Origin of the sequence: Amycolatopsis sp. NPDC057786 (assembly GCF_042797905.1) — a bacterium.
Classification (GTDB): Bacteria; Actinomycetota; Actinomycetes; order Mycobacteriales; family Pseudonocardiaceae; genus Amycolatopsis.
Window position 1 is genome coordinate 1 of sequence record NZ_JBHVKW010000027.1, and the last position, 56502, is coordinate 56502.

Genomic DNA, 56502 nt, shown 5'->3' on the forward strand with positions numbered 1-56502 from the left:
GGGGAGGCGGTCGTCCTTCTCGGCATACCTCGCGCTCACCTCTACCGTGTTGCGAAAGCCACTTTCGCAACCTTCAACGTCGCGAAAGTGGCTTTCGCGACACGCGCCACGACAGGGGTCCCTTGTGGACAGTGTCAGCGCGACAGCATCGGCATCACGTAGTACGTCAGCTCCACATCTCCCGGCTCCACCGCACGGATGACGCAGGCCCGCATCCCGGGCTGGATTTCGAGCCGCACCCGTTCCCCGGCGAAACCCTGCAGCGCGTCCAGCAGGTAGCGCGCCTGGAACGAAGGCGATGTCCGGCCGCCCGAAACCTCGGCCTTCAAGGTCTCCTCGGCCTCCCCGGTGTCCTGTTTCGAACTGGCCAGCCGGAGGTGCGCGTCGCCGACCTCCAGCGTCAGCACCCGCCGATCGTCCGCGTAGACGCCCACCCGGCGCACGGCGGCGGCCAGCGCGTCGGCGGCGACCTCGACCGTGGTGTCCACAGTGGACGACTCGATCAGCTTCTCCGACAGGAATCCCGCGTCGAGTACGGCGGTGGTGACGGTGACTCCGGCCCAGCTCAGCCCGAAGCGGGTCTTGTCGCCGTGCAGGCCGACGACGCCGCGTGCCTGCTTCGCCGTCTCCGCGAGCAGGCCTGCGGGGACGAGCGCGTCGATCGGTTCGCCTTCGGACCGCAGCGGCAGGGTGGCCACGGCCATCCGGTACCGGTCGGAGGCCGTCAGCCGCAGCTCGCGGCTGAAGCTCTGCACTCGGACACCGGTGAACATGGGCAGCGCGTCGTCCTTCGCCGCCGTGCCCGCGACCGTGCGCAACGCGGTCACCAGCGCGTGACCGTCCACTTCGGACACCTTCGGCGGCATGTCCGGCAGTTCCAATTCGCGGCTCAGCAGCGGAAGCGCGTAACGACCACCCTCCACCCGCACTGCCAGCCGCGAACCCTCGACGACCAGGCGCACCAGGTCGTCTTCGAGCATCCGCAGCGTTTCCGCGAGCGGCCCCGCCGGGACGAGGACCTCGCCGTCGGTGTGGACCATGGCGTCACTGGTCAGGCGGACCGCCCGTTCACTGTCGCTGCCGCCGACGGTCAGGCCGTCCTTCCCGGCGCGCAGGAGCAGGCCGGAGCGGGCCGTGAGCAGCCGGGCGGCGGCGGAAACGGCGGACGAGAGGGAGCGGGTGGCGGCAGTCAGGTCCATGCCCGCAAGCTAGCGGGCGGCACCGACAAGTTCGGGGGCTTCGGCGACGGGTCCGGCCGGCCGCGGGCGGAAGGTGCCGCGCAGCAGCCACACGACCGCGGCGAGCGCGAACCCGACACCACCGGCGGCGAGGAACGCCGCTTCGTGCCCGGCGTGCTCGACGAGGTAGCCGCTGATCGACTGCCCGAACGCGAGGCCGAGGGTCACCGCGGTGAGCACCCAGCCGAACGCCTCGGCCGCCGTGCCCTTCGGCGCGGCGATCTCGATGGCCGCCGAGTGCGTCGTCGACTGCGGCGTGATGAGCGCGCCCGCGGCGAGCATGGCGAGCGCGAGACCCCAGAGCGAGCCGGGCAGCGCGAGCAGCGCCACCAGCGCGCCGAATCCGGCCAGCAGCACCGGCAGCCGCAGGCCCATCTGACGCGGCCACGGGCGCAGGCTGTACGCGACCCCGAACGCGACCGAGCTGACCGACCAGGCCGAGAGCAGCAGGCCGCCGATGGAGGTGTTCCCCGCCTCGGTGGCGGCCGCCGGGACGGCGACCTCGACGAACCCGATCACAGCGCCGAAGCCCAGCGCGGCGACCGCGAGTGTGCGCATCCCCGGGCTGGCCAGCGCGCCGAGCAGTTTGCCGCCCGTCGACGGCGACGGCCCCCACGCGCGCACGGTCGGGCTCAGCGCGAACAGCACCGCGCCCGCGATCATGGTCAGCGAGCCGGTCACGATGCCGGTGCCCGCCCACGGCGCGGCGATCAGCAGCCCCGCGAACCCGGGACCGAGGATGAAGAAGACCTCCATGCTGATCGCCTCGTAGGAGAACGCGGCGTTCCGCGTCGGCCCGGCCGGCAGCAGGCGTGTCCACAGCGCCCGCGAGGCCGAACCGACCATCGGTTCCGTGATCCCGGTGCCGAAGGCGAGCGGGACCAGCGCGAGGGTCGGCGCGTGCGCCTCGATCGCGAACACCAGCGCGGTCATCGCCAGCGCGAACAGCACCGTGGTGGTCAACAGCGGCCTCGTCGGCCCGAAGCGGTCGATGAGCCGTCCCTGCACGACCGCGCCCACGGAGACGCCGACCAGCGACCCGGCCGACACCAGCCCGGCCGCGGCGAAGGAGCCCGTCTCGCGCTGGACGTAGAGCAGCGCGGAGATGCCGATCATCGCGATCGGCAGGCGGGCGAGCAGGGACGCGATCACCGCCCCGCGGGATCCGGGCGCGGTCAGCGCGGCTCGGTAGTCGGCGAGGGAGGTGCGGTGGCTCTCGGCGGAAGCGGGCACAGACTGGGACACGCGTACCAGTATGAACACTTTGGTACGCGAGTACCAGATCAGCGGCGGTAAGTTTGGTCACCACCGCTTTCGGGTACTACGGGTGTCGAGACGCCCCAGTTCGTCACGATCGGGTAACAGTCGGCTCATTCTGGGTCATTCGGGGCAACAAATCGACGCGTTTGGCGTCCTTGAGAGTGAAAGAGCTTGAGTTCACGGCCGATGGCCGTGGATGGTTAGACGACAATCACACAGTCTCCAGCTCCCTCCGGCGTACGGGTCGGGGCCTTGTTCCGGAGGGCGGGGAGCGCGGATCGTCGGGGGATGGTCCGCGCACAGCGAAGAGCCGGTGCGCCACGTCGGGGGTGGCGCCCGGCTCTTCGTTGTGTCGAGCACTAGTACGTGAAGGCCCCCTTCATTGCGTCTAGCGCAGTGAAGGGGGCCTTCACGTACTTGAAATCAACGGGCGCGGCGGGCCAGGCGCTCCGGGTCCAGGATCAGCACGCTCTTGCCTTCGAGCCGCAGCCAGCCGCGATGCGCGAAGTCGGCGAGAGCCTTGTTGACGGTCTCGCGCGAAGCGCCGACGTACTGGGCGATCTCTTCCTGCGTCAGGTCGTGGGTGACCCGCAGCAGACCTGCCTCCTGGCTGCCGAAACGCTGCGCCAGCTGCAGCAGCGCGCGCGCCACGCGGCCGGGGACGTCGGTGAAGATCAGCTCGGCGACCATGTTGTTGGTCCGCCGCAGCCGGCGGGCGACCACCCGCAGTAACTGCTCGGCGATCTCCGGGCGGGTGGAGATCCACTGCCGCAGCGCCGGGCGGTCCATCGTCACCGCGCGGACCTCGGTCACGGTGGTCGCGCTGGACGTCCGCGGGCCGGGGTCGAAAATGGACAGCTCGCCGAACATGTCGGACGGGCCGAAGATGCCCAGCAGGTTCTCGCGGCCGTCGGGTGACTTGCGGCCGATCTTCACCTTGCCGGACTGGATGATGTAAAGCTTGTCGCCGGGTTCACCCTCGTTGAAGATGACATGCCCGCGAGGGAACTCCACGGATTCCAAGGTCTGTGCCAGCGCCTCGGCGGCTGCCGGCTCAACACCCTGGAAAATGCCCGCTCGGGCCAGGGTTTCGTCCACCTCGGGTGCCTCCTCATCGAGATACGACGTCGATCCTCATTCTGCCGAGGGCCGTGTCGTCGATCACTTTTCGCGTCAGTCTAGGTCGTGCGCGCGAGATCGCTCGTCGGCGCGCCGAACGTGCGCGCGGCCGGGAACGATCTCGCTCGAACGTGGAGCCTAACTCCGCACGCGTCGCGCGCGAAGCCTGGCCGCCTTCCCGCCGAGCCTGCGCAGCCGGAAAAGCTCGAGCGCGCGCCCGATGCCGTGCCCGTAGAGGGCCCTGACCTCGTTGGGCTGAGCCTGCTCGAGAAACTCCTCGACCTCGTTCTCCTGCACCGCGACGTGCTTGAGCCTGGTCTCCACGCGTTCCATGAACAGCGCGAAGAACATGATCACCAGTGGCACCAGGATGACGAACCAGACGGTCATGAGCCCTGCCCGGGAAATTCGGAAAAGTTGTGCATTACTCCAGATCCTCGCTCATGGCGTCCTCGATCGAAGCGCCGAGGTGGTGCTCTGGCGTGTCGGCCGTCGACCGGCGGGTGCTCCCACTGGCTCGTCCGATGGCGCCCGTAGGCTATCGGGGTGCCTCCTGCCCCCACCAATGCCCCCCGTGCGGAGGGCAAGGGTGAAAGCCGGCTCGCACTGGTGAGACGCGCCAGGCGGATGAAGCGTTGCCTCGACGACGAGTTCCCGGACGCGCACTGTGAGCTTGACTTCACCACACCGCTCGAATTGCTGGTCGCTGTCGTCCTTTCGGCGCAGACCACCGATGTCCGCGTGAACCAGGTCACGCCCGCGCTCTTCGCCCGCTACCGGACGGCCGCCGATTACGCCGGCGCCGACCGCGCCGAACTCGAGGAGTACCTCCGGCCGACGGGATTCTTCCGTGCCAAGGCGAACTCGCTGATGGGCCTCGGCGCGGCGCTGGTGGAGCGCTACGACGGCGAAGTGCCCGGCAAGCTGAAGGACCTCGTCACACTGCCGGGTGTCGGCCGCAAGACGGCCAACGTCGTGCTCGGCGACGCCTTCGGCGTTCCCGGGATCACCGTCGACACCCACTTCGGCCGTCTCGTCCGCCGCTGGGGCTGGACCGGGGAGGAGGACCCGGTCAAGGTCGAGCACGCCGTCGGCGAGCTGATCCCGCGCAAGGAGTGGACGCTCCTCTCGCACCGGACGATCTTCCACGGCCGTCGCGTGTGCCATGCCCGTAAACCCGCCTGTGGCGCCTGCCCGCTGGCGAAGATGTGCCCCTCGTACGGAATCGGCCCGACGGAGTTCGAAGAGGCCGCGAAGCTGGTCAAGGGCGAAGAGCGCGAGCACATCCTGGAACTGGTGGCCCGCCGGTGACCAGGGTCACCAAACTGGCCCTCGGTGCCGCCGTGCTGGTGGTGGCCCTGATCGTCGCGCTGCTCACGACGCGTGACGGCCATGCGCCCGCCAAGACGTCGGGGGATCTCACGGCCGCGCGGGCGAAGGCCGCGCTCGCTCCCTGCCCGCCGCCTGGTCCGGGCGAAGTCGCGAAGCTGCGCGGGGTCGACGTCGAATGCCTCGGCGACGGCTCCCGGGTCGACCTCGCCAAGGTGCTCTCGGGTGGACCGGTGCTGGTCAACCTGTGGGCGTCGTGGTGCGAGCCTTGCCGGGCCGAACTGCCGTTGCTCCAGGAGTACGCCGCGCAGCCCGGTGCCGCGCGAGTGCTCCTCGTCCAGGTCGCGAGCTCCGGCGCCGACGGGCTGGCGATGCTGGCGGAACTGGGCGTCCGGTTGCCGTCCGTGTTCGACGGTGACGGGCAGTCGGGGCCGGTGCGGGCGGCACTAAAGGTCCCTTCCTCCCTCCCCGCGACGTACCTGGTCACGGCGGGTGGCGACGTCCGGCTCATCGAGAACCCACGCGTCTTCCTGAACACTGACCAGGTGCGCGCCGCTGTGGAAGGGACACCATGACCGGCCCCCTCGTGGACCCTGAGGACGTGCCCGCCTGGTTGCAGCCGCTGGTCAAGATCAGCGGCGAGGTCGGCGCGGACGCGTTCAGCCGGTTCAGTGTGCCGCGGGACGCGACCTACCGGTCCGCGTCCGTCCTGATGCTCTTCGGCGAGGGTCCGCAGGGGCCCGACGTCCTGCTCCAGCGCCGCGCCGACACGCTCGGCTCGCACGCGGGCCAGGTCAGCTTCCCCGGCGGGGGCGCCGAGCCGGATGACGGTGGGCCGGTCGGCACCGCGTTGCGCGAGGCGGAGGAGGAGACCGGCGTCGAACCCGCTGGCGTGCTGCCGGTGGCGGTCTTCCCTGAACTGTTCGTGCCGGTGTCGAGTTTCGCCGTGACGCCCGTGCTCGCCTACTGGCGGACACCGTCGCCGGTGCACGCCGTCGATCCCGGCGAGACCGCGGCGGTGGCCAGGGTGCCGATCGCCGAGCTCACCGACCCGGCGAACCGGTTCCAGGTCAAACGCGCGGGCTACGACTGGAAGGGGCCCGCGTTCGAGGTCGGCGGGATGTTCGTCTGGGGGTTCACGGGCGGCCTGCTGGCGATGACGTTGTCGCTCGGCGGCTGGGAACGGGACTGGGACCACGGCGACGTCCGGGAGCTTGACGTAGCGTTGGCCGAACATCAGGCGCGGGTCGACGGGCGGCAAGTGCCGGAGAAGGAGTAGGCGCCGGTGAACTGGGTCGACGTACTGGTGATCCTCCTCGCGCTGCTGGCGGGCGTGTCCGGCGCGTTCCAGGGGGTGATCATCGCCCTTCCCTCGCTGGTCGGGGTCGTGCTCGGCGCGCTCGCCGGGATCAAGATCGCGCCGCTGATCGTCGAGCTCTTCCAGCATCCGGCGGCGAAGGTCGCCTTCGCGGTGGCCACCGTGGTGTTCCTGGTCGCGCTAGGCGAGACCCTCGGGGTCTGGGCCGGCCGGAAACTGCGGCAGAAGATCAACCCGGACAAGCTTTCCGGGGTCGACAAGACGCTCGGCGCGGTGGTGCAGGCCGCCGTGGTGTTCGTGGTCGCGTGGCTGATCGCGACGCCGCTCACGGCCGTCTCGGGAGTGCCGGGGCTGGCGAAGTCGATCAACAGCTCGGTCGTGCTCGGCGAAGTGAACAACGTCATGCCCGAGGCGGCGCAGGGCTTCCCGAGCGAACTGCGCAAACTGCTGGACGCGTCCGGCTTCCCGTCCATTGTGGACCCGTTCCAGAAGCCGAACGTCGAGGACACCGGCCCGCCGGACACCGCGCTGCAGGCGAGCGCGATCGTCAAACAGGTGCACCGCAGTGTCGTGAAGATCCGCGGCAACGCGACTTCGTGCTCGCGGGCGCTGGAGGGCAGCGGATTCGTCGTCGCGCCGCAGCGCGTGATGACGAACGCGCACGTCGTCGCGGGGACCGACGAGGTCGCCATCGAATCGACGTCGGGCAAGTTCCCGGCCAGGGTCGTCTACTTCGATCCCGAGGCCGACGTGGCCGTGCTCGCGGTGCCGAGGCTTCAGGCGCCGGTACTCCCGTTCACGCCGCGGGTCGCGCGCGCGGGCGACAACGCGATCGTGCTCGGCTACCCGCTCGACGGCCCGTACACCGCGACGCCCGCCAGAGTGCGCGGCCGGATCAACCTGCGCGGACCGGACATCTACGAGGCGAACACCGTGCAGCGGGACGTGTTCACCGTGCGCGGGCAGGTGCGCAGCGGTAACTCGGGCGGGCCGATGATCAACCCCGAAGGCGAGGTCATCGGGGTCGTCTTCGGTGCGGCCGTCGAGGATCCGGAGACCGGCTTCACGCTGACGTCGGAGCAGGTGCGGCCGGTGGTGGAGACGGCCCCGGCACTGAGCGCGAACACGTCGACGGGGCCCTGCGCGAACTAGCGCGCTTCGCGCCAGGAGGCCAAGACCTCGTCCAGCGGCCGTGCCCGCAGCACCGGACCGCCCGCCGGACGCCGGTGCTCCGCGCGGATCCGTTCGTTCAGGTCTTCGACGATCTCCCGCACCCGTGCTTCACGACGTACACGAGCCAGTGTGTCCGGCAGGTCATCGAGTTCCTTCGCGATCGCCAGTGACGGCGGCAGCAGCGCCGAAACGTCGTGCCCTTCGGCGCGCACCTTGTTCACCACCCACGCCAGCGCGGTGTCCTCGCCGTCGGTCTTCGGCAGCGGCTTCCCCGCGCCGGGCAGGTCGTCGAACTCGCCCTTCGCCTCCGCGGCGCTGATCTGCCGGTCCACCCAGGACTCGAACGACACGCCCGTCGGTTTGCGTTCGGTCATGCTTCCAAGATACGGAAGAAGTCCAGTAGCGCGGCCGACGTGCGCTCCGGGGCCTCCAGATGCGGGAAGTGCCCGATGCCGGGCCAGCGCTCGAGACGGGCGTCCGGTGCCCAGCGACGTGACGCCGCCGCGGTGTCGGGCAGGACGCACCGATCCTCCTCGCCGTGCAGTTGCAGCACGCGAGGAGCGAAGCGACCTTGCAGCGCTTCGCTGAATCGACGTCCTTCGCCGCGGAACTGTGCGCGGAACGCCCATCGGTAGTACTCGAGCGCGCTGTGCGGCACCCCCTGCACGAGCATCGCCTGCCGGAACGTCCGCACGGTCTCGGTGAAGTCGGCAGTGTCCGTCCATTGTGGACCGGACCAGGCGCGGAAGAGCTCTTCGACGGCGAGCGCGTCATCCTTGACCAGCCATTTTTCCGGCGCCATCGGCAACTGGAAGCGGAACAGATGTCCCGAAGCACGCAGCTGTCCAGGCCGACGGACGGCCCCGCGCAACGCCAGCGGATGCGCGCCGCCCAGCACGCTGACCGACGACACCAGCCGCGGGTGCAGCGCGCCGACCGTCCACGCGAGCATGCCGCCCCAGGCATGCCCGACGAGATGGGCCTTGCGCGCGCCGAGCGACTTGATCAGCCCGCCGACGTCGCCGGCGAGCGTCCAGGCGTCGTAGCCGCGCGGGGGTTTGTCCGAGTCGCCGTAGCCGCGCAGATCGACCGCGACCGCGCGGAAACCGGCGTCGGCGAGCGCCGTCAGCTGGTGATGCCAGGCCCACCAGAACTCGGCGAACCCGTGCAGCAGCAGGACCACCGGCCCGTCGCCGAGTTCGGCGACGTGCAGCCGGATGCCGTTCGCCGAGACGTCACGATGGGTCCACGGACCGTCGATCCGGACGATCGACGGGTCCGGTGTCGCCTGCACCGCTCGAAGACTCAGTCTTGGTCTTCGGCGCCGTGACGCGGCTTGAACGCGGCGGCGGTGTCCTTGAAGCTGTTGATCGTGCGCTCCGGCGCCTTGATCTTCTTCACCTTGCGGTAGCCGAGGAAGCCCGCGGCCGCCGTCGCGACGAGCATCAGCCCGAACACGATCGCGAACGCCGCCCAGCGCATCAGCCACTCGGACAGCAGTTCACCGAGGAAGAAAAAGAAGAAGAACGAGCTGTACAGCCCGATGACCAGCGCGACGAGGAAGAAGATGGCGCCTTTGAGGCCCTTCTTCGCCTCCGCGACGACCTCGGATTTGGCCAGCTCGACCTCGGCGCGGATCAGCGTCGAGACGTGCTGTGTGGCATCGCCGACGAGTTTCCCGAGGGACTGCTCGCTCGCTACCACGTCGTCATCGCTCGACAGGGGGAGGTAGGGCACGGCCCCCACGCCGTCGGGGCCGGTACGTTCGTGCTTGGGGCTGCTCACACCGGCCATCGTGCCACGTGCCCCGATCACGGGCGCGACGGACCGGCGAGTGTCGCGGTCTCAGTCTTCGCGCGCGTGCACCCGGCTGCGGTGCAGCAGCATCGCGGCGGCCGAAAGCGAGGCGATGGCCGAGGCGATCAGCACCGCCGCCTTCGCCAGTTCGACGGCCTCCCCGTCGAGCGCGAGGTCGGCGATCAGCAGGCTCACGGTGAACCCGACGCCGCCGAGCATCGACAACGCGCCGATGTCCCGCCAGCCCATGCCCCTGGGTTTCTCCGCGAGTTTGAACTTCACCGCGAGCAGGCTGGCGCCGAAGATCCCGAGCAGCTTCCCGCCGACCAGGCCGACCAGGATGGCCAGCGGCAACGCCGTGGTGAACACCTCGCCGAGCGACTCGCCGTCCACCTTGATCCCGGCCGCGAACAGGGCGAACAACGGAACCGCGACCGCGGCCGACCACGGCTGCAGCCGGTGTTCGAGCCGGATCGCGGGCGCGTGCTCCTCGCCGTCGTCGGCGCGGACGCGGGTGAGCAGGCCGAGCGCGACGCCGGCGATGGTGGCGTGGACGCCGGCCGAGTGCACCGCGACCCAGGTGATCAACGCCAGCGGCACGTAGATCCAGGCGCTGCGGACACGGCGGTGCTGCAGGTAGGCGTACAGCGCGAGGGCGGCGACCGCGACGCCCGCGGCGACGAGGTCGAACTTCGCGGTGAACAGGATCGCGATGAGGAGGATCGCGCCGAGGTCGTCGACCACCGCGAGCGAGAGCAGGAAGACGCGGGCGCTGTTCGGGAGGTTCGACGCGGTCAGCGCGAGGACACCCAGCGCGAACGCGATGTCCGTGGCGACCGGGACGGCCCACGCGCGTTCGATGCCCGGCGCCCCCCAGCCGACGGCCAGCGCGACCAGCGCCGGGACGATCATGCCGCCGATCGCGGCGACCACCGGCAGGATCGCCTGCTTGAACCGCGAAAGTTCACCGACCACGAGTTCGCGTTTGAGTTCGAGCCCCGCGACGAAAAAGAACAGCGCGAGCAGGCCGTCCTTCGCCCAGTCGCCGATCGTCAGATTCAGGTGGAGGAATTCGGGGCCGAGCCGGAAATCGCGAATCGCGCGGTAAACGTCGTCGATGGGCGAATTGGCCCAAATGAGGGCGATCGCGGTGGCCCCGAGCAGGATCATCCCGCCGGTCGTCTCCGTGCGCAGGTAGCGGGCGAATTCGGCGACGGCTTTCGCGGGACGGGTCGGGCCGGTGCTCACGGCATCCTCCGGGTTTCGGCAACGACGAATACTGTTGCCGACCAGACTTCCCGGCGCACCTTGACGACATTTTAACGTCTCAAGCTGCGGAGATCTCGCGTTCATGACAGCTGCCACAGAGATCATGCGGACGTCGGTGTCCCGTCCACATAGTGGGCTTCTAGCATGTCAACCGGAAACCGACAACGATGTCTTCACTAAGGACGGCATGGTGAGTACCTCTACCGAGGTCCAGCGGGACACGAGGTTTTTCGGGCACCCACGAGGGCTCGCGAACCTCTTCGGTGTCGAGATGTGGGAGCGTTTCTCGTTCTACGGGATGCTCGGCATCCTCCCGATCTACCTCTACTACGAAGTCAGCCAGGGTGGCCTGGCGCTGCCGAAGGCCTCCGCGCTCGGCATCGTCGGCGCGTACGGCGGCATGGTCTACCTGTCGGCGGTGATCGGCGCCTGGGTCGCGGACCGGGTGCTCGGCTCGGAACGCACGCTGTTCTACAGCGCGATCCTGATCATGATCGGCCACATCAGCCTCGCCGTGCTGCCCGGTCTGGCGGGCATCGGCGTCGGCCTCGTCTGCGTGGCCGTCGGCAGTGGCGGGCTGAAGTCCAACGCCACCGCCATCGTCGGGACGCTGTACGCGCCGGGCGACGAGCGGCGTGACGGCGGTTTCACGATCTTCTACATGGGCGTGAACGTCGGTGGCTTCGTCGGCCCGCTGCTGACCGGGCTCGCGCAGAGCGAGATCGGTTTCCACGTCGGCTTCGGGCTCGCCGCGTTCGGGATGGCGCTCGGCCTGATCCAGTACACGATCGGCCGCAAGAACCTCGGCGAGAAGGCGAGCGAGGTCCCCAACCCGCTGCCCGCGTCGCAGCGGCCGCTGGTCTTCGGCGGCACCGCGGTGGGTGTCGCCGCGATCGTGCTGCTCGTGGTCTTCGGCGTGATCACCCCGGCGAACCTGGTCGACGTCGTCGTCTGGGCCGTCGCGGTCATCTCGGTGGTCTACTTCGTGGTCATCATCAGCAGCAAGAAGATCACCTCCGACGAACGCAGCCGGGTGTACTCGTTCATCCCGATGTTCATCGCGAGCGCCGCGTTCTTCTCGCTGTACCAGCAGCAGTTCACCGTGGTCGCGGCCTACACCGACGAACGTCTCGACCGGACGATCTTCGGCTGGGAGATGCCGGTGGCGTGGGTCAACTCGATCAACCCGGTGTTCATCATCCTGTTCGCGCCGGTGGTCGCGGCGGTCTGGACGAAACTCGGCTCGCGGCAGCCGTCGTCGCCGATCAAGTTCGTGCTCGGCACGGTCACCATGGGCGTGGCGTTCCTGTTGTTCCTCCCGATGGTCGGCAGCGGCAAGAACGCGAGCCCGCTGCTCGCGCTGGCAGGCATCCTGTTCGTGTTCACCATGGCGGAACTGATGCTTTCGCCGGTCGGGCTCTCGCTGTCGACCAAACTCGCGCCGGAGGCGTTCCGGACGCAGATGGTGGCGCTGAACTTCCTGTCCATCTCGCTCGGCACGGCGATGTCCGGAAAGCTCGCCGAGTTCTACACGGTGGACGACGAAGCGCCGTACTTCAGCATCGTCGGCGGGGTGGCCATCGTGGTCGGTGTGGCGCTCCTGGTGGCGACGCCGATGATCCGCAAGCTGATGAAGGGCGTTCACTGACGCGCTTCATGCCGCACTGACGAGCGATCCTCGAACGTGCTGAAAGGGCCCTTCACCGCATAGGAAGCGGTGAAGGGCCCTTTCGCTACTCGTAACTCGCGTGATCGAAGGCGTAACTCGCGTGTTTGGAGGCGTAACTCACGAGTTACGTCTCTGATCACGTGAGTTACGCCTTCAATCACGAGAAACACCGCCTACGCCACGCTCGTCCCGAACAGCACGCCGACGTAGTAGGTCACCAGCATCGTCAGCGCGCCGACACCGACGTTCCGCGCGATCGCGCGGCCGACTCGGGCGTCGCCGAGTTTCGCGCTGATGAACCCGGTCAACGCCAGCCCGATCACAACCGCCGACGCGCACGCCCAGACCCGCGCCGAGGTCGGCGTCCACACGATCGCCAGCAGCGGCAGGAGCGCACCGACGGTGAACGCCACCAGCGACGCCCACGCCGCTTGCCAAGGACTGGTCAGATTGTCCGGATCGATGCCGAGTTCGGCCTCGGCGTGCGCCTGCAGCGCGTCCTTTTCGGTCAGTTCGCGGGCGACCTCGGCGGCGAGTTCCGGGGAAAGCCCCTTCTCTTCGTAGATTTCCGCGAGTTCCCGTTCTTCGGCCTCCGGCATCTCTTTCAGTTCGCGCTTTTCCAGCCGAAGCTGGGCGCGTTCGGTGTCGCGCTGCGTGCTCACGGAGACGTATTCGCCGCCCGCCATGGAAAGCGCGCCCGCGACCAGACCCGCGATTCCCGCGGTGGCGATCGCGGTGGAGTCGGTGGTCGCGCCCGCGACGCCGACCACGATGCCCGCCACCGAGACGATCCCGTCGTTCGCGCCGAGAACCCCGGCGCGCAACCAGTTCAGCCTGCCGCCAAGGTCCTCGTGCGGTTCGTGAGGATGTGAAGTCGATACGGTATCGGTCACCTTTTCAGTGAAACACAAAGAACGGTATCCGGCGAGCGAAGACCGTTTCGGTGAATAGAGGCAATCCTTATTGAATATTGCCTTACCTAACCCGTCGGCTACGTTGTGGGCGTGGCAGAGATGGTCATCCTGATCGGGCTCCAGGCAGCCGGGAAGTCGACGTTCTTCCGACGGGAGTTCGCGGCGACACACGTCCACGTCAGCAAGGACACCTTCCCCAACGCCCGGCGGCCGCAGGTCCGGCAGCTGCGGATGCTGGCCGAAGCGCTCGAGGAGGGCCGTTCGGTGGTCGTGGACAACACCAACCCCTCGCCGGAGGAATGGGCGCCGCTGATCGAAGTCGCCAGACGGTACGGCGCTCGGGTCCTCGGGTACTGGTTCCCACCGGATCTCGAAGGCTCCCAAGAGCGCAACGCGCGCCGGAAGGGGAAAACCCGGGTGCCCGACGTCGGTCTGTATGCGACGCTGAAACGCCTCAGGCGCCCGAGCGCCGAAGACGGTTTCGACGAGCTGTACACCGTCGGTTTCGACGGCGAAGGCGGTTTCGTCGTCGAGCGGGGGTGAACCATGGACGCCGGTGATTTCGAGGCACGGCAACGGGAACGCGAGTGGTTCCACGGGCTGACCGTGCCACCTGGAGCGTGGACGGTGCTCCGCGTCGACGGCCGGGGTTTCTCGAAGTTCACCGAAGCGCGGTTCGAGAAGCCGTTCGATCCCCGGTTCGCCGACTGTATGGCCGAGGCGGCGGGCGCTTTACTGTCGGAGTTCGCTTCGCCTTACGTGTACACGGAAAGCGACGAGATCTCGCTCGTGCTCGCCCCTTCCGCCGACCTCTTCGGCCGGGGTGTCGAGAAGCTCGTGTCGATCTCCGCCGGGGTCGCCTCGGCCGCGTTCACTCACGCGGCCGGAGTGCCCGCGCACTTCGACGGCCGCGTTTGGCTCGGCACGACGGCGGACGACGTCGTCGACTACTTCTCCTGGCGCCAGGCGGACGCGGCCCGGTGCGCGCTCAACGGCTGGTGCTACTGGATTCTCCGCAAGGCGGGGAAATCGGCGAGCGAGGCCGGAGCCGTTCTCGACGGCGCCGGCGTCTCCGAGAAGAACGAGCTGCTCTTCGCGCACGGCGTCAATTTCACCGAAGTTCCCGCCTGGCAACGGCGCGGCGTCGGGCTGTACTGGGAATCCTACGAGCGCACCGGATTCGATCCGGTGCGCGAGGTCGAGGTCTCCGCGACCCGCCGCCGCGTCCGCGTGGAGCGCGAGCTGCCGATGAAGGACGAGTACCGGGCCTTCCTCGGCGAGCTGCTTCAGCCGATCGGTTCGGGCAGCCGTCGCACGGTGTAGGCGAGTTCGATCGTCTCGCCGGTCGCCGGGTCGCCCAGTTCCACACGCCAGGAGTCGGCGAACTGGTCGACGCCGTGCACCATCGGGATGGTTCCCGAGATCAGCACGGTGCCCGTGGCGTAGAGGTCACGCTCGCGCAGGACGTCCAGCCAGTACGACGGCGGCAGCAGTTCGGCGAGCTTTCCTTGCTGGATCAGGGTTTCCCCGGCCCAGGCGGAGAGCGTGAGGTCGTCGAGCCGGTCCTGGACGTCCACGAGCCGCCACGCCTTGGCGGCGAGGACGTCGGGGCCGGCGTTCTTGCTCCACGCGACGCCGTGCGCTTCGAGCGCGCGGTCGGTGTGGTCGCAGGCGGCGGTCAGGAGGACGTCCTCGGGCGCGGGGCCGGTGATGACGATGGCCCATTCGGCCTCGCCGGAGGTCCGCTCGTGCTGCACCGGGACCTCGTCGGTCTGGCTCGCCAGGTACGGCGCGACGGGGTAGAGGGCCGGGATCACCGAAGGCGCGGGGACGCCGAGTTCGGCCAGTTCGGCCACGTGGGCGGCGACGTCCTCCTGGCTGCGACCGGCGTATCCGGCGTTCAGCAGCGTGCGGACCTCGGTCCGCCGCTCCTGGCCGTCGGGAAGGGTGAAACGCAGCTCAGGCATCTGTCCTCCGAGATTGGGGGTTGCGCATACAGCTTGTATACAAGGAGTATATCCGCAATTCAACCCCTCCCGGCGGGGTTGCGGATCTCCTACGGACGGATGTGGACATGACCTCACCAGCCGGTGACCGGCGTTCGTTGCACAAGGCCTTCGCGGCCAGCCTCTCGGGAACAGCGCTCGAGTGGTACGACTTCGCGGCCTACTCGGTGGCGGCCGCGACGATCTTCGGAAATCTCTTCTTCCCGTCGGAAGACCAGCTCGCGAGCACGATGGCGGCGTTCTCCACCTACGCCGTCGGCTACCTCGCCCGGCCGCTCGGCGGGTTCCTGTTCGGCCGCCTCGGCGACGTGCTCGGCCGCAAGCGCATCCTGGTCATGACGCTCGTGCTCACCGGAGTGGCGACGTTCCTCATCGGTGTCCTGCCCACCTACGAGAACATCGGCGGCTTCGCGGCGGTGCTGCTCGTGGCGCTGCGGTTCGCGCAGGGTGTCGGCATCGGTGGCGAATGGGGTGGCGCCGTCCTGTTGTCGAGCGAGTTCGGCGATCCGAACAAACGCGGTTTCTGGGCGTCCGCCGCGCAGATCGGCCCGCCCGCGGGCAACCTGCTCGCCAACGGTGTCCTCGCCGTGCTGGCCGGGCTGCTCACCGAGGACCAGTTCAACAGCTGGGGCTGGCGGATCGCGTTCCTGCTTTCCGGCGCGCTGGTCGGGTTCGGCCTGTGGATCCGGCTCAAGCTGGAGGAGACCCCGGTCTTCAAGCGGATCCAGGAGCGCGGTGAACGTCCGTCGGCGCCGATCTCGGAGGTCTTCCGCACCGAACGCCGCGCGCTGGTCGCGGCCGTGCTGATCCGCGTCTGCCCGGACGTGCTGTACGCGCTGTTCACCGTCTTCGTCCTCACGTACGTCACCACGCACACCGACCTCTCGCGCGGCGCCGGGCTGGCCGCGGTGATGATCGGTTCGGCGTTCCAGCTGATCCTGATGCCGCTGTTCGGCGCGCTCTCGGACCGCGTCTCCCGGCGCAAGATGTACCTGGTCGCGACCATCGCCGCCGGGATCTGGCCGTTCGTGTTCTTCCCGATGGTCAGCGGCGGTTCGTTCGCCATGCTGGCGATCGGCATCGTGCTCGCGCTCGTCATCCACGCGGCGCTCTACGGGCCGCAGGCCGCGCTCGTCACCGAGCAGTTCTCGCCGCGCCTGCGCTACACCGGCAGCTCGCTGGCGTACACCCTCGCCGGCGTGATCGGCGGAGCGCCCGCGCCGCTGCTGTTCACGGCGCTGCTGGCCGGTTTCGACACCTGGGTCGCGATCGGGGTCTACTTGCTCGCCACCGCCGTCGTGACCGTCATCGGTGTCGCGCTCGCCCGTGACCCGGACCGCGAGGAGGCCGCCGCCATGGAGCCCGTGCGATGACCTGGACTCCGATGTCCACAGTGGAGGGTCTGCCGCTGATCGGTGGGCAGGGCCGGTTCCGCACGCTCGCCACGGCGGAAGGTGGCCTGGCGTACGAGATCTCGTACCCGGCGGGCGTCGCTTCTCCCGTGCACAGCCACGATCACGACAGCATCGTGTACCTGGTTTCGGGTTCGCTGCGCGGCACGCTCGACGGCCGGGAAGTGGCCATCGAAGCCGGTGGCACGCTCGTCCACCCGCGCGGTGTCCCGCACAGTGTCGAGGCCATTGTGGACAGTCAGTGGATCGAGTTCAAGACGCCGCTGCCTTCGCGGCCGCCGATCGCGGAATGAAAAACCGGGGCGGACACTGATATCCAGCGTCCGCCCCGGTCAGGAGGAAAGTCTTACGCGTCCAGCTCGGCCAGCGCCAGCTTCGCCTTCTCCAGCTCGGCTTCGAGCTGAGCGACCTTCGCGGCCTGCAGCTCGCGGGCGGCGTTGATGACCTCGTCGATCGGACCGGACAGGTCGGCGTGCAGTTCCTTGGCGGCGCGGGACACGGCCGCGGCCGGGATCTCCAGGCCCTTCGCGACCCACTTGGCGCCGTTCTTGAGCTCGGCCTGCCACTCGCCGTCCGCGGTGCCGGTGACGGTGAGGGTCAGCTCGACGGTGCGCGTCTTCTTCGCCGTCGTGGCGACCTTCGGGCGGCCACGCTTGGGCTTGGGGGACTCCACCGTGTTTTCGTCGGCGGGGGTCTCCGGGGCCTCCGGAGTCTCGGTCTTCGCCTCGGCCGGGGCTTCGGCCGTCTCCGCCTGCGGCGTCGAGTCGACGGGCGCTTCGGTAGCCGCTTCTTCGGACACGGCGTCAGTGCGTGTCAAGGCATCCACGGTCATCGTCGGTGTCGTCTCCTTGCCCGGGTATGGGGTGGTACCCGGCACATCCTAGAACAGGCGTTCGAGTAGGGCGAACCGGGGTGTGGTAGGCGTGTCGAACGCCATGAAAGGTCCTTTCCTTGCAAAATTTGCAAGGAAAGGACCTTTCATAGCGCTTGAGGTGGGATTACTCCTCGGACTTGCCGGACTTCAGTCCCGAAGAGATCAGGTCCATCACCGACGAGTCGGCCAGCGTGGTCACGTCGCCGACCTGGCGGTTCTCGGCGACGTCGCGCAGCAGGCGGCGCATGATCTTGCCGGACCGCGTCTTCGGCAGCTCCTGCACGACCAGGATCTGCCGCGGCTTCGCGATCGGCCCGATCTCCTTCGCGACGTGGTTGCGCAGCTCCTGCACGGCCTCGTCGCCACCGTCGACGGCGTTGCCGCGCAGGATGACGAACGCGACGATGCCCTGCCCGGTGGTCGGGTCGGTCGCGCCGACGACGGCCGCCTCGGCGACCGTCGGGTGCGAGACCAGCGCGGACTCGACCTCGGTGGTCGAGATGCGGTGCCCGGACACGTTCATCACGTCGTCGACCCGGCCCAGCAGCCAGACGTCGCCGTCGGCGTCGTACTTCGCGCCGTCACCGGCGAAGTAGTAGCCCTGGTCGGCGAAGCGGGACCAGTAGGTCTCACGGAACCGCTGCTCGTCGCCCCAGATGCCGCGCAGCATGCCCGGCCACGGCTTGTCGAGCACCAGGTACCCGCCGCCGCCCTTGCCGACCTCGACGCCCTGGTCGTCGACGACCTTCGCCGAGATGCCCGGCAACGCCCGCTGCGCGGAGCCCGGCTTCGTGGCGGTGACCCCCGGCAGCGGCGAGATCATGATCGCGCCGGTCTCGGTCTGCCACCAGGTGTCGACGATCGGCGCCGAGTTCGCGCCGACGTTCTCGCGGTACCAGATCCACGCCTCGGGGTTGATCGGCTCGCCGACGCTGCCGAGCACACGCAGCGACGAGAGGTCGTACTTCTGCGGGATCTCGTTGCCCCACTTCATGAACGTGCGGATCAGCGTGGGCGCGGTGTAGTAGATGGAGACCTTGTGCTGCTGGACGATCTCCCAGTGACGGCCCTCGTGCGGGGTGTTCGGCGTGCCTTCGTAGACGACCTGCGTCGTCCGGTTCGCCAGCGGCCCGTACACGATGTACGTGTGCCCGGTGATCCAGCCGATGTCGGCGGTGCACCAGTAGACGTCTTCGCCCGCCTTGTGGTCGAAGACGTTGTGGTGCGTGTACGCCGCCTGGGTCAGGTAACCGCCGGAGGTGTGCAGGATGCCCTTCGGCTTCCCGGTGGTACCGGAGGTGTAGAGGATGAAGAGCGGGTGCTCGGAGTCGAACGCCTGCGGCGCGTGCTCCGCGGACTGGCCGTCGACCAGGTCGTGCCACCAGAGGTCACGGCCTTCGGTGATCGGCACCTCTTCCCCGGTGCGGCGGACGACGATGACCTTCTCGACCGATTCGGCGCCTTCGAGCGCTTCGTCGACGTTGGCCTTCATCGGGGCGGCCTTGCCGCGACGGTACTGGCCGTCGGTGGTGATGACGACCCGCGCCGCCTGGTCGTCCACCCGGGAACGCAGTGCTGTCGGGGAAAAACCACCGAAGACGACACTGTGCAAGGCGCCGATGCGGGCACACGCGAGCATCGCGACGATCGCTTCGGGGACCATCGGCATCTGGATGGCGACCCGGTCGCCCGCCTTGAGGCCGAGGGACTCGAAGGCGTTCGCGGCCTTGGAAACCTCGTCCTTCAGCTGCGCGTAGGTGATGTCCCGGCTGTCGCCGGGCTCGCCGACCCAGTGGATGGCGACCTGGTCGCCGTGCCCGGAATCGACGTGGCGGTCGACGCAGTTGTACGCGACGTTGAGCTTCCCGCCCACGAACCACTTCGCCACCGGCGCATTGGTCCAGTCCAGTACCTGCGACCACTTCGTTTCCCAGTGGAGGCGCTCGGCCTGCTTGGCCCAGAACGCTTCCCGGTCGGCGTCGGCTTCGGCGTAGAAGTCGGCGGTGGCATTCGCTTGCGCGCTGAAAGCCTCACTCGGGGGGAAGGTCCTGCTCTCCGTGAGCAAATTGTCCAGCGCCGGCGACTGCTCGGTCATGGTGCGATGCCTCCTGTGATTCGCGTGTCTTCACGCCCGTTGGCACGCTATCGACGTTACGACGCGAAGTAAAAGGTTGCATCGTGGTTGCGCGCGGCATTCACACGCTTGAGGACAAAGCGGTACGGACCGCAGGCCATTCTGGTCCGGTGAGGGAGTAGACGACGGTGTCGCGGACGGTTCCGTCGGGCCGCACGCGATGCGCGCGCAGCACCCCTTCCCGTTGCGCGCCGAGACGTTCGATCGCCTTCTGTGACTTGAGGTTGCGGATGTCGGTCTCCCACGAGACGCGGTTCGCTCCGAGGTCGTCGAAAGCGTGGCGCAGCAACAGGAGTTTCGACTCGCGGTTGAGTCCGGTCCGCTGCCATTCGGAACCGATCCAGGTGTGGCCGATGGAAACGATCTTGTGGCGCGCGCTCATCGCGTAGAACGACGTCGTGCCCGTGACCTCGCCGGTGCGCGCGTCGATCTGCGCCCAGGCGCGGCGGTCCTTGTCGGCGAGGATGTCGTCGACCATCGCTTCGGCCGCGGCGAGGTCCTGTGGCTGCCGGAGGCTGAGCCAGGTCCAGATCGCCGGGTCGGAGCCGGCCGCGAACAGGCCCTTCGCGTGGTCGCGGGTGAGCGGTTCGAGGTGGACGCGTTCGCCGCGCAGGGTGGCGTGGGTGTTCCAGTCGGTCACGGCGTCGACGCTACGGACGGCAATGGCCTTACTCGATAGCCAGTTTCGAAGCATTCGAGAAGGCCACTGCGGCGTTGCCTATGCTCGCGGGAACGATCGAGAAGGCGAGGCAGCATGGCCGAGGAGCGGGAAGAGCTCACCTGGGAGTTGTTCGGGACGGCCAGCAGGGAGCTGGCGCAGGCCGTCGCCGACGACGGCTTCGAGCCGGACCTCATCCTGTCGATCGCGCGCGGCGGGCTCTTCGTCGCCGGCGCGCTCGGTTACGCGCTCGACGTCAAGAACCTGCACGTGATGAACGTCGAGTTCTACACCGGCGTCGACCAGCGTCTCGACCTGCCGGTGATGCTGCCGCCGGTGCCGAACGTCGTCGACCTGACGAAGAAGAAGGTGCTCGTCGCCGACGACGTCGCGGACACGGGTGCGACGCTGAAGCTTGTCCGCGACTTCTGCGCCGACCACGTCGCCGAGGTGCGCTGCGCGGTCGTCTACGAGAAGCCGCGCTCAGAGGTCAAATGCGAGTACGTCTGGAAGCACACGGACCGCTGGATCAACTTCCCGTGGTCGGTGCAGGCGCCGGTCGTGCGCCGCGAGGGCCAGGTGCTGGACGCGTGACGGATCCGCTGAAGCCGCTGCTGGACCTCGAAGGGGTCGCCGCGGCCGCGAAATCGGCCCAGGACGCGGTGTTCGCCGTCCACCGGCTGCCCGCCAACCTGCGCGGCGGCGCGGCGACGGCGGCAGAAGCCTCCGTGCGGTCGGCGCGGGCGTCGGCGGGGATCGAAGGCGCCGCGCCCGAACTGCCCGAATCCGGCGAAGTGACCGATCCGGTGCTGGCGGGCGCGCTGCGGGTCGCGGAAGCGCTGGAGGGCCAGCTGCCGACGTGGCGGCGCGCGCCGTTGCAGGCGTTGGCGCGCTTGCACGTTCTCGCCGCGTCGGATCTGGTGACGGATCCCGACGCGCTGGGGCGGCCGCGGTCGGCCGGTGACGTCGGGCCGCGGCTGGAGATGCTGGCGCAACTCGTCACCGGCGCGACGTCGGTGCCGGGGCCGGTGCTGACCGCCGTCGTGCACGGGGAACTGTTGGCGCTCAAGCCTTTCGGCTCCGCGGACGGTGTCGTCGCGCGGGCGGCGGCGCGGCTTTCGGCGGTGGCGACCGGGCTGGACCCGAAGGCACTGACGGTGCCGGAGGTCGCGTACTTCCGGCGGGTGCCGAAGTACCTCGAAGCCGCTTCGGCCTTCAGCTCCGGGACTCCGGAGGGCGTCCGGAGTTGGCTGCTCTTTTCGTGTGAAGCCTTCGAGGCGGGTGCCCGCGAGGCGAAGTCGATCTCCGACGCCGCCGGCTGACCCTGGTGAGATCCCACACGGGATCTTGCCCAGGTGTAGTGCGTGATCACATGGCCTAAGCGGGCCGGGCGACCTAACGTCGTCCGGCATGAGTGGTGCGTATCACAGCGATCTGGCCGGTAAGTCCGCGCTGGTCACGGGCGCGGCGAGCGGGATCGGCCTGGCCTGCGCCGAAGCGCTCGCCAAGGCTGGGGCCAAGGTCCACCTCGCCGACATCGACGACGCCGTCGAGAAGGCGGCGGCCGACGTCAACGGCATCGCGCACGTCGTCGACCTCACCGACGCCCAAGCCGTCGAGACTCTCCCGGCCGAGGTCGACATCCTCGTCAACAACGCCGGTTTCCAGCACATCGCGCCGATCCCCGAGTTCCCGCCGGAGACGTTCACCCGCATCCAGGCGCTCATGGTCACCGCGCCGTTCCTGCTGATCCGCCGCGCGCTGCCGCACATGTACGACCGCGGCTGGGGGCGTGTGATCAACATGTCCAGCGTCCACGGCCTCCGGGCGAGCCCGTTCAAATCCGCGTACGTCACCGCGAAGCACGCGCTCGAAGGCCTCTCCAAGGTCACCGCGCTCGAAGGCGCGGAGCACGGCGTGACCAGCAACTGCGTCAATCCCGGCTACGTCCGCACACCGCTGGTCACCGGCCAGCTCCAGGCGCAGGCCGAGGAACACGGACTCGAACGCGACGCGGTGATCGAACAGGTCCTCCTGCGCCGTTCCGCGATCAAACGGCTCATCGAACCCGCCGACGTCGCCGCGTGCGTGCTCTGGCTGTCCGGCGAGCACGCCGCCCATGTCACCGGTACCTCGCTCCCCCTCGACGGCGGCTGGACCGCCGCGTGAACCCCCAAGAAAGGACGCCCTCGGTGACCACCCAGAACCGTGGCTCGATCGCGAAGGTCGTCAGCGCCAGCCTGATCGGAACGACGATCGAGTGGTACGACTTCTTCCTCTACACCTCCGCCGCGGCGCTGGTGTTCGGCAAATTGTTCTTCCCCTCCAACGATCCGCTGACCAGCACGCTGCTCGCCTTCCTGACCTACGCCGTCGGTTTCCTCGCGCGGCCGATCGGCGGACTGGTGTTCGGCCACTTCGGTGACCGCGTCGGCCGCAAGAGGCTGCTGGTGCTGAGCCTGTTGCTGATGGGCGGTTCCACCTGCGCGATGGGCATCCTCCCGACGTACGCCACCGTCGGTGTCCTGGCGCCGATCCTGCTGACGCTGCTGCGGCTCGTGCAGGGTTTCGCGCTCGGCGGCGAATGGGGCGGCGCGGTGCTGATCGTCTCCGAACACGGCGACGACAAGCGGCGCGGATTCTGGGCGTCCTGGCCGCAATGCGGTGCGCCAGGCGGAAACCTGCTCGCGACGGCGGTACTCGCGGTCCTAGCCGCCACGCAATCCGACGAGGCCTTCCTCAGCTGGGGCTGGCGGATCCCGTTCCTGCTCTCGGGTGTCCTCGTGGTGATCGGGCTGTGGATCCGGCTCGCGGTCAGTGAGTCGCCGGTGTTCCTCGCGGCGCAGAAGAACAACGCGACCACGCACGCTCCCGTCGTCGAGGTCTTCCGCAAGAGCTGGCGCGCGGTGCTGATCACCATCGGCTCGCGGATGGCGGAAAACGTCTCGTACTACGTGATCACCGCGTTCATCCTCGTCTACGTCACCACCGGCCTGAGCATGCCGAAATCGGCGGGGCTCAACGCGGTGCTCATCGGTTCGGCCGTGCACTTCCTGACCATTCCCTTGTGGGGCATGCTTTCCGACCGGATCGGCCGACGACCGGTGTACCTGTTCGGCGCGATCGGCATGGCGGCGTGGAGTTTCGCGTTCTTCGCCATGCTCGACACGAAGAACACGGGGGTCATCATTCTCGCGGCGACCGTCGGGCTGGTGCTGCACGGCGCGATGTACGGCCCGCAGGCCGCGTTCTTCTCCGAGCAGTTCCCGACGCGGGTGCGCTACACCGGCCTTTCGGTCGGCGGGCAGCTGTCGTCGATCGCGGCCGGTGCGGTGGCGCCGCTCATCGCGGTCGCGCTGTTCAGGGAGTTCGGCAGCACGATCCCCGTCTCGCTCTACGTGGTCGCGATGTGCGTGCTGACCGTGATCGCCCTGCTCGCCGCCCGCGAGACCAAGGGAGAGTCGCTGCATTCGGAAGTTCTCACGGAGCGCAGTCACGTGTCAGCATGACCCTTGTGGACGGTTCCGCGCAGTTGCGCCGGCTGCTCGAACTGCTCGCCTCCGGGGCGGGCAGCGAGCAGCTGGCGCACGTCCCCGTCGACCCGAAGGCCACCGAGCTGGCGCTGCGGATCCGGGACACCGTCGCCGAGCACAGGCGGCGCGAGGCGGAGCTGGCCGCGCTGTTCGACACGGCCAGCGATCTCGCCCGGCTGGATGATCCGGACGCCGTCCTCCGGTCGATCGTGCGGCGGGCGCGGGCACTGCTCGGCGTGGACGTCTCGTACCTCAGTCTCAACGACGAGACCGAAGGCAAGACCTACGTCCGCGTGACCGACGGCTCGGTTTCCGCGCTGTTCCAGGACATCGTGCTGGGCATGGGTGAGGGGCTCGGCGGGCTCGTCGCGCAGACCGCGCGGCCGTACGCGACGGCGGACTACTTCAACGACAAGCGGTTCCGCCACACCACCTCGATCGACACCGGGGTGCTCGACGAGGGGCTGACCGCGATCCTCGGGGTGCCGCTGGCGATCGGCAGCAAGGTCATCGGGGTGCTATTCGCCTCCGACCGGACCACCCGCGAGTTCTCGCCCGACGAGGTCGCGCTGCTGTCGTCGCTGGCCGACCACGCGGCGATCGCGCTCGACAACGCGCATCTGCTCGACGAGACGCGCCGCGCGGTCGCCGAACTGAACGCCGCCAACGCGACGATCAGCGCGCACAACGACGCGATGCGCCGCGCCGAGGACGCCCACGACCGGCTGATGGATCTCGTGCTGCGCGGCGGTGACCTGGCCGAGGTCGCCGCCGCGGTCGCGGACGTGCTCGGTGGCGCGATCGCCGTCTATGACGCCGACGGCGTCGTCCTCGCCCGGACCGACGGCGAGCTGAGCCTTTCGCGCGCGGCGGTTTCGGTGTCCAGGACGAGCGGGCGCGCTGTGTCCACTGAGGACGGTTGGCTGTGCGCGGTCCAGGCGGGACAGGAATTCCTCGGCAGTCTGGTACTAGGTGGAGGGCCGTCGCTCGGCGAGGCCGACCGGAGGCTGTTCGAGCGGGCGGGCGTGGTCACCGCGGTACTGCTGATGCAGCGGCGTTCCGTCGCGCGCGCCGAGGACGAAGTGCGCGGGGAACTGCTGTCGGACCTGCTCACCGCGCCGGGCCGCAATCCCGCCGCGCTACTGGCACGCGGACGCCGCTTGGGAGTCGATTTGTCGACACCGCATGTGGTGCTGGTCGCGCATGCCGACGACGTCTCCCGGCGAAGGCTGGCCACCGCGGCCGCCCGGCACGCGGACCTCGTCGGTGTCCACGCCGACGAAGTGGTCCTTCTGGCTCGCGGTGCGGACGCCGGGCCGCGAGCCAGGTCCGTCGCCGCCGAACTGGCATCCACAATGGACTGTGCGGTCACGGTCGGCGCGGCGGGGCCTGCGGCGTCACCGCGTGAGCTGGCCGTGGCGCACGCCGAAGCCGTGCGATGTGTCGCGTCGCTGCTGGCGCTGGGCCGCGCGGGAGAAGGCGCGAGCATGGCCGACCTCGGGTTCGTCGGTCTGCTTCTCGGCGAGCACGCCGATCTCGGTGCGTACGTGACCGCCACGATCGGCCCCGTGCTCGACTACGACGAACGCCGCGGCACGGATCTGATCGGCACCCTGCGCGCGTATTTCGCCTGTGGCGGCAACTTGACGCGAGCGAAGGATCTGCTCCACGTGCACGTCAACACGGTCGTGCAACGGCTGGATCGCGTCGCGTCACTGCTGGGCGAGCAGTGGCAGTCGCCCGAGCGCGCGCTGGAACTCCAGCTCGCGCTCAGGCTGCACCGGCTCACCGATGACCGGAACGGATGACGTCGCCGAAGAACCCTCGTCGACGTCCCAGTACGGCACGCGCCACCACGACGTCACGGTTTCGGGGTGAACTTCAGCTTAGTGCGCAAGTCGTCGCCAGATCACCGCTCGCGCGCGGGATCGTCGCCGAAGCGGGCGGGCGGACGCCGTCGAGCCAGCCTTCGAGCGCGGTGAACGCCGTGCGGAAACACGGGCCGATGGGCCGCAGCTTGTCCGGATACACGTCGTAGAGCCCGTCGACGTGGTTGCCGTCGGCGATCCGGTAGTAGCGCTGGAGCCCGGCGCGGCCCTGGCCGGCGATCATCCGCTGGTAGACGTCGGAATCGCGGGTGATCGGCAGCAGGGTGTCGAGGGTGCCGTGCAGGGTGATCAGCGGTTTGCCGATCCGGCCGGTCAGCGAGATCCGTTCCACCGCGCGGTGCACCGACGGCGGGCGAGTGGCGTAGTCGTAGTCGGTTCCGGCGAACGACGGATCGAATTCCGCCTGATAGATACGCTGGGTCAGGCCCCAGTAGACGTCGTTGTGGTACGGCCAGAGGAATTCCGAACCCGGCGCGAAACCGGCGTCGAGGATCCGCTGATGGGCTTGCGCGGAACCGGCGGCGTAGGCGGGGTAGGCCTTGATCGCGGGCGGCAGGAAGGTGAACAGGTTCGGGCCGTCTTCGTGCCAAAGCGTGCCCTCCCAATCGATGCCGCCGTCGTAGAGCCACGGCCGGTTCTCGAGCTGCCAGCGGACGAGGTAGCCGCCGTTCGACATCCCGGCCGCGAGGGTGCGGCTCGGCAGGCGCCCGTAGCGGTGCGCGACGGCGGCCTTCGCGGCGATCGTCAGCTGGGTGACCCGCGAGTTCCACTCGGCGAGCGCGTCACCGGGGCGGCGTCCGTCGGTGTGGAAATCGGCGCCGGTGTTGCCCTTGTCGGTGGCGGCGAACGCGTAGCCGTCGGCGAGGACCTGGTCGCCGATCGCGCGATCGTTCGCGTACTGCTGTCGCACGCCGGGTGACCCCGAGACCACCAGTCCGCCGTTCCAGCGATCGGGTAGCCGCAGCACGAACTGCGCGTCGTGGTTCCAGCCGTGCGTCGTGTTGGCCGTCGACGAATCCGGGAAGTAGCCGTCGATCTGGATGCCGGGAACGGCCTTGGGCACGGGGAAGCCTGCCGAGGTGAGCCCGGCCCAGTCGGACTGGACGGTGTGCCCGGTGGCCAGGGTGCCCGTGGTCGTCAAATCGTCCAAACAGGACAGTTCTTGCTTCGCGGCCCCGGGAACGCGCACGTTCCCGCAACCACTCGCCGCCTGGGCGGGCGTGGCCAGGGCCAGCATCATCGCGAGGACCAGAATGAGCCGCATCGGACGACGGTAAGCGGCGGGTTCGCGTGCCGGTATCCGGTCCGGCCACACAAAACGGGCCGTCGCTGTGGTGGTCTTCCACGTGGGAAGCGGGCGTCGGCGGTTTTAGCCTGAGGTGATGCGAAAACTCCTCATCGGCGCGGTGGTTTCGGCATTGACCCTTCTCTTTTCGGCTCCGGCGCAGGCGGCGACGATCCGTCCGGTGACCGGGTTCGGGAGCAATCCCGGTGCGTTGCGGATGTTCGAATACGTTCCGGACGGGCTGCCCTCCGGACGGCCGGCGGTGGTCGTGCTGCACGGCTGCACCCAGGACGCGGCCGGATACGCGCGTGGCTCCGGCTGGGTCGGGCTCGCGGACAGGCTGCGGTTCAAACTCGTTCTGCCGCAACAGGTTTCAGCGAACAACTTCAGCAAGTGTTTCAACTGGTTCCAGGCGGGCGACATCGAACGCGGGTCCGGAGAGGCCGAATCGATCGCGCAGATGGCGCGGTTCTCCGCCGGGAGCCGGACGTACGTGACCGGCCTGTCGGCGGGTGGCGCGATGACTTCGGTGCTGCTGGCGGCGTATCCGGAACTGTTCGCGGGCGGCGGTGTCGTCGCGGGGCTGCCTTACGGCTGCGCGACTTCGATGATCGACGCGTACTCCTGCATGAACCCCGGCAAGGACCTGACCCCGAAGCAGTGGGGTGACAAGGTGCGCGCCGCGGGCGCCGGGCCGCGTTCGCCGGTCAGCGTCTGGCACGGGACCGCGGACTACACGGTCACTCCGATGAACATGCGCGAGCTCGCCGAGCAGTGGACCGATGTCGGCGCGGCCGTCGACACGCACGCCGTCACCGGGATGGGGCACGGTCAGCCGATCGCGCCGGCGGCCGGATGTGGGCAGGCGGGGCCGTACCTGCTCGACGTCGGTGTGTGCGCCGCGGCGGAACTCGCGGCGAAGTGGCGGCTAGGCGAGGACAGCGTCCAGTAGCCCGGGAAAGCGCGAGTGGACGTCTTCGGTGCGCAGCTCGACCCAGCGGGTCCGGCCCTCGACGAACGTCGTCGTGAGGCCGGCCTCGCGCAACACCTTCCAGTGATGGGAGAGCGTCGGCGGGCTGATCTCGACGTCGTACTCGGTGACGGCACAGCTTCGCGGCGAAGGATTGCTTCGCAGGGAGCGGATCAGCTCCAGGCGTACGGGGTCCGCGAGCGCCTGGAGCACCGGCACGATCTCGATCTCGTCGACCGACGGCTGCGGCAGCGTGCTGCTCACTTCACTCCAAACTATTTGACAGTCATCGAATAGTCCCGCCACTATACCGCCCATGACGATTCGACGATCATCAAATGATCGGCTCGCTCTGGGGGCTCTGCTGGTACTCGCCGTCGGGACGTTCACCGTCGGCACCGACGGATTCGTCCTGAACGGGCTGCTGCCAACCATCGCCGCCGACCTGCGCGTTTCCGAAGCCGTCGCGGGCCAGCTGACCACGGTCTTCGCGGTGACCTACGCGGTTTCCTCACCGATCATCGCGGCCTTCACCGGACGGCTCGACCGGCGCTGGGTGCTCGGCGCGGGGATGGTCCTGTTCACGATCGGCATGGCCGGTCAGGCACTCGGCGAGTCCTTCGCCGTGGTCGCCGTCGCCCGCGTGCTGGCCGCCCTCGGCGCCGCCGCGTTCCAGTCCAACGCCTACGTCCTCGCCGGTGCCCTCGCGTCCGACGAGCGCCGCGGCCGTGCCCTGGCCACGGTCTCCGCCGGGATGAGCGTGTCGATGGTGCTCGGTGTGCCGATCGGGGTGCTGGCCGGGAACTGGTTCGGCTGGCGCGCGGTGATGTGGGGAATCGGCGCGGTGGCGATGGTCGTGATGCTCCTCGTGCCGCTGCTGCCGCGTGTCCGGATGCCGACGGTGTCGTTGCGCGACAGGCTCGCCGTCGTCGCGCGGCCGCCGATCGCGCGCGTGCTCGGCGTGAGTGTTCTCGGTACCGCCGCGGGCTTCGCGGCCTTCGTGTACTTGCCGGTGCTGGTCGCTCCGGTGGCGGTGGGCGCGATGATCTCGTGGCTGCTCGTCGGTTTCGGGATCGGGCAGATCGCGGGCAACGCCTTCGCGGGCCGGGCCACGGACTCACTCGGCCCCGCGCGCGTCCGCGCGCTCTCGCTCATCGGGACGGTCGCGACCCTGGCGCTGCTGGACGTCGCCGTGCTGAGCCTGCCCGGCGCGCTGGTCTTGGCGCTGGCATCGGGCGTGTTCGGCGGAATGCTGATGGTGCCGCAGCAGCACCGGCTGTTCTCGCTGGCGCCCGACGCGCCGACCGTCGCCATGGGGCTGAACGGTTCCGCGATCTACGCAGGGGGTGCGCTCGGCGCCGCGCTGGGTGGTGTCGTCCTGTCCTCAGCGGGTGTTTGGTGGATCGGTCCCGTTGCCGCCTTCGTCGCTCTGCTGGGCTACGCGCTTTCGGTGCCTTCGCGGACGAGAGTGCCGGAGCCCGCCTGATCAAAAGGGGAGCAAGGGACCTTTGCTCTCGTTTGTCTCAACGTCGAGATAAGTGGTAGCAAAGGTCCCTTGCTACCCCGCTCGGCGTGATGTCCCCAGCCGATGACGTCGAGCAGCGGGATGAACCCGGCCATCCCGGCGGCGGACACCCGTTCGCGTCGCGTGAGCGAGGCGTCGGGATGAACGGGTCTGTCCGCCGGTGGTTCAGCTCGCGCGCACCCGCAGGGAGTCGAGAGCCTTGCGTACGTGGCCATCGTTGGCCGCCAGCGCCTTCGCCGCGCTCGCGACGTCCTCACCGGACAGCAGATGGACCAGCGCGACCTTGAGGTCGCCGTCGGCCTCGGTGAGCGCGTCGGAGCAGTCCGCCATGCTCATGCCGGTGGCCTCGCGCAGGATCCGGATGGTCCGTCCGCGCAGCTTCGCGTTGGTCGCCCGCATGCTGACCATCAGGTTCGAATACGTGCGGCCGAGCTTGATCATCGTCGCGGTGGAGAACGCGGTGAGGATGATCTTCTGCGCCGTGCCCGCCTTCATCCGGGTCGACCCGGCGATCGCCTCGGGGCCGGTGTCCACCGCGATGAGGACATCGACCCCCGGCGGCGTCACCGCTGCCGGGTTGCCCGACACCAACGCGGTGCGGGCACCGCGACGGCTGGCCGCGGCCAGCGCGCCGAGGACGTAGGGGGTGCGGCCGGAAGCGGTCAGCCCGAGCACGAAGTCGCCCGGCGCGACGGACTCGGCCACCTCGGCGGCTCCGGCCTTCGCGTCGTCCTCGGCGTCTTCGACGGCTTGGCGCAGCGCGCGTGCGCCGCCGGCGTGATGCGCGATGAACCAATCGGAGGGCACGTTGAACGTCGGCACGAGCTCCGCCGCGTCCAACGTCGCCAGCCTGCCGGACGTGCCGGCCCCGAAGTAGTGCACACGGTGTCCCGACCGCAGCGCTTCCACGGCGAAGTCGACCGCCCGGGCCACCTGCGGCAGCACCGCGGCGACGGCTTCGGGGACCCGGCGGTCCTCGGCGTTGATCGCGCCGAGGATGCCCATGGTCGACATCAGGTCGATGTCGGTCGTCCGTGGATTGCGCTGTTCGGTTGGCGAATCGACGTGCACCACCTGGCGTGGGACGGTCATCATGCGCCTCACTTTTTCGCTCATTTGCCGGTTTCCCGCGGCCGCCGCCTGCCGTCGGGCCGGACGCCAAGACGGTGCGAACCCACCGCGTCCCTGGTCGCGTCGAGCGCGTTGACCGACGCGTCCATGTGCCGCTGCGCGACACCGATGAACAGGCAGTCGATGACGGTCAGCTGCGCGATGCGACTGGCGGTCGCACCCGAGCGGAACGTCGTCTCCCGCGCGGCCGTGGTCAGTACGTGGTCGGCGACCTCGGTGATCGGCGAACGCGGGAAGTTCGTCACGGCGACGGTGATCGCGCCGTGCTCGCGGGCCACGCGCAGCGCCTCGACGGTGTCCGTGGTCGCGCCCGTGTGGGAGATGCCGATCGCGACGTCTCCTGGGCTCAGCACGGCGGCCGAGGTCAGCATGATGTGCGTGTCCGACCAGGCGAAGCTGACCCGCCCGATACGGTGCAGCTTCTGCTGCAGGTCCGCGGCAACGAACGCGCTCGCGCCCACGCCGTAGACGTCCACCCGGCCGGCGCCCGCCAAAACGTCGATCACCCGCTGTAGCGACGGGATGTCGAGCTGGTCGGCGGTCTCCTCCACGGCACGGGCGTCCGCGAAGCTCACCTTGCCGATGACCGCTGCCAGGTCGTCCTCCGGACCGATCTCGCCGCCGAGGTTGCGGGACGACCGCGCCTCGGACCGGGCGGTGTCGGCCGCCAAGGCGATCCTGAGCTGCGGATATCCGCCGACGCCGACCGCCTTGCAGAACCGCGTGACGGTGGTTTCGCTGGTGTTGGCCGCGAGCGCGACCTCGGTGATGCTGCGCCGCGCGACCGTCGCGGGATCGTCGAGGACGACCTTCGCGACACGCTGTTCAGCCCGGGCGAGCCCGGGCAGGAGGGAGCGAATCCGGACGAGCGGGCTCGCGTCAGCGTCCCGTGTCGGCTGCGCCGGCACGGTCTCGGACGGTGCGGCCGCGACTACGGAATCGGTATCGCCCACCGTGGGAAAGTTACTAACCGTTGGCATCTGCGACAAGGCTACCCACACCCTTCGGGAAGATCGCAACCTATCCGTGTCTGCGGATTCGATTTGCGATTAATCGTTGACCAGAAAGTCGCTAACCAGGTCGAGGCCGTTAACGAGGTCGAGCTAACGACTTGGCAACTTAGTGTCGCGACGCAAGGGGCTGTGTCCCGGTCAACGGGGCGGTCCGGTCACCGCATCGGAGCTGGCTGGTTACCTAGTGCTCAATTTCCAGCCGGTAGCGACGAAGGTAGGCGGATTATGCTCACTGTCCAGCAGTGTGCGGCCGCGTTCAGTGACTTTCACACCATCCAAGGAAATTCCCCGTCCGGTGTAACGGGCATCGGTCGTGTAACGCCAGCGGAGGGTGATTTGTGAGCTTTGCGACACCTCGGCCGCCGCCCGCCACCAAGCCCGGTGACCGTGCCCGCCGAGACCGGTCTGGCCCCCAGCGGGAGCGCCTGGTCCGTTCACACGCAGGGTAATCGTTTTCCAGGTGGCTCCGCCGTCGGTACTTGTTTCCAGGAACAGCGAGTCCGAGGGACCCTCGGTGTCCACGAAGGTGTCGAAGGAGACCTTCAGCGGCCCGCCGTGCGTCTGTAACGGCGGAGTCGTGAGCGTGGCCGTGGAGACGTCCCCGGCGCCGCTGAACCACGCGTCGCGGCCGCGCACCGGACGGACGGCCATCGCCTTCGCCAGGGAGCTCGCCCACGTCTCCCTGGCGATGTTGATCGAGCCCCAGTTCCGGGTCGGGTGCACGCGGTTGGTGAGCAGGATCGCGAACGACCGCGACAGCGGGTCGATCACCAGCGAGGTCCCGGTGAACCCGGTGTGCCCGGCCGTCGAGGGCGCCGACAACGCGCCCATGTACCAGGGCTGGTCGAGCTCGAAGCCGAGGCCGTGCGCGTTGTCGGGGAACTTGTGGTTGTAGTTCGTCAGCATCGCCCGCACGGTCTCTTCACGCAGGATCCGGTGACCTCGGTACGCGCCGCCGTTGAGGAGCGTCTGCGCCAGCACCGCCATGTCCCCGGCCGTGGAGAACACACCCGCGTGCCCGGCGACTCCGCCCAGCGACCACGCGTTCTCGTCGTGGACCTCGCCGCGTACGAGCCCCCGAGGCGGCTTCGCGGCGTACTCGGTCGCCGCGACCCTGGCGAGTTTCGACGCGGGCGGGTTGTACCCGGTGTCGGCCAGGCCCAGCGGGATCGCGATGCGGTCCTGGACCACCTTGTCCAGCGATGCCCCGGCCACCTTCTCCACCAGGAAGCCGAGCGTCAGCAGGTTGATGTCGGAGTAGAGGTAGGTGCTGCCCGGCGGGTTCTTCAGCGGGCTGTCGAGGACGGCCTTCCGGCGCGACGGGATGTCCGGGTAGCCCTCCCACAGCGACGGGAGCGGTGTCGCGGCGAAGCCCGAGACATGCGTGAGCAGCTGCTGGACGGTGACGGCCTCCTTGCCGTTCACCCCGAACTCGGGCAGATACCGCACCACCGGCGCCGCGATGTCCAGCTTGCCCGTCTCGGCCAGCTGCATCACCGCGATGGAGGTGAACAGCTTCGAGATCGAGGCCATGTCGAAGATCGTGTCCGCGCGCATCGGCACCTGCTGCTCGGGCGGCAGCTCGGTGCCTTTCGCGTCGGCGTAACGGACAGCGCCACCGACGGCCTGGCGCTCGACGACCACGCCGTCGTGCGCGAGCAGGCCGACCGCACCGGAGAAGTGCGGGTGCCCGGTGACGTCCGGCTTGGTCCAGCTCTCGATGAACCGCTCGGCCGCCTTGATCGGCGCCGGGTCGAGACCGACGTCGGAGGGGGCGCCGTCCCGCAGGACGGTTGACGCGGGCGCGAAACCCTCACGCGGCTTGTCGAACCGGCCCGCCGCGCGATCGCGCTGCTGCTCGCTCCCTGGAATCGCCTGTGCTCCCGCCGTCGACAGCGTGGTCGCCGCGACCAGTACGGAGACGGCCGCGATCAGGATCTTCCTAACACGCAAGGTCGTTCCCCTCAGCGATAGATGAGATGGCGGCGGCGTTTCCGGTCGAACTCGGCCAGTTCGGCCTGCCACGACCCGACGATCTCGTCCGCTCCGGCGCCCTTGTCGATCATCGTGCGCAACCTGTCGGAGCCGGAGAGCTTGTCGAGGAAGTTGTCGGGCCGCCACTTGAACTTGTCCGGATGCACCTGCTTCGCGGTGACGAACATGGTGACCGCGGTACGGATGGCGTCGAACGCCCGCGGGTCCGTGACGGTCACCTGCACGCCGCCGCAGGGCTCGTTGACGAACTTGCCGAACGTCGGCACGAAGTACGCCTCACGGAACTTCACCCCGGGCAGCCGTAGCTCGCCGAGCTTCTCGCGCCAGCGCCAGTCGAGGCCCGGCGCGCCGATGATCTCGAACGGCCTGGTGGTGCCCCGGCCTTCGGAGAACACGGTGCCCTCGAACATCCCGGTGCCGGGATAGACGAGCGCGGTGTCCGGCGTCGGCATGTTCGGGCTCGGCGGGACCCACGTCAGCCCGGTGCGCGCGAAGAGCTGATCACGTCGCCAGTCCCGCACTTCGACGATTTCGAGCTTGCCCGGCGTGACGCCCTCGGCGGGCAGGAACTCGGCGGCGAAGAACCGCGCGAGTTCGCCGACGGTCATGCCGTGCTGCTGCACGATCGGCTTCCGGCCGACACCCGAGGCGTACGCCGGGTTCAGCATCGGCCCGGCGGCCTTGCCGCCCAACGGGTTCGGCCGGTCCAGCACGACGACCGCCGCGCCGACCTTCGCCGCCGCGACCATCGCCGTGTACAGCGACCAGATGTAAGTGTAGAACCGCGCGCCGACGTCGGCGATGTCGAAGACGACGGTGTCGACGCCCGCCTTCGTGAACATCCCGGCGAGCTTCGTCGCGTCGGCGCCGTACGCGTCGTAGACGGGTACGCCGGTGCGGGGATCGGTGTAGTCGCCCTCGGAGCCGCCCGCCTGCGCGCTCCCGCGGAAACCGTGTTCGGGCCCGAACGCGGCGAGCGGCCGGACGCCGGCGGCGACCATCGAGTCGACGATGTGGTCGCCGCTCGCCAGGACGCCCGTCGGATTCGACAGCACGCCGAGCTTGCGGCCGGACAGCGGCGCCCAGCCCTTGGCGGCGAGCACGTCCGCCCCGGTACGGGTGAGCGGGGGACCTTTGCTCTCGCTTTCCGGCTGGGCCCCCGCGACCGAGGACCCGGCCGTCAGCGCGGGGACCGCGAGCGCGCCGGTGGCGAGGAAGTGGCGGCGGTTGAGGTTCACCAGGTCAGCCCGTGGCCGAAGGGGTACTTCACCGTGCCGACGTCCTTGCCGGCGGGAACGTCCACCGGCAGCTTGCCCTGCGGCTTCACCTTCCCGAGGATCACCTTCGCCAGCGCCTCGAGCGAAGGCGAGATGTAGCCGTACGTGGCCAGCCACGTCTTGATCGGGTTCTCGTAACCGGCGTCGTACGGGATCTGCGCGGCGACCGCGACGACGGGTTTCCCGGTGTCGGCCAGCGCCTGCAACAGCTTGCCCTGCAACGGATACGTACCGACGTTGTTGGTCAGCACGACGACGAGATCGACGTTCTTGGCCGCCGCGACGGCCTGCGAGATCTGCGCGTCGGTCGGCGTCTGACCGGTCTGCAACGCAGTCGCCTGCGTTCCGTGCGCGGTGAGCTTCGCGGCCAGCGACGCCGTCGTGCTCACGCCCCAACCGGTCACGAGCGTCTTCGCCGGTTGCTGCTTGAGCGGCAGGACGCCGCCGTCGTTGCGGATCGCGGTGACCGACCGGTCGGCGATGCCCTGCGCGGTCGCGAGGTTGGCCGGGGTGCCGACCTTCGACATCACCTTGGCCGGGTCGACGAACGGCGAGGTCAGGATGCCCCGGTTCAGCTTGAGCTTGAGCACCCGCAGGACACTCTCGTCGATGCGCCGCTCGGTCAGCTCACCCTTGCGGACGGCGTCGAGCACGGAGTTGATCGCGAGGTCGAGGTTCACCGGCATGAGCAGCTGATCGATACCGGCCTTGAGGGCGAGCACCGGGATCTCCGCGTCGGTGTGCATCTCGCGCACGGCGTCCATCGACAGCGAGTCGGTGACGACGACGCCGCGGTAACCGAGCTCCTCGCGCAGCTTGCCGGTGAGGATCGGCTTCGACAGCGTGGCCGGCTCACCCGACGGGTCGAGGCTGGGGAACTGGATGTGCGCGCTCATGATCGAGTCGATCCCCGCCTTGATGGCGGCCTTGAACGGCGGCACGTCGGTCGCGCGCCAGCTGTCCTCACTGCGGTCGATCCTGGGCAGCTCGTGGTGGCTGTCGGTGGCCGCGTCGCCGTGGCCGGGGAAGTGTTTCGCGGTGGCGGACACCGTCTCCGAGCGCCGTCCGGAGTTCTGGAAGCCCCTGACCTGGGCTTCGACGAACTGACTCGCCAGCTCCGGGCGGCCGGAGAAGGACCGGACACCGATCACCGGGTTGGCCGGGTTGGAGTTCACGTCGGCGTCGGGGGCGAAGTCCTGGTTGATGCCGACGGCGCGCAGTTCGTGCCCGAGGATCCGGGCGGCCTCCTGCGCGGCCTTGGTGTCACGGCCGGCCGAGATCGCCATCGCGTTCGGCAGCTCGGTGGCGGGGGAACCCATCCGGGTGACCGTGCCGCCTTCCTGGTCGGTCGCGATCTGCAACGGGATGCGGGCGCCGCTGCGGAGGGCCGCCCGCTGGAGCCCGTTCGACAGCTTGGCGACCTGCACCGGATCGTCGAAGTTGTCGCGGCTGTCGTTGTTGAAGTAGATGACGCCGCCCAGGTGGTACTTCTCGATCACCTGCGCGGGGGTGTCGACGCCGAAGTCGGCCTTGTTCTTGGCGTTGACCTCGTCGGCGGACTTCCCGTTCACCCACGTGACGAACAGCTGCCCGACCTTCTGTTCCAGGGTGAGCCCGCGCAGCGTCCGCTGCGCCTCCACGTCGGCCGTCACCGGCTGCGCGGTCGCCGGAACCCCCGCGACACCCAGGGTGAGCAGGCCCGCGAGGGGCAAGGCCAGCGCATGGATCCTCCGATGACGGGCGTGCGCGGTTCGGGTCGTCACCTCAAGCCTCCCAGATTCGTGCCTGACTCTCAGATGGAAAGAAGTCCACCTGGAAGCACTGATATCCGGAAGCTACCCACGAGCACTTTGCTTGTCCATCGGCCACCCGCACGAACGGTCCGTTCATACACAAAGGGACGCGAAGGGGCCTGTCACGCTTGAAAACGGGGGCAAAACACTGGCGGCGCCCGTCGGCAAGAAGCCGGCGGGCGCCGCCAGTCAGTGCGGACCACTCGGGCGACCAAGCGTGCAACTCTGGTCGTACCTTCATGGACTCGGCGTCCGGCGTCCCGGTACGCAGTCCCTAGACGACGAGCCTCCCGCGGCGCGCTGCGCGTGGGTACCCGGTGTCCGCACACGGAGATTCGCCGGGGTGGAACAGGCTTCTCTTCTACCTGTTCCCTGGCCGACCGAACGTCCGCACCTACTTTCTACGCCGTGAGCCGGGTCACTTCAAGTGCGCAGACGGGTGCACCGGTACAGAGGCTCGATCTAGTGACACGGGCACCCTCCGCGACGGACAATTCGCGGCCCTGACTGCGAAAACCGGCCAGGTACCGCCGTGTGGGTGTGCGCTCAGCGCGTGCGTTTGCGCCGGTTGTAGCCGTACCAGGTGGCCCCCGCCGCGACGGCGCCGAGCGCGACCAGCCCGGCCGAGCGCGCCGGGATCCGGGTCCGCAGCGACATCGGGTGTTCGAAGGCGAGGATCTCCCAGCCCTGTTCGGTCGCGTGCTTGCGCAAAACGCGGTCGGGGTTGACCGCGTGCGGCCGTCCGACGACCTCGAGGAGCGGGATGTCGGTGCTCGAGTCGGTGTACGCGTGGCACTGGGTGAGGTCGTAGCCGTAGGTCGCCGCGAGCTGCTTCGCCGCGACGGCCTTGTTCTCGCCGTAGCAGTAGAAATCGACTTCGCCCGAGTAGCGACCGTCCACAATCTGCATCCGCGTGGCCACGCTGCGCGTCGCGCCGAGCATTTCGGCGACCGGTGCGACGACCTCCTCGCCGGTCGCCGACAGGACCACGACGTCGTGTCCGTCCGCGCGATGCGAGGAGATCAGTTCCGCCGCCTCCGCGTAGACGAGCGGGTCGACGACGTCGTGCAGCGTCTCGCGGACGATCGCGGACACCTGCGCGACGTCCCATCCGGCGCACAGCGCGGAAACCTCCGCCCGCATCCGCTCGGTCTTCGCGGCGTCCGCGCCCGCGAGGGAGAAGACGAGTTGGGCGTACGCGCTGCGAAGCGCGGCTCGGCGGTTGATGAGGCCTTCGCGCAAAAGCGGCTTGCTGAAGGCCAACGCGCTCGATGACGCGATGATCGTCTTGTCGAGATCGAAGAACGCCGCGACCTGGCTGGGCGTCGTGCTGGGTCGGTCCACTCGCCAAGGATAGGAGAGCCGGGCGGGCGCGTGCCCGTTGGTCGACCACGATCGGGATACCGCGGTGGAAAATTCACGACCGCGCACCCGATCGGGCGCGTCGTGCCGTTATCGAATTGTGGGTACGGAGGTCGCCCGCACCAGGCCGGTATCGGAGTTACAGTGAGATTGTCCGGTGTTGCACCGGGCCCAGGTTCAGTCCGACCCCCCGGGGCTGAACCCCAGGCGGCCCTCGTCCCTCCCCCCTGGCGAGGGCCGCCTCCTTTATCCCTTGTGGTGCCAGTGGTTCAGACCTCGGCGGCCATGAAAACCGCGCCTGGGTAAGGCCGGAACCACTCGGAGTTCGTTAACTTTCTTTTCTCTCAACTGTTTTCCTGCTCGGCGGCGAGCGGGAAATGGGCCGTGCATTCGTGCGGGGAAGGACCGACAAAACCGCGGGAAACCGGTTTCCCGCGGCGGAGTTGTCCACAACACCCCGGTTGTCCACAGGCGGGACGGAATGGCGTTGTGCGCGGCGGGGAGCGGCGCGACCGTGGAGTCATCACCCGAGTCCGACGAATCACTGGGGGAGCCATGACCGCGGAACATCCGCTCGTCGTCGCCGGCGACGACATCCTGCTCGACGAGATCCTGCGCGTGGCCGCGGCCGCGGGCTGCGAAGTCGAGCGCGCGCCCGATCTGGCCGCCGCACGCGGGAGGTGGGCCCGCGCGCCGCTCGTGGTGCTCGACGAGGAAGCCGCGAGCGCGCCGAACCGCCTGCTGCGGCGAAACAAGGTGCTGCTGGTCTGCAAAGGCGCGCCGACGCCCGTGACGTGGGAGCGTGCCTTCAACACCGGTTCGGAGAAGGTCCTTTCGCTCCCGGACGAGGAAGGCGACCTCATCGGCGAATTCGCCGATGTCGTCGACGGGCCGGCGCGTGACGACGGCGTCGTCATCGGGATCATCGGCGGGCGGGGCGGCGCCGGGGCTTCCGTGCTGGCGGCCGCCGTCGCGTATCAAGCGGAGAAGTCCGGCACCGGCGGGCTGCTGGTCGACTGCGATCCGCTCGGTGGCGGGGTCGACGTCCTCCTCGCCGCCGAACGCGATCGCGGGCCACGGTGGCCGGAGCTCGATCTCGGCGGCAGGGTGTCCATGGCGGCGTTGAGCGAAGCACTGCCGCGAAAGAAATACTCCACCGGCTCACTGTCCTTTGTGTCCTATGGCAGGGAAGGACGCGGCCCCGGTCCCGACGCGATCGAGGGCGTGCTGAACGCCGGACGGCGGGCGGGGCGGACGGTCGTCTGCGATCTGCCGAGGTATTTCGGCGCCGAGACGGGCGCCGTGATCGGGCTGGCCGATCTCGTCGTGGTCGTGGTCCCCGCGGAACTCCGTGCCTGTGCCGCGGCGAAACAGGTCCTCGCGAGGCTCGAACCTCACGCGACGAGGATCGGTGTCGCGGTCCGTGGGCCGTCGCCCGCCGGGCTGGTCCCGCAGGAGATCGCCGACGCCGTCGGCGTCCCGCTCATCACTTCGATGGGTCGCGAGCGATCCCTCTCGGCGGCCCTCGACCGCGGTGAATTCGTCCCGAGGCATCGCGGGCATCTGGCCACGGCGGCCACCGAAGTCCTCGCGGCGGCGCGCGGAAATCTGGCCGGTGCCCCGCGATGACCGAAGATCTGGTCGAGCGGGTCCGGCGGCGGCTGGCCGGATCGGCCGCCCCGGCGGATCCGGTGAGCGTCGCGCGGGCGGTGCGCGCCGAAGCGGGCGGCTCGCTCGGGCAGGACGCCGTCCTCGGAGCGGTCCGGCTGGCCCGTGACGAGTTCGTCGGCGCCGGCCCGCTCGCGCCGCTTCTCGAAAAGCCCGGCGTCACCGACATTCTCGTCACCGCTCCCCACAAGGTCTGGGTGGACACCGGTGAAGGTCCGCAGGAGACGGAAATCCGTTTCGCCGACGAGGAAGCGGTCCGACGGCTGGCCCAGCGGCTCGCCCTCGCCGGCGGGCGGCGGCTGGACGACGCGCAACCGTTCGCGGACTGCTGGCTGCCGGGAGTCGGGCCGCAAGGCCGGGTCCGGATGCACGCGGTACTCCCGCCGCTCGCGCCCGCCGGGACCTCCCTCTCACTCCGCGTTCTCCGGCCCGCCTCCCATGACCTCGCCGAACTCAGGTTGCGCGGGGTGTTCGGCACCAGCGGCGCGGAGCTGCTCGATTCGGTCATCCGGCGACGGCTCGCGTTCCTGGTCTCCGGCGCGACGGGGTCGGGCAAGACGACCTTGCTCGCCGCGTTGCTCGGCGCCGTGCCCCCGTCCGAACGCATCGTCTGCGTCGAGGACGCCGGAGAACTGCAACCGGACCATCCGCAGTTCGTCAGCCTGCTCACCCGCCCGGCCAACGTCGAGGGCGCGGGCGAGATCGGGCTGAGCGAACTGGTGCGCCAGGCGTTGCGGATGCGCCCGGACCGCCTGGTCGTCGGAGAAGTGCGCGGCCGGGAGGTCATCGCGTTGCTCAACGCGATGAACACCGGACACGAGGGCGGCGGCTGCACCCTGCACGCCAATTCCTCGGAGGAGGTCCCGGCGCGTATGGAGGCGCTGGCCGCGCTCGGCGGGCTGAAACGCGACGCGTTGCACAGCCAGCTGACGGCGGCGGTGCGGGTGGTCCTGCACATGGTCCGTCTGCCGAGCGGGATCCGGCGGCTGGACGAGGTCGGCGTCCTTCGGTCCTTTCGCGGTGAGGCCAAAGTCGTTCCGGTGTGGAGCAAGGGCACCTGGATCGGCGACGAGACTCCTTTCGAGGGGCTGGCGGCATGAATCCGTGGTTCCTGCTCTCCTGCGGCGCGGGGCTGGCCTGCTGGCCGAAGCAGATGGTGCGCGCGCCGATCGCCTGGCGGTTGCCCCAAGCGGTTCGGACGGGTTGGTGGCCTCTACCGGCGCTGCTCGTCCTGCCGTTCCTCGGCATCGGCTGGGCGGTGGCGGTACTCGTGTTCACCGTGACCGTCCGCCAGGAGGTCCGGTCGCGGGCGCGGGCGAAAGCGGCGCTGGCCGAAGCGGAGCTCACCGCGTCCGTGCTGCGGACGATGATCGGTGAACTCCGCGCGGGCGCCCATCCGGTGACGGCGGCCGAAGCCACCGCGGAGGCGATCCCCGCTGCGTCCGAGCGGCTGCGCGGACTCATCGCGGCCGCCCGGCTCGGTGGTGAGATCGCCGCCGATCCGGACGCGCCACCGGCACTCGTGAACGCGTGGACGCTCGCGACCCGGTTCGGGCTGCCGATGGCCGACGTGCTCGACGCCGCGCGACGGGACGCGGAGGCGGGCATCGGCTTCCGCCGTCGCCTCAAAGCCAAGATGGCCGGTCCACGGGCGAGCGCCGCCGTGCTCGCGGCCCTCCCGCTCGTGTGCCTGCCGCTCGGCGAGGCCATGGGGGCGGGCCCGGTCCAGGTCCTCACCGGGACGGGCGCCGGTCAGCTGCTTCTCGTCATGGGCAGCGGGCTGATCTGGGCGGGCACGGCCTGGTGCCGGGCCCTCACCGGGCGGGTGGCGTCATGCTGACCGGCGCGGCGTTGATCCTGCTGGGCGGTGCCGTCTTCTGTTGGCCCCGTGTCACGGCCGGACGCGTAGCGCGGCCAGGTCGGTTTTTCACGCGGCTCCGGGCACGGCCGCCCCGGGATAAAAGCGCCTTCGAACTCGTCCGGTCCGCGGCCACCCTCGACCTGCTGGCCGCCTGCCTGGCGGGCGGACTGCCGGTGCCCGTCGCACTCGAGGCCGTCGTGCCGACCGCCTCTCCGAAGACGGCGGCGGCTCTGCGTTCGGTGGCGTCGCATCTCGCCGTGGGCATCGGGCCGGCGGAAGCGTGGGCGCCGGTCCGCGACCTGCCCGGCCTGACCGAACTGGCCGTCGCCGCCGTCCGGACGGCACGGGCGGGCACCGCGCTCGCCACGCACGCGAAAGACCTCGCGCGAAGGCTGCGCGAGTCGCTCTCCGCCGAAGCCGAGGAACGCGCGGAACGGGCGGGAGTGCTGCTGGCGGCACCGATCGGCCTGTGCTTTCTCCCCGCGTTCCTCTGCCTCGGAGTCCTGCCCGTCGTACTCGGCCTGGCCGGCCGGCTCGACGGCGTCCTCTGATCACTGAAAGGCGGGCGGCGCTGAAGAAATAGCGCGAGAAGCGATCAAAGACGTGAACCCGCCCGGCCGAAGGCCCCGCTGTCGCGGTCGCGGGGGTGCACCGACAGCAATCACTGAAAGGCGATTCCCTTGAACAAGCTCCCCACCTTCCGCGAAGACGACGGTATGGCGACGATCGAGTACGCCATCGCCACCCTGGCCGCCGCCGCGCTGGCGGCCGTCCTCTACTTGGTCATCGACAGCGAAGCCGTCCGCGCCGGGCTCACCGCCCTCATCGAGCGGGCCCTGTCGGTGAAGTTCTGATGCGCGGCGACGACCGCGGCTCCGTCACCGTGGAGGCCGCGCTCGGCATCGGCGCGCTGACCTTCGTCTCGGCACTGTTGCTCGCCGGGATCGGGGTCGCCTCCGACCAGCTCCGCTGCACCGACGCGGCCCGCGAGGCCGCCAGGCTCCTCGCCCGCGGCCAGCCCGCCCGTGCCGAACAGGCGGTGCGGGAGATCGCCCCGTCCGGCGCCCGGCTGAACGTCGTCCGCGAAGGCGACACGATCACCGCCGGCGTCGAGGCCGAACCGGTCGCCGGGCTCCTGCCGGGTATCCGGCTGCGTTCCAGCGCCTTCGCCATCGCCGAGCCGGGGAGCGTGCCGTGACCACCGACGATCGCGGCGTCGCGACCGTGTGGACCGCCTCGATCGTCGCCGTCCTGGTCGGCGCGGCGGCGTTCGCCTTCTGGATCGGCGCCGCCGTCACGACCCGGCACCGCGCCGAGGCCGCCGCGGATCTGGCGGCGCTCGCGGCGGCCTCACACGCGTCGGACGGTCCCGCCGCGGCCTGCGAACGGGCCCGGCAGGTCGCCGTCCGGATGTCGGTCACGCTGCTGACCTGCCGATGGGAACGCGGTGACGCCCTGGTCGAAGTGCGTTCGGAGCCGTCGGGGCGGCCGACGGTCACCGGACGGGCGGAGGCACGGGCCAGGGCGGGTCCGGTCGACCGGTCACCGTGACGGAGCTCGCACGGTGAACGGTCGCCAAGCGGTGACCGGCCGGTAGTACGCGCGAGTAACCGCTGAGCGCGAGCAGCGGTCGTTGACGCGCGGCGAGCGGTCGAAGCCATGATCAGCTCGCCGCCGAACGGTCGCCCGCCGCTCACCGCGGACGCCGCCGCACGAGCGGGAAGCCCAGGTCGGCTGCGACGAACGGCTCGGTACCGGTCGTGCACGCCCGTTAATCGGACGTCCGGCGTTCGGTCCGTCCGGTCGCACTACCGCGCGTTCATCGCTAAGTAACCGCCGGTTGTCGCGTGAGGTCTTCTCCCGATGTGCAACTTGCCGTTTATTGAGATGTGCGCCACTTCGAAAAGTTCGCCGAGGCCGGTGCGACCGAGACAGACACAGGACAGAGTTGACCTGAGGCAGGGACAGTAATGTTGGACGCGAATTGGCCGGACAGCTGGCGGGGCGCCTTCCGCATCGAAATGCGGGCGGAGGCGATCGGTCTCGCCTGGCGTGGCTGGCCGGTGCTCCCGGGTGCCGAGCCCGCGGCGCTCACCGCCGAAGGTGACGACCTCACCTGGCGGCGTCCCGTCCCGGCCCAGGACGACTGGCGTGAACTGACCGAGACCCACCCGCACGAGGTCGCCACCTGGTTCGGCGACGACACGCACAGCCTGCTCGTCGCCACCGGCACCGTGCTCGACGCCATCGAGGTCGACGACGAGCTCGGCAAGGCCGCCGCCCGTCTGCTGCGCGCCACCGGGCACCCCGCCCCGATCGTCGCGATGCCGAACGGCCGCTGGCTGTTCCTCACCACCGTCGCCACGAGCATCCCTCGGGAACTGGCCGACGAGGCCTCGATCCAGTGGCACGGCGCGAACGACTACATCCCGCTGCCCCCGTCGCCGTTCCAGCACGGTGTCGTGCACTGGCGGGTCAAGCCCGAGGTCTGGGGCTGGCAGCTGCCCGAGGCCGCCGAGGTGCACGACGTGCTCGTCCGTGCGCTGGCCGGTGACCAGGCCGTCGCCCCGGTGGCGAGCCTCAGCACCGCCGCCTGATCAACCCACAATTTCAAGCCACAGCCATTTCAAACCACCAAGTGGCCGGACACGGACCCGTGCTGACGCAAAGCCCCGAGCACGGTGTCCAGAACGGCCACCGCCCCCGCCTTGTCCAGCGGATCGTTGCCGTTCCCGCACTTCGGCGACTGGACGCAGGACGGGCAGCCGGCCGGGCACTCGCAGGAAACGATCGCCTCCCGCGTTGCGGCCAGCCAAGGGACAATCGCGGCAAATCCGCGGTCGGCGAATCCCGCACCCCCGGGATGGCCATCGTGCACGAACACCGTCGCCTCCCCGGTGTCTTCGTGCCACGCGGTCGACACCCCGCCAATGTCCCAGCGGTCGCACGTAGCGAACAGCGGTAGCAGGCCGATCGCCGCGTGCTCGGCGGCATGCAGGGCACCGGGGACGCGCGCCGGATCCAACTCGGCGCCCGTCCCCGGTGCTCCGCCAAGTTCCTCGGTCCCCGCCCTGGAGCCTCCGGTCCCCACCGGCTCCAGAACTTCGGTCCCCGTCCGATGGCCCCCGGTCCCCGCCACGCCATCGGAGGTGCCGAGCAGCCCGGCCGAGATCGTGTACCAGACGGCTCGGGTGTGCAGGCTCTGCTCAGGCAGGTCCAGCGGTGTCTGGTCCAGCACTTCGCCGGACGGACGTCTCCGCAGGTAGCCGACCACTTGCGAACTCACCGAAACCTCGCCGAGATTCACCGTGACGCCGCCGTGCACTCGCTTCTCTTCGGTGCGCAGCACGCTGATGTCGACGATCTCGCGCGGTGACGTGGTCCAGTCCGGATCCTCCGCGTGCACCAGGGCGAGCCCGGTCTCCAGATCCAGTTCGTCGACCACATAGGACGAACCCTGGTGCAGGTACACCGCGCCGGGATGGACCGCATAGCAGGCGGAACCCGGGTCGACCGTGCCGAGCATCCGGCCGGAATCGGCTTCCACCACGGCGATCTGCTCGCCGCCGGAACCACGGATGCCGACTTCGGCGTGCGGCCGGTCGCGCGAGGTCCAGTACCAGCCGCTGGTGCGGCGGCGGATGATCTTCTCCTTGACCAGATCGGCGAGTACGGCACGCGCCGAGTCGCCGCCGAAGGCCGCGACCTCCGGCTCGGTCAGCGGGAGTTCGGCGATGGCGCAGGCCAGTTGCGGCCCGAGCACATACGGATTCGACGGGTCGAGGACGGCTGCCTCCACCGGCCGGTCCAGGATCGCGGCCGGATGGTGCACGAGATAGGTGTCCAGCGGGTCGTCGCGGGCCACGAACACGACCAGCGCCGCGTCGCCCGCGCGCCCGGCCCGGCCCGCCTGCTGCCAGAACGACGCGAGCGTCCCCGGATAGCCCGCCAGCACCACCGCGTCCAGCCCGGCGATGTCGACGCCGAGTTCGAGTGCGTTCGTCGTCGCGACACCGAGCAATCGCCCGGACAGCAACGCCGCTTCGAGGGCGCGCCGTTCCTCCGGCAGGTACCCGGAGCGGTACGCGGCGACGGATTCCGCCAGCGAACTGTCCACTTCGGACAGAATCCGCCTGGCGCCGAGGGCGGTCAGCTCCGCGCCTCGCCGCGACCGGACGAACGCCAGCGAGCGAGCGCCTTCGATGACCAGCTCGGCGAGGATCCGGGAGGCCTCGGCCCCCGCCGAACGCCGCACCGGTGCCCCGTTCTCGCCAGAGAGTTCCGACAGCAGCGGGGGTTCCCACAACGCGACCGTGCGGGCGCCGCGCGGCGAGCCGTCCTCGGTGACCGGGACACAGTCCTGTCCGGTGAGTTTCGACGCGAACGCCGCCGGGTCCGCCGTCGTCGCGGAGGCGAGGACGAAGACCGGCGAAGCGCCGTAGTACGCCGCTACCCTTCGCAGCCTGCGCAGCAGCAGCGCCACGTGGGAACCGAAGACGCCGCGATAGCTGTGGCATTCGTCGACGACGACGAACGAGAGCCGCCGGAAGAACCGGGACCAGCGCGCGTGCGACGAGAGGATCCCGCGATGCAGCATGTCCGGGTTCGTGAACACCCAGTTCGCGTGCGCGCGGACCCAGTCCCGCTCTTCCAGCGGGGTGTCGCCGTCGAACGACGCCGCCCGCGCCTTCTTGATGTCTAAAGAGGACACCGAGCGCAACTGGTCGGCGCCGAGCGCCTTGGTCGGCGACAGGTACAGCGCGGTGGCCCGCTCGTCCTCGACCAGCGCCGAGAGCACCGGCAACTGGTACGCGAGCGACTTGCCCGACGCGGTGCCGGTCGAGATCACGACGTGCTCGCCCTCGCGGGCCAAGGACGCTGCCTCCACTTGATGCCGCCATGGCGCCTCGACCCCGTTCGCCTTCAGCGCCTCGACGACCGGACCCGCCGCCCACTCCGGCCAGTCCACGGAATCCGCCGGACGTGCCGGCAACTCGGCCACATGGGTGACCGGGTACAGCGAAGCCGGGATCCCCGCCGTCGCGCGGTCGAGAAGCCGCCGGCCCTTGCCGGATCGCACCGTGCCGTCCACCTTCGGAAGCTTCGCACAGCGCACCGACAGAAACGGACCGCCGCCGGAGGGACTGGAAGCGGCCTCTGATGATCGATACAGTGACCAGCCTCACAAGATTACGGAACGTGCGGTGGCGGGGACGCCTTGCCGTCCGCCATCCCACTACCAATACACTCCCGCAATCCACACCGTCTGTGGCGAGCGTCATGTGAGACGTGCCTTGCAGTGCGACTAGCGTGACGTTCGGCTCAGATCCCCATGCCAACGTCGGAACGCCGGCTCCATCGGCGGATCGTCGTTGGCCAACGGCGACGTCTCCAGGAGGACGAATGTCCCGGCAGTTCCTCGCGGAGGGCGAACTCACGCTCTCCGGAGGTGGTTACACCATCGTCGGTGTGATCGCCGTGGTCGCCCTTGCCGCACTGGTCATCGGCTACGTTCTGATGAAGGAGGTCTTGGCCGCGGGCCAGGGCACCTCCAAGATGCAGGACATCGCGAAGGCAGTGCAGGAAGGCGCGGCTGCCTATCTCAAACGGCAGCGCAACACTCTCGCGATCTTCGGCGCGATCGTTTTCGTGCTGCTCTTCGCTTTGCCGGCCGATGACTGGAACGAGAAGATCGGCCGTTCCCTCTTCTTCCTGGTCGGCGCCGGGTTCTCCTTCGCGATCGGCTATCTCGGCATGTGGCTGGCGACGCAGGCGAACCTGCGTGTCGCGGCCGCGTCGCGCGAGGCGGGCGGTCGAGAGAAGGCGATGCGCCTGGCCTTCCGCACCGGTGGCGTCGTCGGCATGATCACCGTCGGTCTCGGTCTCTTCGGTGCCGCGGTGGTCGTCCTCGTCTACACCGGACAGGCCCCGAAGGTGTTGGAGGGCTTCGGTTTCGGTGCCGCGCTGATCGCGATGTTCATGCGTGTCGGCGGCGGTATCTTCACGAAGGCCGCCGACGTCGGCGCGGACCTGGTCGGCAAGGTCGAGCAGGGCATCCCCGAGGACGACCCGCGCAACGCGGCCACCATCGCCGACAACGTCGGTGACAACGTGGGCGACTGCGCCGGGATGGCGGCGGACCTCTTCGAGTCGTACGCCGTCATGCTCGTCGCGGCGCTGATCCTGGGCAGCACCGCCTTCGGCGTGCACGGCCTGATCTTCCCGCTCATCGTGCCCGCCATCGGGGTGATCACCGCCGTCATCGGTGTCTACATCACCAAGGCCAAGGCGGGCGAAGGCGGGCTGGTCACGATCAACCGCTCGTTCTACATCTCCGCGGCGATTTCCGCGGTGCTCTCGACGATCGCGGCGTTCGTCTACCTGCCCGGTTCGTTCTCCGAACTGACCAGCGGTGCCACCAACGAGTCCGGCAGCCCGGCGCTGATCGCGACCATCTCGGTGATCATCGGCATCGTGCTCGCGGCGGTCATCCTCAAGCTCACCGGCTACTACACCGGTACCGAGCACAAGCCGGTCAAGGAGGTCGGCAAGTCCTCCGAAACCGGTGCGGCGACGGTGATCCTGGCCGGTATCTCGGTCGGGTTCGAGTCCGCCGTGTACACCGCGCTCGTCATCAGCGCGGCCGTGTTCGGCGCGTACCTGCTCGGTGGCGGCGTCGCGCTGTTCGCCGTGGCGCTGGCCGGTACCGGTCTGCTCACCACCGTCGGCGTCATCGTCGCGATGGACACCTTCGGCCCGATTTCGGACAACGCGCAGGGCATCGCCGAGATGTCGGGCGACGTCGACGAAGACGCCGCGCAGATCCTCACCGAACTCGACGCGGTCGGCAACACCACCAAGGCCATCACCAAGGGCATCGCGATCGCGACGGCGGTCCTCGCGGCGACGGCGCTGTTCGGGTCCTATCAGGACGCGATCAGCAAGGCGCTGAAGTCGATCCCGGAGGCGGCGCAGGCCAGCGCGTCCGCGCTGAACTTCTTCGTCAACGAAGTGGTCAGCCCGAACACCCTGGTCGGTGTCATCATCGGTGCGGCGGTCGTGTTCCTGTTCTCCGGTCTCGCGGTCAACGCGGTGTCCCGTGCCGCCGGCGCGGTCGTCTACGAAGTGCGCCGCCAGTTCCGCGACATCCCGGGGATCATGGAGGGCACCACCCGTCCCGAATACGGCCGGGTCGTCGACATCGTCACGCGCGACTCACTGCGTGAGCTGACCACGCCCGGTCTGCTCGCGGTCTTCGCCCCGATCGCGGTCGGCTTCGGCCTCGGCACCGGCGCCCTCGCCGGGTACCTCGCCGGTGCGATCGCTTCCGGCACCCTGATGGCGATCTTCCTCGCCAACTCCGGTGGTGCCTGGGACAACGCGAAGAAGCTCGTGGAGGACGGAAGCCACGGCGGCAAGGGTTCGGACGCGCACGAGGCCACCATCATCGGTGACACCGTGGGTGACCCGTTCAAGGACACCGCCGGTCCCGCGATCAACCCGCTGATCAAGGTGATGAACCTGGTGTCGGTGCTGATCGCCCCGGCGGTCGTGCAGTTCTCGATCGGCGCGGACGCCAACGTCGGCGTCCGCATCGCGATCTCGCTGGCCGCCGTCGCGATCATCGTCGCGGCGATCGTGGTCTCCAAGCGTCGCGAGTCGGTGCTTTCCGAGAGCCCCGCGCAAACGAAGGCGTAACGCCGGAATTTCTCCCCCCGCCGGGCCCGTCACGATTTTCGTGGCGGGCCCGGCGTCTGTCCGGCGCAGGCTAATCTCTGCGCGTCACGCCGATCCGATCCCGGGGAGTCCCTGCCATGAGGCGTTCGATCATCCTGTTCGCCACCGTTTTCCTGCTGGCGGGCTGCGGTGGCGCCGAGCGGGCGGCCGCCCCTTCTCCTTCTTCTCCCGCGCCGGCGGCCGGGAGTTCCTGGATGGACGGTTTCTGCGGCTCGCTGATCGACTTCGCCAAGATCGGCGATTTCACGATGCCCCGCTTCGAGCAGGACGACGTCGCCGGTGCGCGGAAGGCGATGGACGAGGCCTTCGGGGTGTTCGCGCCCGGTTTCGACAACGCGGTCACCGGTTTGGGGAAGCTCGGCCAGGCGCCGAGCGCGGAAGCCGACGCGGCGCGCAAGAGCATCGTCGACGAGCTGACACCGATCCGGGACAAGGTGCTCGCCGCGAAGGCCGCACTCGACGCGGCGCCGAAGGACGACAAGGCCGCCGTCGCGGCCGCCGCGGTTTCCTTCCGGCGAATCGGGTCGGACATCAACGACATGCCCGACCCGTTCCAGCAGCTGGAAACGAACGTTTCGTTGAAAACACTGGCCGCACAGGCCCCGAACTGCAAGAAGCTGCCGTCCTGAGTCTTCTTCGCGTCGCGTTGATTTGCATTGCCCCCCGGTATCGGTACCGTCGGGGGCCAGCCGGGAAGTCGTCAGGTCGGGAGGTGTTTTCGTGCGGCCGCGGTTCACCGTCCTTGCCGCGCTAGCAACAGGTATCGGACTCGGCCTCGCCGGGTGCGGGCAGCAGCCCGCGGTGACTTCCCACGCCAGACAAGAAGGTCTCGCGACGGTCAGCGCGTCGGAGGCCGACCCCGCCTCCGCTTGGACGGAGGGGTACTGCGGCGCGGCGGGCGGCCTCGTCCGGACGCTGGCGACGCTGCCCAGCGTCGATCCGAGCACGCCACAGCAGGCTTCGCGTACCTCCAGCGAGCTGATGACCTCGGTGGTCGAAGGACTGGACCGCACCTCGGCCGCCTTCGAGAGCCTCGGTCCCGCGCCGGTCGCGGGCGGTGACAACTCGCGTACGGCCGCCGTCGCCCAGCTCGCAGGCATCCGCGCCCGGGCCGACGACGTCCGTCATCGCCTGGACTCCTCAAGCGATCCCGAAGCGACGAAAACGGCGCTTCGCGACGCGAGGACGTCCCTCGACGAACTAGACCGCCTCGACCTTCTCAGGGGCCTTAACGACGTCCCTCAGCTCGCCGCGGCGAGCAGCCGGATCCCGATTTGCCAGGATTTGGTCAAACAACCTCGCTGAGTCACCCCGCGATCACTGGCCATGACTCGAACTTGTGTTCTATTCTGTCCGGGTGGACGGGACGATCTCGCTCTTCTCGGCGGAGGCGAGCGGGCCGGGGCTCGCCGACCTCGCCGGTGTGCTGTGCGGGCCCGGGCGGATGACGGGCTTCGGGCGGACGGCCGCGCGGCTGTCCGCCGTGGTCGACGAGCCGTGGCGGGCCGGTGCCCTCGCCAGGGAATGCCGTCGGCGCGGCGCGGAGGCGCAGGTCTCGGCCGCCGAATGCGGGCGGCCGCTCGTGAGGACGCCGTTCCGGGTCGACCTGCTGCCCCTGGAGCAGCGCTGGAACCGTGGTGAAGAGAAGGTCCTGCCGGAGGGCTTCCGGCTCGACGGGGCCATGTTGAGGATGTGGGCGCTGGCGGCGGGTAGTCCCCAGGGCAACGGCTACCTGCTCGCACTCGATCCGGAGGCGCCCGAGACGCACGAGCGGCTGATCACGGCGCTGGCCCAGCTGGGTGTGCCGGCGAAGGCGCAGAAGGGTGAAGAGGCGCTGCTCCGGGTCACCGGGCGGAGGCGGCTCGCGCATGTGCTGGAGCTGATCGGAGACGCGCCGACGGGTGCCGAGCCCGCTTGGCCGAGCCTGGTGCCCGTGGTGCGTGCCGTTTGACGCTCCGGTGCCGATGATCGAGTCCGTGAAGGCCTCCTTGAGGGACTCTGGGTCCCTCAAGGAGGCCTTCACGGGCCGGGCCTGGCATCGACCGCAGCCGGATTTCAGGACTGCAAGACCTGCTTGTCACCGTCCCGGCGCGAGACCGGGCTTCGCCACCTCTGGGACCGCCACGCTCGCTCCCGTAAACGCCATGAAAGGTCCTTTCCTTGCAAATTTCGCAAGGAAAGGACCTTTCATGGCACTCGGGTGAGGGGTGCGGCGAGCCGAGTCAGGGTTTCGGCGCCCGGCAGTTCGGGTTCGACAGGTCCAGTTCACTGTGCGAGAGGCAGGAGGTCAGCTGGTAGGTCTGCTGCCCGTAGTTGATGCCCTTCCGCACGGTCACCTTCCCGGCCGCGTCGACCTCGCACGGGTTGTTCATCGTGCACCGCTGGCCGCTTTCGTTGCCGGTGTTGTTGACGCCGACGACCTTGCCCGTGGCGGTCTCGATGATCGGCGACCCCGAGGTCCCGCCGATCGTCTTGCACGCCGAGGTGTACCTGATCGAGTCCTTCCAGACCCAGTTCGCCTCGCGCAGCTCGTGGACGAAACCGTCGACGTTGCAGGAGTAGATCTTCTTCCAGTAACCCGACACGACGTCCATCGCGATACCCGCCGACGGACGGGTCGGCGAGAGCGTCAGCGGGGCGATACCGTAGGCCGACTTGATCTTGGCGTAGCTGGTGTCGAGCTGGTAGAGCGAGACGTCGGTGTCGGTCATCGTCGCGTAGAGCAGCTTCTTCGCCTTGAGCGTGCCGAGCGAAGAGCGGCCGTCCTTGGACAGCAGGCTGAAGGTCCGCGAAGACGGCTTGTCGACGATTACTTCTCCGGGGTCCGGGAAACCTTCTTGCAGGCAATGTCCGTTGGAAAGGACGAGGGCGGGGTCGTCGAGGCTCGCCTCGGGCGGTTTGACCACCGACCCGGAGCAGTTCGACAACGCCACGGTTCCGGCGAAAGTGGTCGTGGCCGCGTGAGCCGGCGCGGTTCCGATCAGGGCGGACGCGGTCAGCATGGCGAACAGCGTGCCGAGGAGTCGTCGGGTCACGTGGAGTCCTTTCGGGTCGGCGTGGACATCAAGTGAAGCGTTGGCGGGCGGGGAGCCACCACCGTCGAACGGAGGGTGTTCGCCCCGTCACGCGGGACCCCGGGCGGACGTGTCCGACATCACGTGCTAGGTGTTGAAAGGAAACATCGACGAGGTCAGCGGCGATGCGCTGGACACACGATCGGCGGCGTGTTGCACCACCTAGCCGTGGTCCGGGCGGTGCGAGCGTGCACACTGACGGGTCGAGAGGCGGCGCGAAGGCGCCGAAGATGAGCGGAGAGCAGGACAGCGTGGCAGGAGCACGGACGAAGAAGACCGCGGCGTCGGACGACGGCGCGGGCCGTCGTCGGCTGGTGATCGTCGAGTCGCCGACCAAGGCCCGCAAGATCGCCCCGTACCTCGGCGGTAACTACGTCGTGGAGTCCTCCGTCGGACACATCCGCGACCTTCCTCGCGGCGCGGCCGACGTCCCCGCCCAGTACAAGGGCGAGTCGTGGGCGCGGCTGGGGGTCGACGTCGACAACGACTTCAAGGCGCTCTACGTCGTCACGCCGGACAAGAAGTCCAAGGTCACCGAGCTGAAGAGCCTGCTGAAGGACGTCGACGAGCTCTACCTCGCCACGGACCCCGACCGCGAGGGCGAAGCCATCGCGTGGCATCTGCTGGAGACCCTCAAGCCGAAGATCCCGGTGCGCCGGATGGTCTTCCACGAGGTCACCGAGCAGGCGATCCGCGCCGCGGCCGACAGCACCCGTGAGCTCGACGGCGACCTGGTCGACGCGCAGGAGACCCGTCGCATCCTGGACCGGCTCTACGGCTACGAGGTCTCGCCCGTGCTGTGGAAGAAAGTCATGCCGAAGCTTTCGGCGGGCCGCGTGCAGTCCGTCGCGACCAGGATCGTGGTCGAGCGGGAGCGCGAGCGCATGCGCTTCACCTCGGCGTCGTACTGGGACATCTCGGCGACCATGGACGCCGGAGCCGACGCCTCCCCGCGCACCTTCCCCGCCAGGATGATCGCCGTCGACGGCGCGCGCCTGGCCACCGGCCGTGACTTCGGCTCGGACGGGCAGCTCAAGGCCTCGAACAACGAGATCCGCGTGCTGGCCGAGGCCGACGCGGTCCGGCTTGCCGAGGCGCTGAAGAACCGCGACTTCAAGGTCGCGAGCGTCGAGGAGAAGCCGTACACGCGCAAGCCGTACGCGCCCTTCATGACCTCGACCCTGCAGCAGGAGGCGGGCCGCAAGCTGCGGTTCACCTCCGAGCGCACCATGCGGATCGCGCAGAAGCTGTACGAGAACGGGTACATCACTTATATGCGTACCGACTCCACGACGCTGTCGGAGTCGGCGATCTCGGCGGCGCGGAGCCAGGCGACGCAGCTGTACGGCAAGGAGTACGTCTCGCCGTCGCCGCGCCAGTACACCCGCAAGGTGAAGAACGCGCAGGAAGCCCACGAAGCGATCCGTCCTTCGGGTGAGGTCTTCCGCACGCCGGGCCAGGTCGCGAAGGATCTGGACACCGACGAGTACCGCCTTTACGAGATGATCTGGCAGCGCACGATCGCGTCGCAGATGGCGGACGCGAAGGGCACCACGATGTCGGTGCGCATCGTCGGCACCGCCACCAGCGGCGAGGAGGTCACGTTCGCCTCGTCGGGCCGCACGATCACCTTCGCCGGGTTCCTCAAGGCGTACGTCGAGGCCGTCGACACCGAGAGCGGTGGCGAGGCGGACGACAAGCAGAGCCGTCTCCCGCAGCTGGCCAAGGACCAGGCGCTGACCGCGACCGAGCTGAGCCCGGACGGGCACACCACGTCGCCGCCGGCGCGCTACTCGGAGCCGAGCCTGGTCAGCAAGCTCGAAGAGCTGGGCATCGGCCGCCCGTCGACGTACGCGTCGATCATCAAGACCATCCAGGACCGCGGCTACGTGTGGAAGAAGGGTTCCGCGCTGGTGCCGTCCTGGGTCGCGTTCGCCGTGATCGGGCTGATGGAGCGGCATTTCGAGCGGCTGGTCGACTACGACTTCACCGCCGGCATGGAGGACGAGCTCGACCGCATCGCCGCCGGTGACGAGCACCGCACGCAGTGGCTGTCGAAGTTCTACTTCGGCGGCGACATGGGCGTCGACGGTTCCGTCGGCCGTCTCGGCGGGCTGAAGAAGCTGGTCGGCTCGGGCGTCGAAGACATCGACGCCCGCGAGATCAACTCGATCCCGCTGTTCACCGACGCCGACGGGCACACCGTCGTCGTGCGGGTCGGCCGCTACGGCCCGTATCTCGAGCGCGAGGTCGACGGGACGTCGCAGCGGGCGAACCTGCCCGAGGACCTGCCGCCGGACGAGCTGACCAAGGACATCGCGGAGAAGCTGTTCGCGACGCCGCAGGAAGGCCGTGTACTCGGCAAAGACCCGGTCAGCGGACACGAGATCGTGGCGAAGGAAGGCCGTTTCGGCCCGTACGTCACCGAGCTCCTGCCCGAGCCGGAGCCGCTGCCCGAAGGCGCGACCGCCGCGCAGAAGAAGGCCGCCAAGGCGAAGCAGCCGAAGCCGCGGACGGGTTCGCTGTTCAAGTCGATGTCGATCGAGACGATGACCCTCGAAGACGCGCTGAAGCTGCTCTCGCTGCCGCGCGTGGTCGGCAAGGACCCGGAATCCGGCGACGAGATCACCGCGCAGAACGGGCGTTACGGGCCGTACCTGAAGAAGGGCACGGACTCGCGTTCGCTCACGACCGAGGACCAGCTGTTCTCGATCACGCTCGAAGAGGCGCTGAAGATCTACTCGGAGCCGAAGCAGCGTGGCCGGTCAGCGACCGCGAAGCCGCCGCTGAAGGAACTGGGCGACGACCCGGTGTCCGGTAAGCCGATGGTGGTCAAGGACGGCCGTTTCGGTCCGTACGTGACCGATGGCGAGTACAACGCGACGCTGCGGAAGTCGGACAGCATCGAGGAGCTGACCGCCGAGCGCGCCGCCGAACTGCTGGCGGAGAAGCGCGCGAAGGGACCGGCGCCCAAGCGCAAGGCTCCGGCGCGGAAGACGGCGGCGTCGAAGACGACGGCCACCAAGACGACCGCGGCCAAGAAGACCACCGCGACCAAGTCGACGGCGACCAAGACCGCGGCGGCGAAGAAGCCCTCGACGCGCTCGACGGCCACGAAGACGAAGTAGCTCCCTAACGCGCCATGAAAGGTCCTTTCCTTGCAAAATTTGCAAGGAAAGGACCTTTCATAGCATTTGGGGACGGCTGTCAGGAGCGAAGGCCCGCCCAAAACCCGCACCGGTGATCGGCGTCGTGCGCGACCGGACCGATCGCGTCCGGCGCGAGCGAAAGCACCGGCCCGGAGGCGTCCCACCGCGGCGAGCCGTGCCCGTTCGGATCACCCGTGCGCATGAACGTGGTCCAGTACGCGATCATCTGCGCCGAAAGGCGCTTCTGCGCCTCGTCCAGCGACTCTTCGACCCCGCTGAGCTCGAACAAATAGACCAGGTCGAGGGCGTGCGCCGCGCCGTGCGGGAGACCGGGCGCCTCGATCCGGTTCACGTTGGGGGCGTTCTTGTCGTCGAACTCGTAGGCGTACAACGGAGTTCGCCGGGAAAGCAGCCGATTCCCCTCGGCCGTCGGGCAGGCCCACGAACGGTCGGTGGTGACCGTCGCCCACGCCATGGCCGGCGAAAGATAGTCCCGCGACGGATACTTCGCCGCCACCTCGTCCGCGTGTTCCCCGAAAGCGTTGCGCAGGAACTCCTGATAGCGCTCCTCGGTGATCGGTTTGTGCAGGGCGACACCCGCGATGAACGACCTCATCTCGTCGTGCGTGCCGCCCGAAAGCACCGGTACGCGGTGAAAAGCGCCTCGTCGCACGGCTTTCGCGGGATCGGTCGGCAGCAGCGGCGTGTGATAGGTCAGGTGATTGGCGAAGGACTGGTGGTCCTTCAGCAGATCCGCGGCCGGAAGACGACGCAGGCAGCCGAGCGCGTCCGGGCCCTCACAGCCGTGACTCGCGGCCACCGCCGCGCCGTCGGCTTCCGTCTCGGCGAGCGGCGAGTACGGGGTCTGCGCGGGCTGATTCGGGATGAGACCGCCGGGAGGCCAGTTCAGCAGGCAGGAGCCGGACATGATCGCGGCCTTGTGGAACAGCCCGGTCGCGGCGGGCGAGGTGAGCAGTGCGCAAGTGCTCATCCCGCCGGCGGACTGCCCCGCCAAGGTCACGTTGCGCGGGTCGCCGCCGAACGCGGCGATGTTGCGCTGGGTCCAGCGC

53 protein-coding genes (1 of these 53 only partly in view) are annotated in these 56502 nt (G+C 69.1%); 29 read left to right on the forward strand and 24 right to left on the reverse strand.

Going from position 1 to position 56502, the window contains the following annotated elements:
- Positions 1-134 precede the first annotated feature (134 nt).
- The 4 genes from dnaN to ACFVM3_RS16800 all read right to left on the reverse strand — a co-directional run bounded on the left by dnaN (position 135) and on the right by ACFVM3_RS16800 (position 4007).
- Positions 135-1199 (reverse strand): DNA polymerase III subunit beta, encoded by a 1065-nt coding sequence (gene dnaN / locus ACFVM3_RS16785; RefSeq protein WP_378439607.1) that lies wholly within the window; start codon positions 1197-1199, stop codon positions 135-137.
- Positions 1200-1208: 9 nt separating this feature from the next.
- Positions 1209-2483, reverse strand: coding sequence for an MFS transporter (locus tag ACFVM3_RS16790; RefSeq protein ID WP_378439608.1), 1275 nt, complete (start codon positions 2481-2483; stop codon positions 1209-1211).
- Between the two features lie 438 nt (positions 2484-2921).
- The gene (locus tag ACFVM3_RS16795; RefSeq protein WP_003081747.1) at positions 2922-3596 is read right to left on the reverse strand and encodes a Crp/Fnr family transcriptional regulator; all 675 of its coding nucleotides are present in this window, start codon (positions 3594-3596) and stop codon (positions 2922-2924) included.
- 159 nt (positions 3597-3755) lie between these two features.
- Positions 3756-4007 (reverse strand): hypothetical protein, encoded by a 252-nt coding sequence (locus tag ACFVM3_RS16800; RefSeq protein WP_005166943.1) that lies wholly within the window; start codon positions 4005-4007, stop codon positions 3756-3758.
- 237 nt (positions 4008-4244) lie between these two features.
- On the opposite strand from ACFVM3_RS16800, the gene nth reads away from it, so the two are divergent.
- Genes nth through ACFVM3_RS16820 form a run of 4 tightly spaced genes read left to right on the forward strand, consistent with a single transcriptional unit; the run spans position 4245 to position 7416 of the window.
- The gene (gene nth, locus ACFVM3_RS16805; protein ID WP_378439723.1) at positions 4245-4928 is read left to right on the forward strand and encodes an endonuclease III; all 684 of its coding nucleotides are present in this window, start codon (positions 4245-4247) and stop codon (positions 4926-4928) included.
- Positions 4925-5521 (forward strand): TlpA family protein disulfide reductase, encoded by a 597-nt coding sequence (locus ACFVM3_RS16810; RefSeq protein ID WP_378439610.1) that lies wholly within the window; start codon positions 4925-4927, stop codon positions 5519-5521. The genes nth and ACFVM3_RS16810 overlap by 4 nt, the downstream gene beginning before the upstream one ends.
- Complete coding sequence (locus ACFVM3_RS16815) at positions 5518-6225, forward strand: NUDIX hydrolase (RefSeq protein ID WP_378439612.1); 708 nt, start codon at positions 5518-5520, stop codon at positions 6223-6225. Before ACFVM3_RS16810 ends, ACFVM3_RS16815 begins: the two co-directional genes overlap by 4 nt.
- A 6-nt stretch (positions 6226-6231) precedes the next feature.
- The gene (locus ACFVM3_RS16820) at positions 6232-7416 is read left to right on the forward strand and encodes a MarP family serine protease (RefSeq protein WP_378439614.1); all 1185 of its coding nucleotides are present in this window, start codon (positions 6232-6234) and stop codon (positions 7414-7416) included.
- Here the strand turns inward: ACFVM3_RS16820 and ACFVM3_RS16825 are convergent.
- From ACFVM3_RS16825 to nhaA, 4 genes are read right to left on the reverse strand one after another with little or no spacing between them, the layout of a single operon-like run.
- Entirely contained in the window at positions 7413-7811 is a 399-nt protein-coding gene (locus ACFVM3_RS16825; protein WP_378439616.1) for a DUF1992 domain-containing protein, read from the reverse strand. The two genes, ACFVM3_RS16820 and ACFVM3_RS16825, sit on opposite strands and share 4 nt — an antisense overlap.
- On the reverse strand, positions 7808-8731 hold the full coding sequence (locus ACFVM3_RS16830; RefSeq protein WP_378439618.1) for an alpha/beta fold hydrolase: 924 nt from the start codon (positions 8729-8731) through the stop codon (positions 7808-7810). Before ACFVM3_RS16830 ends, ACFVM3_RS16825 begins: the two co-directional genes overlap by 4 nt.
- 11 nt (positions 8732-8742) lie before the next feature.
- Entirely contained in the window at positions 8743-9231 is a 489-nt protein-coding gene (locus ACFVM3_RS16835; protein ID WP_378439620.1) for a phage holin family protein, read from the reverse strand.
- Positions 9232-9282: 51 nt separating this feature from the next.
- Entirely contained in the window at positions 9283-10482 is a 1200-nt protein-coding gene (gene nhaA / locus ACFVM3_RS16840) for a Na+/H+ antiporter NhaA (protein WP_378439622.1), read from the reverse strand.
- Positions 10483-10690: 208 nt separating this feature from the next.
- Here nhaA and ACFVM3_RS16845 point away from each other — a divergent pair, with 208 nt between their 5' ends.
- Positions 10691-12151: a peptide MFS transporter gene (locus tag ACFVM3_RS16845; protein ID WP_378439624.1), complete on the forward strand. Its 1461-nt coding sequence runs from the start codon at positions 10691-10693 to the stop codon at positions 12149-12151.
- Positions 12152-12345: 194 nt separating this feature from the next.
- Here ACFVM3_RS16845 and ACFVM3_RS16850 read toward each other — a convergent pair whose 3' ends face one another.
- Positions 12346-13065, reverse strand: a complete 720-nt coding sequence (locus tag ACFVM3_RS16850; protein ID WP_378439626.1) for a VIT family protein — start codon at positions 13063-13065, stop codon at positions 12346-12348.
- A 120-nt stretch (positions 13066-13185) separates the two neighbouring features.
- On the opposite strand from ACFVM3_RS16850, the gene ACFVM3_RS16855 reads away from it, so the two are divergent.
- Positions 13186-13629: an AAA family ATPase gene (locus ACFVM3_RS16855; RefSeq protein ID WP_378439725.1), complete on the forward strand. Its 444-nt coding sequence runs from the start codon at positions 13186-13188 to the stop codon at positions 13627-13629.
- 3 nt (positions 13630-13632) lie between these two features.
- Entirely contained in the window at positions 13633-14409 is a 777-nt protein-coding gene (locus ACFVM3_RS16860) for a tRNA(His) guanylyltransferase Thg1 family protein (protein WP_378439628.1), read from the forward strand.
- Here the strand turns inward: ACFVM3_RS16860 and ACFVM3_RS16865 are convergent.
- Entirely contained in the window at positions 14373-15053 is a 681-nt protein-coding gene (locus tag ACFVM3_RS16865) for a DUF2848 domain-containing protein (protein ID WP_378439630.1), read from the reverse strand. The two genes, ACFVM3_RS16860 and ACFVM3_RS16865, sit on opposite strands and share 37 nt — an antisense overlap.
- Before the next feature lie 107 nt (positions 15054-15160).
- Here ACFVM3_RS16865 and ACFVM3_RS16870 point away from each other — a divergent pair, with 107 nt between their 5' ends.
- Together ACFVM3_RS16870 and ACFVM3_RS16875 are read left to right on the forward strand one after the other, a co-directional pair.
- A complete protein-coding gene (locus tag ACFVM3_RS16870) occupies positions 15161-16465 on the forward strand; it encodes an MFS transporter (RefSeq protein ID WP_378439632.1) in 1305 nt (434 codons plus the stop codon).
- Positions 16462-16797, forward strand: coding sequence for a cupin domain-containing protein (locus ACFVM3_RS16875; RefSeq protein WP_378439634.1), 336 nt, complete (start codon positions 16462-16464; stop codon positions 16795-16797). The genes ACFVM3_RS16870 and ACFVM3_RS16875 overlap by 4 nt, the downstream gene beginning before the upstream one ends.
- 53 nt (positions 16798-16850) lie before the next feature.
- On the opposite strand, the gene ACFVM3_RS16880 is transcribed toward ACFVM3_RS16875, so the two are convergent.
- The 3 genes from ACFVM3_RS16880 to ACFVM3_RS16890 all read right to left on the reverse strand — a co-directional run bounded on the left by ACFVM3_RS16880 (position 16851) and on the right by ACFVM3_RS16890 (position 20152).
- Entirely contained in the window at positions 16851-17336 is a 486-nt protein-coding gene (locus tag ACFVM3_RS16880) for a DUF6319 family protein (RefSeq protein ID WP_378439636.1), read from the reverse strand.
- Positions 17337-17502: 166 nt separating this feature from the next.
- Entirely contained in the window at positions 17503-19473 is a 1971-nt protein-coding gene (acs, locus tag ACFVM3_RS16885) for an acetate--CoA ligase (protein WP_378439637.1), read from the reverse strand.
- 100 nt (positions 19474-19573) lie between these two features.
- Positions 19574-20152 carry a GNAT family N-acetyltransferase gene (locus ACFVM3_RS16890; RefSeq protein ID WP_378439639.1) on the reverse strand — a complete coding sequence of 193 codons (579 nt, stop codon included), beginning with the start codon at positions 20150-20152 and terminating at the stop codon, positions 19574-19576.
- A gap of 114 nt (positions 20153-20266) precedes the next feature.
- Between ACFVM3_RS16890 and ACFVM3_RS16895 the strand changes: the two genes are divergently transcribed.
- From ACFVM3_RS16895 to ACFVM3_RS16915, 5 genes are all read left to right on the forward strand, one after another.
- Positions 20267-20764, forward strand: a complete 498-nt coding sequence (locus tag ACFVM3_RS16895) for a phosphoribosyltransferase (protein WP_005166906.1) — start codon at positions 20267-20269, stop codon at positions 20762-20764.
- Positions 20761-21492 carry an oxidoreductase gene (locus ACFVM3_RS16900; protein WP_378439640.1) on the forward strand — a complete coding sequence of 244 codons (732 nt, stop codon included), beginning with the start codon at positions 20761-20763 and terminating at the stop codon, positions 21490-21492. The genes ACFVM3_RS16895 and ACFVM3_RS16900 overlap by 4 nt, the downstream gene beginning before the upstream one ends.
- Positions 21493-21580: 88 nt before the next feature.
- Entirely contained in the window at positions 21581-22339 is a 759-nt protein-coding gene (locus ACFVM3_RS16905) for a 3-hydroxybutyrate dehydrogenase (protein ID WP_378439642.1), read from the forward strand.
- A gap of 23 nt (positions 22340-22362) precedes the next feature.
- Positions 22363-23679: an MFS transporter gene (locus ACFVM3_RS16910; RefSeq protein WP_378439644.1), complete on the forward strand. Its 1317-nt coding sequence runs from the start codon at positions 22363-22365 to the stop codon at positions 23677-23679.
- On the forward strand, positions 23676-25511 hold the full coding sequence (locus ACFVM3_RS16915; protein ID WP_378439646.1) for a helix-turn-helix domain-containing protein: 1836 nt from the start codon (positions 23676-23678) through the stop codon (positions 25509-25511). The genes ACFVM3_RS16910 and ACFVM3_RS16915 overlap by 4 nt, the downstream gene beginning before the upstream one ends.
- A gap of 73 nt (positions 25512-25584) precedes the next feature.
- Here ACFVM3_RS16915 and ACFVM3_RS16920 read toward each other — a convergent pair whose 3' ends face one another.
- On the reverse strand, positions 25585-26856 hold the full coding sequence (locus ACFVM3_RS16920; protein ID WP_378439648.1) for a tannase/feruloyl esterase family alpha/beta hydrolase: 1272 nt from the start codon (positions 26854-26856) through the stop codon (positions 25585-25587).
- A 118-nt stretch (positions 26857-26974) separates the two neighbouring features.
- Between ACFVM3_RS16920 and ACFVM3_RS16925 the strand changes: the two genes are divergently transcribed.
- Positions 26975-27829, forward strand: coding sequence for an alpha/beta hydrolase family esterase (locus tag ACFVM3_RS16925; protein WP_378439650.1), 855 nt, complete (start codon positions 26975-26977; stop codon positions 27827-27829).
- Here the strand turns inward: ACFVM3_RS16925 and ACFVM3_RS16930 are convergent.
- Positions 27806-28111 carry an ArsR/SmtB family transcription factor gene (locus ACFVM3_RS16930; RefSeq protein WP_378439651.1) on the reverse strand — a complete coding sequence of 102 codons (306 nt, stop codon included), beginning with the start codon at positions 28109-28111 and terminating at the stop codon, positions 27806-27808. The genes ACFVM3_RS16925 and ACFVM3_RS16930 overlap by 24 nt on opposite strands.
- 52 nt (positions 28112-28163) lie before the next feature.
- On the opposite strand from ACFVM3_RS16930, the gene ACFVM3_RS16935 reads away from it, so the two are divergent.
- On the forward strand, positions 28164-29333 hold the full coding sequence (locus ACFVM3_RS16935; RefSeq protein WP_378439653.1) for an MFS transporter: 1170 nt from the start codon (positions 28164-28166) through the stop codon (positions 29331-29333).
- 204 nt (positions 29334-29537) lie between these two features.
- Here ACFVM3_RS16935 and ACFVM3_RS16940 read toward each other — a convergent pair whose 3' ends face one another.
- The 6 genes from ACFVM3_RS16940 to ACFVM3_RS16965 all read right to left on the reverse strand — a co-directional run bounded on the left by ACFVM3_RS16940 (position 29538) and on the right by ACFVM3_RS16965 (position 37925).
- On the reverse strand, positions 29538-30467 hold the full coding sequence (locus ACFVM3_RS16940; RefSeq protein WP_378439655.1) for an N-acetylmuramic acid 6-phosphate etherase: 930 nt from the start codon (positions 30465-30467) through the stop codon (positions 29538-29540).
- A gap of 17 nt (positions 30468-30484) precedes the next feature.
- Entirely contained in the window at positions 30485-31456 is a 972-nt protein-coding gene (locus ACFVM3_RS16945; RefSeq protein WP_378439657.1) for a MurR/RpiR family transcriptional regulator, read from the reverse strand.
- A gap of 237 nt (positions 31457-31693) precedes the next feature.
- Entirely contained in the window at positions 31694-33469 is a 1776-nt protein-coding gene (locus tag ACFVM3_RS16950; protein ID WP_378439658.1) for a serine hydrolase, read from the reverse strand.
- An 11-nt stretch (positions 33470-33480) separates the two neighbouring features.
- A complete protein-coding gene (locus tag ACFVM3_RS16955) occupies positions 33481-34749 on the reverse strand; it encodes an exo-beta-N-acetylmuramidase NamZ domain-containing protein (RefSeq protein ID WP_378439660.1) in 1269 nt (422 codons plus the stop codon).
- On the reverse strand, positions 34746-36551 hold the full coding sequence (locus tag ACFVM3_RS16960) for a glycoside hydrolase family 3 protein (protein WP_378439662.1): 1806 nt from the start codon (positions 36549-36551) through the stop codon (positions 34746-34748). The genes ACFVM3_RS16955 and ACFVM3_RS16960 overlap by 4 nt, the downstream gene beginning before the upstream one ends.
- A gap of 576 nt (positions 36552-37127) precedes the next feature.
- Entirely contained in the window at positions 37128-37925 is a 798-nt protein-coding gene (locus ACFVM3_RS16965; RefSeq protein WP_340685316.1) for an HAD-IB family hydrolase, read from the reverse strand.
- A gap of 573 nt (positions 37926-38498) precedes the next feature.
- On the opposite strand from ACFVM3_RS16965, the gene ssd reads away from it, so the two are divergent.
- The 8 genes from ssd (at position 38499) to ACFVM3_RS17005 (ending at position 44069) form a co-directional block, all read left to right on the forward strand.
- Positions 38499-39572 (forward strand): septum site-determining protein Ssd, encoded by a 1074-nt coding sequence (gene ssd / locus ACFVM3_RS16970; protein ID WP_378439664.1) that lies wholly within the window; start codon positions 38499-38501, stop codon positions 39570-39572.
- Complete coding sequence (locus ACFVM3_RS16975) at positions 39569-40711, forward strand: TadA family conjugal transfer-associated ATPase (RefSeq protein ID WP_378439666.1); 1143 nt, start codon at positions 39569-39571, stop codon at positions 40709-40711. Before ssd ends, ACFVM3_RS16975 begins: the two co-directional genes overlap by 4 nt.
- Positions 40708-41451 carry a type II secretion system F family protein gene (locus ACFVM3_RS16980; protein WP_378439668.1) on the forward strand — a complete coding sequence of 248 codons (744 nt, stop codon included), beginning with the start codon at positions 40708-40710 and terminating at the stop codon, positions 41449-41451. The genes ACFVM3_RS16975 and ACFVM3_RS16980 overlap by 4 nt, the downstream gene beginning before the upstream one ends.
- The gene (locus ACFVM3_RS16985; protein ID WP_378439670.1) at positions 41445-42023 is read left to right on the forward strand and encodes a type II secretion system F family protein; all 579 of its coding nucleotides are present in this window, start codon (positions 41445-41447) and stop codon (positions 42021-42023) included. Before ACFVM3_RS16980 ends, ACFVM3_RS16985 begins: the two co-directional genes overlap by 7 nt.
- 129 nt (positions 42024-42152) lie before the next feature.
- A complete protein-coding gene (locus tag ACFVM3_RS16990) occupies positions 42153-42326 on the forward strand; it encodes a DUF4244 domain-containing protein (RefSeq protein ID WP_378439671.1) in 174 nt (57 codons plus the stop codon).
- On the forward strand, positions 42326-42670 hold the full coding sequence (locus tag ACFVM3_RS16995; RefSeq protein ID WP_378439673.1) for a TadE family type IV pilus minor pilin: 345 nt from the start codon (positions 42326-42328) through the stop codon (positions 42668-42670). Before ACFVM3_RS16990 ends, ACFVM3_RS16995 begins: the two co-directional genes overlap by 1 nt.
- Complete coding sequence (locus ACFVM3_RS17000) at positions 42667-43023, forward strand: Rv3654c family TadE-like protein (RefSeq protein ID WP_378439675.1); 357 nt, start codon at positions 42667-42669, stop codon at positions 43021-43023. Before ACFVM3_RS16995 ends, ACFVM3_RS17000 begins: the two co-directional genes overlap by 4 nt.
- Positions 43024-43442: 419 nt before the next feature.
- On the forward strand, positions 43443-44069 hold the full coding sequence (locus ACFVM3_RS17005) for a bifunctional DNA primase/polymerase (RefSeq protein WP_378439677.1): 627 nt from the start codon (positions 43443-43445) through the stop codon (positions 44067-44069).
- Positions 44070-44098: 29 nt separating this feature from the next.
- On the opposite strand, the gene ACFVM3_RS17010 is transcribed toward ACFVM3_RS17005, so the two are convergent.
- Entirely contained in the window at positions 44099-46564 is a 2466-nt protein-coding gene (locus ACFVM3_RS17010) for a DEAD/DEAH box helicase (RefSeq protein WP_378439679.1), read from the reverse strand.
- Between the two features lie 311 nt (positions 46565-46875).
- Here ACFVM3_RS17010 and ACFVM3_RS17015 point away from each other — a divergent pair, with 311 nt between their 5' ends.
- The 4 genes from ACFVM3_RS17015 (at position 46876) to ACFVM3_RS17030 (ending at position 51160) form a co-directional block, all read left to right on the forward strand.
- On the forward strand, positions 46876-49170 hold the full coding sequence (locus ACFVM3_RS17015) for a sodium-translocating pyrophosphatase (RefSeq protein WP_378439680.1): 2295 nt from the start codon (positions 46876-46878) through the stop codon (positions 49168-49170).
- A 116-nt stretch (positions 49171-49286) separates the two neighbouring features.
- Complete coding sequence (locus ACFVM3_RS17020; RefSeq protein ID WP_378439682.1) at positions 49287-49838, forward strand: hypothetical protein; 552 nt, start codon at positions 49287-49289, stop codon at positions 49836-49838.
- A gap of 91 nt (positions 49839-49929) precedes the next feature.
- Entirely contained in the window at positions 49930-50514 is a 585-nt protein-coding gene (locus ACFVM3_RS17025; protein ID WP_378439683.1) for a hypothetical protein, read from the forward strand.
- Between the two features lie 34 nt (positions 50515-50548).
- Positions 50549-51160: a hypothetical protein gene (locus ACFVM3_RS17030; RefSeq protein WP_378439685.1), complete on the forward strand. Its 612-nt coding sequence runs from the start codon at positions 50549-50551 to the stop codon at positions 51158-51160.
- A gap of 271 nt (positions 51161-51431) precedes the next feature.
- On the opposite strand, the gene ACFVM3_RS17035 is transcribed toward ACFVM3_RS17030, so the two are convergent.
- Entirely contained in the window at positions 51432-52244 is an 813-nt protein-coding gene (locus ACFVM3_RS17035) for a serine protease (protein WP_378439687.1), read from the reverse strand.
- Positions 52245-52513: 269 nt separating this feature from the next.
- Between ACFVM3_RS17035 and topA the strand changes: the two genes are divergently transcribed.
- Positions 52514-55411 carry a type I DNA topoisomerase gene (gene topA / locus ACFVM3_RS17040; protein WP_378439689.1) on the forward strand — a complete coding sequence of 966 codons (2898 nt, stop codon included), beginning with the start codon at positions 52514-52516 and terminating at the stop codon, positions 55409-55411.
- 79 nt (positions 55412-55490) lie between these two features.
- On the opposite strand, the gene ACFVM3_RS17045 is transcribed toward topA, so the two are convergent.
- On the reverse strand, positions 55491-56502 hold the 3' portion of the coding sequence (locus ACFVM3_RS17045; protein WP_378439690.1) for a carboxylesterase/lipase family protein. It continues 509 nt past the right edge of the window; 1012 of the gene's 1521 nt are visible here — the last part of the coding sequence; its start codon lies off the right edge, out of view; it ends in the stop codon at positions 55491-55493.

What these genes read in the sequence shown, in the direction of transcription:
- ACFVM3_RS17020 (WP_378439682.1), top strand. Translation starts at nt 49,287, where the DNA reads ATGAGGCGTTCGATCATCCTGTTCGCCACCGTTTTCCTGCTGGCGGGC.
- ACFVM3_RS16925 (WP_378439650.1), top strand. Translation starts at nt 26,975, where the DNA reads ATGCGAAAACTCCTCATCGGCGCGGTGGTTTCGGCATTGACCCTTCTC.
- ACFVM3_RS16895 (WP_005166906.1), top strand. Translation starts at nt 20,267, where the DNA reads ATGGCCGAGGAGCGGGAAGAGCTCACCTGGGAGTTGTTCGGGACGGCC.
- topA (WP_378439689.1), top strand. Translation starts at nt 52,514, where the DNA reads ATGAGCGGAGAGCAGGACAGCGTGGCAGGAGCACGGACGAAGAAGACC.
- ACFVM3_RS16940 (WP_378439655.1), bottom strand. Translation starts at nt 30,467, where the DNA reads ATGATGACCGTCCCACGCCAGGTGGTGCACGTCGATTCGCCAACCGAA.
- ACFVM3_RS16825 (WP_378439616.1), bottom strand. Translation starts at nt 7,811, where the DNA reads ATGACCGAACGCAAACCGACGGGCGTGTCGTTCGAGTCCTGGGTGGAC.
- ACFVM3_RS16875 (WP_378439634.1), top strand. Translation starts at nt 16,462, where the DNA reads ATGACCTGGACTCCGATGTCCACAGTGGAGGGTCTGCCGCTGATCGGT.
- ACFVM3_RS16815 (WP_378439612.1), top strand. Translation starts at nt 5,518, where the DNA reads ATGACCGGCCCCCTCGTGGACCCTGAGGACGTGCCCGCCTGGTTGCAG.
- ACFVM3_RS16915 (WP_378439646.1), top strand. Translation starts at nt 23,676, where the DNA reads ATGACCCTTGTGGACGGTTCCGCGCAGTTGCGCCGGCTGCTCGAACTG.
- ssd (WP_378439664.1), top strand. Translation starts at nt 38,499, where the DNA reads ATGACCGCGGAACATCCGCTCGTCGTCGCCGGCGACGACATCCTGCTC.
- ACFVM3_RS16835 (WP_378439620.1), bottom strand. Translation starts at nt 9,231, where the DNA reads ATGGCCGGTGTGAGCAGCCCCAAGCACGAACGTACCGGCCCCGACGGC.
- nth (WP_378439723.1), top strand. Translation starts at nt 4,245, where the DNA reads ATGAAGCGTTGCCTCGACGACGAGTTCCCGGACGCGCACTGTGAGCTT.
- ACFVM3_RS16845 (WP_378439624.1), top strand. Translation starts at nt 10,691, where the DNA reads ATGGTGAGTACCTCTACCGAGGTCCAGCGGGACACGAGGTTTTTCGGG.
- ACFVM3_RS17015 (WP_378439680.1), top strand. Translation starts at nt 46,876, where the DNA reads ATGTCCCGGCAGTTCCTCGCGGAGGGCGAACTCACGCTCTCCGGAGGT.
- ACFVM3_RS16855 (WP_378439725.1), top strand. Translation starts at nt 13,186, where the DNA reads ATGGTCATCCTGATCGGGCTCCAGGCAGCCGGGAAGTCGACGTTCTTC.
- ACFVM3_RS16975 (WP_378439666.1), top strand. Translation starts at nt 39,569, where the DNA reads ATGACCGAAGATCTGGTCGAGCGGGTCCGGCGGCGGCTGGCCGGATCG.
- ACFVM3_RS16920 (WP_378439648.1), bottom strand. Translation starts at nt 26,856, where the DNA reads ATGCGGCTCATTCTGGTCCTCGCGATGATGCTGGCCCTGGCCACGCCC.
- dnaN (WP_378439607.1), bottom strand. Translation starts at nt 1,199, where the DNA reads ATGGACCTGACTGCCGCCACCCGCTCCCTCTCGTCCGCCGTTTCCGCC.
- ACFVM3_RS16865 (WP_378439630.1), bottom strand. Translation starts at nt 15,053, where the DNA reads ATGCCTGAGCTGCGTTTCACCCTTCCCGACGGCCAGGAGCGGCGGACC.
- ACFVM3_RS16800 (WP_005166943.1), bottom strand. Translation starts at nt 4,007, where the DNA reads ATGACCGTCTGGTTCGTCATCCTGGTGCCACTGGTGATCATGTTCTTC.
- ACFVM3_RS16995 (WP_378439673.1), top strand. Translation starts at nt 42,326, where the DNA reads ATGCGCGGCGACGACCGCGGCTCCGTCACCGTGGAGGCCGCGCTCGGC.
- ACFVM3_RS17005 (WP_378439677.1), top strand. Translation starts at nt 43,443, where the DNA reads ATGTTGGACGCGAATTGGCCGGACAGCTGGCGGGGCGCCTTCCGCATC.
- ACFVM3_RS16905 (WP_378439642.1), top strand. Translation starts at nt 21,581, where the DNA reads ATGAGTGGTGCGTATCACAGCGATCTGGCCGGTAAGTCCGCGCTGGTC.
- ACFVM3_RS16985 (WP_378439670.1), top strand. Translation starts at nt 41,445, where the DNA reads ATGCTGACCGGCGCGGCGTTGATCCTGCTGGGCGGTGCCGTCTTCTGT.
- ACFVM3_RS16860 (WP_378439628.1), top strand. Translation starts at nt 13,633, where the DNA reads ATGGACGCCGGTGATTTCGAGGCACGGCAACGGGAACGCGAGTGGTTC.
- ACFVM3_RS16935 (WP_378439653.1), top strand. Translation starts at nt 28,164, where the DNA reads ATGACGATTCGACGATCATCAAATGATCGGCTCGCTCTGGGGGCTCTG.
- acs (WP_378439637.1), bottom strand. Translation starts at nt 19,473, where the DNA reads ATGACCGAGCAGTCGCCGGCGCTGGACAATTTGCTCACGGAGAGCAGG.
- ACFVM3_RS16880 (WP_378439636.1), bottom strand. Translation starts at nt 17,336, where the DNA reads ATGACCGTGGATGCCTTGACACGCACTGACGCCGTGTCCGAAGAAGCG.
- ACFVM3_RS16870 (WP_378439632.1), top strand. Translation starts at nt 15,161, where the DNA reads ATGACCTCACCAGCCGGTGACCGGCGTTCGTTGCACAAGGCCTTCGCG.
- ACFVM3_RS16980 (WP_378439668.1), top strand. Translation starts at nt 40,708, where the DNA reads ATGAATCCGTGGTTCCTGCTCTCCTGCGGCGCGGGGCTGGCCTGCTGG.